The sequence below is a fragment of the Bacillus sp. FJAT-27445 genome, from assembly GCF_001510665.1.
Lineage (GTDB): Bacteria > Bacillota > Bacilli > Bacillales > Cytobacillaceae > Bacillus_D.
The window spans coordinates 1-55892 of the sequence record NZ_LMTI01000008.1; the positions used below are offsets into that span (position 1 = coordinate 1).

The 55892-nt window shown below is 40.1% G+C and carries 69 protein-coding genes, 1 pseudogene and 1 riboswitch; of the genes and pseudogenes, 17 read left to right on the top strand and 53 right to left on the bottom strand.

Features of this window, described 5'->3' with window-relative positions:
* Positions 1 to 317 precede the first annotated feature (317 nt).
* The 5 genes from AR337_RS20660 to AR337_RS20680 all read right to left on the bottom strand — a co-directional run bounded on the left by AR337_RS20660 (position 318) and on the right by AR337_RS20680 (position 4233).
* A complete protein-coding gene (locus AR337_RS20660) occupies positions 318 to 1232 on the bottom strand; it encodes a sensor histidine kinase KdpD (protein WP_253702026.1) in 915 nt (304 codons plus the stop codon).
* Between the two features lie 14 nt (positions 1233 to 1246).
* Positions 1247 to 1993 (bottom strand): ABC transporter permease, encoded by a 747-nt coding sequence (locus AR337_RS20665; protein ID WP_059173951.1) that lies wholly within the window; start codon positions 1991 to 1993, stop codon positions 1247 to 1249.
* Positions 1986 to 2903 (bottom strand): ATP-binding cassette domain-containing protein, encoded by a 918-nt coding sequence (locus AR337_RS20670; RefSeq protein ID WP_059173952.1) that lies wholly within the window; start codon positions 2901 to 2903, stop codon positions 1986 to 1988. The genes AR337_RS20665 and AR337_RS20670 overlap by 8 nt, the downstream gene beginning before the upstream one ends.
* Positions 2904 to 2998: 95 nt before the next feature.
* A complete protein-coding gene (locus AR337_RS20675; RefSeq protein ID WP_156424490.1) occupies positions 2999 to 3679 on the bottom strand; it encodes a response regulator transcription factor in 681 nt (226 codons plus the stop codon).
* A 47-nt stretch (positions 3680 to 3726) separates the two neighbouring features.
* Complete coding sequence (locus AR337_RS20680; protein ID WP_059173954.1) at positions 3727 to 4233, bottom strand: DUF1648 domain-containing protein; 507 nt, start codon at positions 4231 to 4233, stop codon at positions 3727 to 3729.
* Positions 4234 to 4536: 303 nt separating this feature from the next.
* On the opposite strand from AR337_RS20680, the gene AR337_RS20685 reads away from it, so the two are divergent.
* Complete coding sequence (locus tag AR337_RS20685; RefSeq protein WP_059173955.1) at positions 4537 to 5397, top strand: STAS domain-containing protein; 861 nt, start codon at positions 4537 to 4539, stop codon at positions 5395 to 5397.
* Between the two features lie 123 nt (positions 5398 to 5520).
* Here the strand turns inward: AR337_RS20685 and AR337_RS22925 are convergent, their stop codons facing one another.
* The 7 genes from AR337_RS22925 to AR337_RS20720 form a co-directional block, all read right to left on the bottom strand.
* The gene (locus AR337_RS22925) at positions 5521 to 5688 is read right to left on the bottom strand and encodes a helix-turn-helix transcriptional regulator (protein ID WP_253702054.1); all 168 of its coding nucleotides are present in this window, start codon (positions 5686 to 5688) and stop codon (positions 5521 to 5523) included.
* A 95-nt stretch (positions 5689 to 5783) separates the two neighbouring features.
* Positions 5784 to 7436, bottom strand: a complete 1653-nt coding sequence (locus AR337_RS20690) for a right-handed parallel beta-helix repeat-containing protein (RefSeq protein ID WP_059173956.1) — start codon at positions 7434 to 7436, stop codon at positions 5784 to 5786.
* Positions 7437 to 8312: 876 nt separating this feature from the next.
* Positions 8313 to 8981, bottom strand: coding sequence for a Type 1 glutamine amidotransferase-like domain-containing protein (locus AR337_RS20700; protein WP_059173958.1), 669 nt, complete (start codon positions 8979 to 8981; stop codon positions 8313 to 8315).
* A gap of 113 nt (positions 8982 to 9094) precedes the next feature.
* Positions 9095 to 9640 (bottom strand): signal peptidase I, encoded by a 546-nt coding sequence (lepB, locus tag AR337_RS20705; protein ID WP_059173959.1) that lies wholly within the window; start codon positions 9638 to 9640, stop codon positions 9095 to 9097.
* Between the two features lie 66 nt (positions 9641 to 9706).
* Positions 9707 to 10327 carry a histidine phosphatase family protein gene (locus tag AR337_RS20710; RefSeq protein ID WP_059173960.1) on the bottom strand — a complete coding sequence of 207 codons (621 nt, stop codon included), beginning with the start codon at positions 10325 to 10327 and terminating at the stop codon, positions 9707 to 9709.
* A gap of 279 nt (positions 10328 to 10606) precedes the next feature.
* Positions 10607 to 11653, bottom strand: a complete 1047-nt coding sequence (locus AR337_RS20715; protein ID WP_082687103.1) for an NAD(P)-binding domain-containing protein — start codon at positions 11651 to 11653, stop codon at positions 10607 to 10609.
* 79 nt (positions 11654 to 11732) lie between these two features.
* Positions 11733 to 12017, bottom strand: a complete 285-nt coding sequence (locus AR337_RS20720) for a helix-turn-helix transcriptional regulator (protein WP_059173962.1) — start codon at positions 12015 to 12017, stop codon at positions 11733 to 11735.
* A 383-nt stretch (positions 12018 to 12400) separates the two neighbouring features.
* On the opposite strand from AR337_RS20720, the gene AR337_RS20725 reads away from it, so the two are divergent.
* Positions 12401 to 13030 (top strand): homoserine/threonine efflux transporter, encoded by a 630-nt coding sequence (locus AR337_RS20725; protein ID WP_059173963.1) that lies wholly within the window; start codon positions 12401 to 12403, stop codon positions 13028 to 13030.
* A 513-nt stretch (positions 13031 to 13543) separates the two neighbouring features.
* Here AR337_RS20725 and AR337_RS20735 read toward each other — a convergent pair.
* Positions 13544 to 14062, bottom strand: coding sequence for an ECF transporter S component (locus AR337_RS20735; protein WP_059173965.1), 519 nt, complete (start codon positions 14060 to 14062; stop codon positions 13544 to 13546).
* A gap of 127 nt (positions 14063 to 14189) precedes the next feature.
* Here AR337_RS20735 and AR337_RS20740 point away from each other — a divergent pair, with 127 nt between their 5' ends.
* Together AR337_RS20740 and AR337_RS20745 are read left to right on the top strand one after the other, a co-directional pair.
* On the top strand, positions 14190 to 15599 hold the full coding sequence (locus AR337_RS20740) for a PLP-dependent aminotransferase family protein (protein WP_172797582.1): 1410 nt from the start codon (positions 14190 to 14192) through the stop codon (positions 15597 to 15599).
* A 221-nt stretch (positions 15600 to 15820) separates the two neighbouring features.
* Positions 15821 to 16540 (top strand): GNAT family N-acetyltransferase, encoded by a 720-nt coding sequence (locus tag AR337_RS20745; RefSeq protein WP_059173966.1) that lies wholly within the window; start codon positions 15821 to 15823, stop codon positions 16538 to 16540.
* 296 nt (positions 16541 to 16836) lie between these two features.
* Here the strand turns inward: AR337_RS20745 and AR337_RS20750 are convergent, their stop codons facing one another.
* From AR337_RS20750 to AR337_RS20760, 3 genes are all read right to left on the bottom strand, one after another.
* Positions 16837 to 18621 carry an acyl-CoA dehydrogenase family protein gene (locus tag AR337_RS20750; protein WP_059173967.1) on the bottom strand — a complete coding sequence of 595 codons (1785 nt, stop codon included), beginning with the start codon at positions 18619 to 18621 and terminating at the stop codon, positions 16837 to 16839.
* Positions 18622 to 18958: 337 nt separating this feature from the next.
* Positions 18959 to 20134: an acetyl-CoA C-acetyltransferase gene (locus tag AR337_RS20755; RefSeq protein WP_059173968.1), complete on the bottom strand. Its 1176-nt coding sequence runs from the start codon at positions 20132 to 20134 to the stop codon at positions 18959 to 18961.
* A gap of 333 nt (positions 20135 to 20467) precedes the next feature.
* On the bottom strand, positions 20468 to 22843 hold the full coding sequence (locus AR337_RS20760) for a 3-hydroxyacyl-CoA dehydrogenase/enoyl-CoA hydratase family protein (RefSeq protein WP_059173969.1): 2376 nt from the start codon (positions 22841 to 22843) through the stop codon (positions 20468 to 20470).
* A 510-nt stretch (positions 22844 to 23353) separates the two neighbouring features.
* On the opposite strand from AR337_RS20760, the gene AR337_RS20770 reads away from it, so the two are divergent.
* From AR337_RS20770 to AR337_RS20785, 4 genes are all read left to right on the top strand, one after another.
* A complete protein-coding gene (locus AR337_RS20770; RefSeq protein WP_059173971.1) occupies positions 23354 to 24250 on the top strand; it encodes an HD-GYP domain-containing protein in 897 nt (298 codons plus the stop codon).
* 13 nt (positions 24251 to 24263) lie between these two features.
* Positions 24264 to 24551, top strand: a complete 288-nt coding sequence (locus AR337_RS20775; RefSeq protein WP_059173972.1) for a hypothetical protein — start codon at positions 24264 to 24266, stop codon at positions 24549 to 24551.
* A 178-nt stretch (positions 24552 to 24729) separates the two neighbouring features.
* On the top strand, positions 24730 to 25524 hold the full coding sequence (locus AR337_RS20780) for a GNAT family N-acetyltransferase (RefSeq protein ID WP_059173973.1): 795 nt from the start codon (positions 24730 to 24732) through the stop codon (positions 25522 to 25524).
* Between the two features lie 79 nt (positions 25525 to 25603).
* Positions 25604 to 26362: a hypothetical protein gene (locus AR337_RS20785; protein ID WP_253702028.1), complete on the top strand. Its 759-nt coding sequence runs from the start codon at positions 25604 to 25606 to the stop codon at positions 26360 to 26362.
* Positions 26363 to 26411: 49 nt separating this feature from the next.
* Here the strand turns inward: AR337_RS20785 and AR337_RS20790 are convergent, their stop codons facing one another.
* The 3 genes from AR337_RS20790 to AR337_RS20800 form a co-directional block, all read right to left on the bottom strand.
* Positions 26412 to 27107, bottom strand: a complete 696-nt coding sequence (locus AR337_RS20790; RefSeq protein WP_059173974.1) for a hypothetical protein — start codon at positions 27105 to 27107, stop codon at positions 26412 to 26414.
* 106 nt (positions 27108 to 27213) lie between these two features.
* Entirely contained in the window at positions 27214 to 27708 is a 495-nt protein-coding gene (locus tag AR337_RS20795; RefSeq protein ID WP_059173975.1) for a YfbM family protein, read from the bottom strand.
* A gap of 114 nt (positions 27709 to 27822) precedes the next feature.
* Positions 27823 to 28401: a hypothetical protein gene (locus AR337_RS20800; protein ID WP_059173976.1), complete on the bottom strand. Its 579-nt coding sequence runs from the start codon at positions 28399 to 28401 to the stop codon at positions 27823 to 27825.
* 207 nt (positions 28402 to 28608) lie between these two features.
* Here AR337_RS20800 and AR337_RS20805 point away from each other — a divergent pair, with 207 nt between their 5' ends.
* The 3 genes from AR337_RS20805 (at position 28609) to AR337_RS20815 (ending at position 30160) form a co-directional block, all read left to right on the top strand.
* Positions 28609 to 29169, top strand: coding sequence for a hypothetical protein (locus AR337_RS20805; RefSeq protein ID WP_059173977.1), 561 nt, complete (start codon positions 28609 to 28611; stop codon positions 29167 to 29169).
* 138 nt (positions 29170 to 29307) lie between these two features.
* On the top strand, positions 29308 to 29724 hold the full coding sequence (locus AR337_RS20810) for an RDD family protein (protein ID WP_059173978.1): 417 nt from the start codon (positions 29308 to 29310) through the stop codon (positions 29722 to 29724).
* Positions 29708 to 30160, top strand: coding sequence for an RDD family protein (locus tag AR337_RS20815; protein WP_253702031.1), 453 nt, complete (start codon positions 29708 to 29710; stop codon positions 30158 to 30160). The genes AR337_RS20810 and AR337_RS20815 overlap by 17 nt, the downstream gene beginning before the upstream one ends.
* A 237-nt stretch (positions 30161 to 30397) precedes the next feature.
* Here the strand turns inward: AR337_RS20815 and AR337_RS24120 are convergent, their stop codons facing one another.
* On the bottom strand, positions 30398 to 30634 hold the full coding sequence (locus AR337_RS24120; RefSeq protein WP_082687105.1) for a DUF4181 domain-containing protein: 237 nt from the start codon (positions 30632 to 30634) through the stop codon (positions 30398 to 30400).
* A gap of 285 nt (positions 30635 to 30919) precedes the next feature.
* Positions 30920 to 31004, top strand: a riboswitch (cyclic di-GMP riboswitch).
* A gap of 263 nt (positions 31005 to 31267) precedes the next feature.
* Between AR337_RS24120 and AR337_RS20820 the strand changes: the two genes are divergently transcribed.
* Positions 31268 to 31546, top strand: a complete 279-nt coding sequence (locus AR337_RS20820; RefSeq protein WP_082687106.1) for a DUF4181 domain-containing protein — start codon at positions 31268 to 31270, stop codon at positions 31544 to 31546.
* A 697-nt stretch (positions 31547 to 32243) separates the two neighbouring features.
* Here AR337_RS20820 and AR337_RS20825 read toward each other — a convergent pair.
* The 12 genes and pseudogenes from AR337_RS20825 to AR337_RS20880 all read right to left on the bottom strand — a co-directional run bounded on the left by AR337_RS20825 (position 32244) and on the right by AR337_RS20880 (position 38746).
* Positions 32244 to 32450: a DUF2187 family protein gene (locus AR337_RS20825; RefSeq protein WP_059173980.1), complete on the bottom strand. Its 207-nt coding sequence runs from the start codon at positions 32448 to 32450 to the stop codon at positions 32244 to 32246.
* A 144-nt stretch (positions 32451 to 32594) separates the two neighbouring features.
* Complete coding sequence (locus AR337_RS20830) at positions 32595 to 33023, bottom strand: DUF1801 domain-containing protein (protein WP_253702034.1); 429 nt, start codon at positions 33021 to 33023, stop codon at positions 32595 to 32597.
* Positions 33024 to 33291: 268 nt separating this feature from the next.
* Positions 33292 to 33504, bottom strand: a complete 213-nt coding sequence (locus AR337_RS20835) for a helix-turn-helix transcriptional regulator (protein WP_059173981.1) — start codon at positions 33502 to 33504, stop codon at positions 33292 to 33294.
* 10 nt (positions 33505 to 33514) lie between these two features.
* Positions 33515 to 33991 carry a DUF2975 domain-containing protein gene (locus AR337_RS20840; RefSeq protein WP_059173982.1) on the bottom strand — a complete coding sequence of 159 codons (477 nt, stop codon included), beginning with the start codon at positions 33989 to 33991 and terminating at the stop codon, positions 33515 to 33517.
* Positions 33992 to 34223: 232 nt separating this feature from the next.
* Positions 34224 to 34406, bottom strand: coding sequence for a hypothetical protein (locus AR337_RS20845; RefSeq protein ID WP_059173983.1), 183 nt, complete (start codon positions 34404 to 34406; stop codon positions 34224 to 34226).
* A gap of 151 nt (positions 34407 to 34557) precedes the next feature.
* Positions 34558 to 35010 (bottom strand): DUF3995 domain-containing protein, encoded by a 453-nt coding sequence (locus AR337_RS20850; RefSeq protein ID WP_253702037.1) that lies wholly within the window; start codon positions 35008 to 35010, stop codon positions 34558 to 34560.
* Positions 35011 to 35226: 216 nt separating this feature from the next.
* Positions 35227 to 35502, bottom strand: coding sequence for a DUF3951 domain-containing protein (locus tag AR337_RS20855; protein ID WP_059173984.1), 276 nt, complete (start codon positions 35500 to 35502; stop codon positions 35227 to 35229).
* A 588-nt stretch (positions 35503 to 36090) separates the two neighbouring features.
* A complete protein-coding gene (locus tag AR337_RS20860) occupies positions 36091 to 36600 on the bottom strand; it encodes a GNAT family N-acetyltransferase (protein ID WP_059173985.1) in 510 nt (169 codons plus the stop codon).
* A 75-nt stretch (positions 36601 to 36675) separates the two neighbouring features.
* Positions 36676 to 37164 (bottom strand): DinB family protein, encoded by a 489-nt coding sequence (locus AR337_RS20865; protein WP_059173986.1) that lies wholly within the window; start codon positions 37162 to 37164, stop codon positions 36676 to 36678.
* Between the two features lie 330 nt (positions 37165 to 37494).
* Positions 37495 to 38037 (bottom strand): NADPH-dependent FMN reductase, encoded by a 543-nt coding sequence (locus AR337_RS20870; RefSeq protein WP_059173987.1) that lies wholly within the window; start codon positions 38035 to 38037, stop codon positions 37495 to 37497.
* Positions 38034 to 38468: a MarR family winged helix-turn-helix transcriptional regulator gene (locus tag AR337_RS20875; RefSeq protein WP_059173988.1), complete on the bottom strand. Its 435-nt coding sequence runs from the start codon at positions 38466 to 38468 to the stop codon at positions 38034 to 38036. The genes AR337_RS20870 and AR337_RS20875 overlap by 4 nt, the downstream gene beginning before the upstream one ends.
* An 88-nt stretch (positions 38469 to 38556) precedes the next feature.
* Positions 38557 to 38746, bottom strand: a pseudogene (locus tag AR337_RS20880) (pyridine nucleotide-disulfide oxidoreductase).
* Between the two features lie 228 nt (positions 38747 to 38974).
* Here AR337_RS20880 and AR337_RS20885 point away from each other — a divergent pair.
* The gene (locus AR337_RS20885) at positions 38975 to 40336 is read left to right on the top strand and encodes a DUF1570 domain-containing protein (RefSeq protein WP_059173989.1); all 1362 of its coding nucleotides are present in this window, start codon (positions 38975 to 38977) and stop codon (positions 40334 to 40336) included.
* A gap of 285 nt (positions 40337 to 40621) precedes the next feature.
* Here AR337_RS20885 and AR337_RS20890 read toward each other — a convergent pair whose 3' ends face one another.
* The 4 genes from AR337_RS20890 to AR337_RS20905 form a co-directional block, all read right to left on the bottom strand.
* Complete coding sequence (locus AR337_RS20890) at positions 40622 to 41107, bottom strand: hypothetical protein (RefSeq protein WP_059173990.1); 486 nt, start codon at positions 41105 to 41107, stop codon at positions 40622 to 40624.
* On the bottom strand, positions 41104 to 41301 hold the full coding sequence (locus AR337_RS20895; protein ID WP_059173991.1) for a hypothetical protein: 198 nt from the start codon (positions 41299 to 41301) through the stop codon (positions 41104 to 41106). The genes AR337_RS20890 and AR337_RS20895 overlap by 4 nt, the downstream gene beginning before the upstream one ends.
* A 114-nt stretch (positions 41302 to 41415) precedes the next feature.
* Positions 41416 to 42453: a DUF1835 domain-containing protein gene (locus AR337_RS20900; RefSeq protein WP_059173992.1), complete on the bottom strand. Its 1038-nt coding sequence runs from the start codon at positions 42451 to 42453 to the stop codon at positions 41416 to 41418.
* Between the two features lie 102 nt (positions 42454 to 42555).
* Positions 42556 to 43038 (bottom strand): NUDIX hydrolase, encoded by a 483-nt coding sequence (locus tag AR337_RS20905; RefSeq protein WP_059173993.1) that lies wholly within the window; start codon positions 43036 to 43038, stop codon positions 42556 to 42558.
* Between the two features lie 288 nt (positions 43039 to 43326).
* Here AR337_RS20905 and cspC point away from each other — a divergent pair, with 288 nt between their 5' ends.
* Positions 43327 to 43527 (top strand): cold shock protein CspC, encoded by a 201-nt coding sequence (cspC, locus tag AR337_RS20910; RefSeq protein WP_010331195.1) that lies wholly within the window; start codon positions 43327 to 43329, stop codon positions 43525 to 43527.
* Between the two features lie 188 nt (positions 43528 to 43715).
* On the opposite strand, the gene AR337_RS20915 is transcribed toward cspC, so the two are convergent.
* The 4 genes from AR337_RS20915 to AR337_RS23885 all read right to left on the bottom strand — a co-directional run bounded on the left by AR337_RS20915 (position 43716) and on the right by AR337_RS23885 (position 45823).
* Entirely contained in the window at positions 43716 to 44237 is a 522-nt protein-coding gene (locus AR337_RS20915; RefSeq protein WP_059173994.1) for a hypothetical protein, read from the bottom strand.
* 237 nt (positions 44238 to 44474) lie between these two features.
* The gene (locus tag AR337_RS20920; protein ID WP_059173995.1) at positions 44475 to 44987 is read right to left on the bottom strand and encodes a YcxB family protein; all 513 of its coding nucleotides are present in this window, start codon (positions 44985 to 44987) and stop codon (positions 44475 to 44477) included.
* A gap of 74 nt (positions 44988 to 45061) precedes the next feature.
* Positions 45062 to 45436, bottom strand: a complete 375-nt coding sequence (locus AR337_RS20925) for a YciI family protein (protein WP_059173996.1) — start codon at positions 45434 to 45436, stop codon at positions 45062 to 45064.
* Between the two features lie 198 nt (positions 45437 to 45634).
* The gene (locus AR337_RS23885) at positions 45635 to 45823 is read right to left on the bottom strand and encodes a hypothetical protein (protein ID WP_253702039.1); all 189 of its coding nucleotides are present in this window, start codon (positions 45821 to 45823) and stop codon (positions 45635 to 45637) included.
* Between the two features lie 295 nt (positions 45824 to 46118).
* On the opposite strand from AR337_RS23885, the gene AR337_RS20935 reads away from it, so the two are divergent.
* Together AR337_RS20935 and AR337_RS23565 are read left to right on the top strand one after the other, a co-directional pair.
* Positions 46119 to 46541, top strand: a complete 423-nt coding sequence (locus AR337_RS20935) for a VOC family protein (RefSeq protein ID WP_059173998.1) — start codon at positions 46119 to 46121, stop codon at positions 46539 to 46541.
* A gap of 253 nt (positions 46542 to 46794) precedes the next feature.
* Entirely contained in the window at positions 46795 to 46971 is a 177-nt protein-coding gene (locus AR337_RS23565) for a hypothetical protein (RefSeq protein WP_172797584.1), read from the top strand.
* Between the two features lie 66 nt (positions 46972 to 47037).
* On the opposite strand, the gene AR337_RS20940 is transcribed toward AR337_RS23565, so the two are convergent.
* From AR337_RS20940 to AR337_RS20980, 10 genes are all read right to left on the bottom strand, one after another.
* Complete coding sequence (locus AR337_RS20940) at positions 47038 to 47394, bottom strand: hypothetical protein (protein WP_253702043.1); 357 nt, start codon at positions 47392 to 47394, stop codon at positions 47038 to 47040.
* A 146-nt stretch (positions 47395 to 47540) separates the two neighbouring features.
* Complete coding sequence (locus AR337_RS20945; protein ID WP_059173999.1) at positions 47541 to 48479, bottom strand: alpha/beta fold hydrolase; 939 nt, start codon at positions 48477 to 48479, stop codon at positions 47541 to 47543.
* 51 nt (positions 48480 to 48530) lie between these two features.
* Positions 48531 to 49625, bottom strand: a complete 1095-nt coding sequence (locus tag AR337_RS20950; RefSeq protein ID WP_059174000.1) for a metallophosphoesterase — start codon at positions 49623 to 49625, stop codon at positions 48531 to 48533.
* 175 nt (positions 49626 to 49800) lie between these two features.
* Positions 49801 to 50328: a DUF3916 domain-containing protein gene (locus AR337_RS20955; RefSeq protein WP_059174001.1), complete on the bottom strand. Its 528-nt coding sequence runs from the start codon at positions 50326 to 50328 to the stop codon at positions 49801 to 49803.
* Positions 50329 to 50371: 43 nt separating this feature from the next.
* A complete protein-coding gene (locus tag AR337_RS24125; protein WP_082687107.1) occupies positions 50372 to 50743 on the bottom strand; it encodes a phosphotransferase in 372 nt (123 codons plus the stop codon).
* Positions 50686 to 51276, bottom strand: coding sequence for a hypothetical protein (locus AR337_RS20960; RefSeq protein ID WP_059174002.1), 591 nt, complete (start codon positions 51274 to 51276; stop codon positions 50686 to 50688). Before AR337_RS20960 ends, AR337_RS24125 begins: the two co-directional genes overlap by 58 nt.
* A gap of 60 nt (positions 51277 to 51336) precedes the next feature.
* Positions 51337 to 51951 carry a hypothetical protein gene (locus tag AR337_RS20965; protein WP_059174003.1) on the bottom strand — a complete coding sequence of 205 codons (615 nt, stop codon included), beginning with the start codon at positions 51949 to 51951 and terminating at the stop codon, positions 51337 to 51339.
* A 289-nt stretch (positions 51952 to 52240) separates the two neighbouring features.
* Entirely contained in the window at positions 52241 to 52498 is a 258-nt protein-coding gene (locus AR337_RS20970) for a hypothetical protein (protein ID WP_156424491.1), read from the bottom strand.
* Positions 52499 to 52550: 52 nt separating this feature from the next.
* Positions 52551 to 53228, bottom strand: a complete 678-nt coding sequence (locus tag AR337_RS20975) for a hypothetical protein (RefSeq protein WP_059174005.1) — start codon at positions 53226 to 53228, stop codon at positions 52551 to 52553.
* A 22-nt stretch (positions 53229 to 53250) separates the two neighbouring features.
* The gene (locus AR337_RS20980; RefSeq protein ID WP_059174006.1) at positions 53251 to 53691 is read right to left on the bottom strand and encodes an NUDIX hydrolase; all 441 of its coding nucleotides are present in this window, start codon (positions 53689 to 53691) and stop codon (positions 53251 to 53253) included.
* A gap of 189 nt (positions 53692 to 53880) precedes the next feature.
* On the opposite strand from AR337_RS20980, the gene AR337_RS20985 reads away from it, so the two are divergent.
* Entirely contained in the window at positions 53881 to 54690 is an 810-nt protein-coding gene (locus tag AR337_RS20985) for an extradiol ring-cleavage dioxygenase (protein WP_059174007.1), read from the top strand.
* A 109-nt stretch (positions 54691 to 54799) separates the two neighbouring features.
* On the opposite strand, the gene AR337_RS20990 is transcribed toward AR337_RS20985, so the two are convergent.
* The 3 genes from AR337_RS20990 to AR337_RS20995 all read right to left on the bottom strand — a co-directional run bounded on the left by AR337_RS20990 (position 54800) and on the right by AR337_RS20995 (position 55712).
* Positions 54800 to 55237 (bottom strand): nuclear transport factor 2 family protein, encoded by a 438-nt coding sequence (locus tag AR337_RS20990; protein ID WP_059174008.1) that lies wholly within the window; start codon positions 55235 to 55237, stop codon positions 54800 to 54802.
* Between the two features lie 46 nt (positions 55238 to 55283).
* Positions 55284 to 55427 (bottom strand): hypothetical protein, encoded by a 144-nt coding sequence (locus AR337_RS23390; RefSeq protein ID WP_156424492.1) that lies wholly within the window; start codon positions 55425 to 55427, stop codon positions 55284 to 55286.
* 69 nt (positions 55428 to 55496) lie between these two features.
* Entirely contained in the window at positions 55497 to 55712 is a 216-nt protein-coding gene (locus AR337_RS20995) for a hypothetical protein (protein WP_059174009.1), read from the bottom strand.
* Between the last annotated feature and the right edge of the window lie 180 nt (positions 55713 to 55892).

Below are 55892 nucleotides of genomic sequence, written 5' to 3' on the forward strand. Positions count from 1 at the left end.
AGGTTAAAATCTAGGTTGCTTGTCAGATAAAGCAAGGATATCTGACAAGCTAAGGCTAAAATCCCGGTTGGTTGTCAGAATAAACTCTGATATATGAGAAGCTGGCATCATTGGACTGAATTTCCGCTAAATTCCCGTTCTGTGTCTCAACACGGTAGCAGCTTTGATCTCATATGCCTTGCAACGGACTTGAATCCCATGATCACATTATGTCCAATATCCATTCCCGCAAAAAGCCAGCACCTATTTTAATTAAAAAAGTGCCTTATCCTTCTTGGACAAAGCACCCTCAATAATACCTGTTTATCAAAACCTATCTAATCCCACTTTCTAAACGACACTTCAAGAATAAATTCATTTTCATGGACATTCGCAACCACTTTTCCTCCTTGTTTGTCAACAAGCTGCTGAACAATATGAAGCCCTAATCCAAGATGAGTACCAGTTCGACTAGAATCCAACCTGAATGTCCTTTTAAAAATCTGTTGGAGTTTCGTTGCATTAATGGTCTCAACATCATTTACTGCCCTTAGCCAAATATAGTCTTCTTCCTCTGCAAAACTAATTTTCAAATAACTTTTGGCATACGTTAAAGCATTTTGAATAATGTTGGTTACGATCCGAACGGTTGCTTTGTTGTCAGCAAGAACAGCAGGTACAGTACCTTCATCCATTTGTACCTCTAACTGCGCTTTCTCAAAATCTTCATAGAACATTAGCATCGTTTCCACAACAATTTGATCTAGAAACTGCTTTTCAATGGTTAATTTCTTGTCCGAGGAATCGAGCTGTGAGAGTTCATAAAATAAATCTACAATCATCGTGAGATTATCGATTTTCTTCTGAATAATATCTAAAAACTCTATCTTTTCTGCTTCAGATATAGACGGATCGGTTAAAAGCTCTGAAAACCCTTTGATCGATGTTAAAGGCGTTCGTAAATCATGGGAGATATTTGTGATTTCTTGCTTTAGTTCCATTTCTCTTCTTTCGACGGACTGCTGGTTCTCTTTGAATAATTGAATCAGCTGGTTGATTTTCGCTGCAAATCGGGCCAAGTTTTTAGTATGAGTATTTGTACGAACTATTTCATTTGTCCCGAAATTTTCACTGATTTCCTCTAATTGTTTTGTCATTCTTTTGACATCCCAATGGAAAAGCAGAAGCATGAAAACGGCAACAATCAGCAGGAAACCCAAAATCATGATAATCAGCCAGCTGCTCACTTTCATTCATCCCTTCCCCATCAATCGATGTTTTTATTTGCGAACTTTTTTGCTCCAATTAGTAAAGAAATCACGGAAATGACGATGCCTACAACCCAATATCGGTAATCGAATTGGACTGCGTCATCCAAAAAGCTCATTAAGTTATCATTTAACAAAGTATTCGGTGCGTATTTATATAACTCATTCAAGCCAGAAATTGGCCGGAAAACCCGCAGCAGGTTACCAGAAAGTCCAAAAATAAAGAGCAGCACGATAAAGATGTAAACTTCTCCAACCCTCAGCATCTTCAACGTATGAGTTAGGAAAAATCCACTCAGGACCATTGGCGCCATATTGACACACGCTAGTAGAAAATTTCTTGCTGACGGATTTTCACCTGTAAATAAGTTCTCACCTAACGCAATCATTAAAATTATCCCAACGACACAGATTAGCAGAAAATAACTTAAAGTCAGGATTAACTTAGACCAGAAGATACTATTTCGAGAAACACCGAAAGAAATGGATTGCTTCATCAGGGTCAAATCTTTGCCAGTGAGAGATAAATTATAGATTAACCCTACGATGATAATCATTAATCCGCCACTAATCACATTTGAATAGAAAAATTCACTGGTCGCATAAGGAAATTTCGGATCAGACTGTCCAAAAAAATAAAGGACGGTGGCAGCAGCGACAATCAGAAATAAACATATTACACTGGTTAAATACGGCCCTTTTTTGCGCAGCAGACGATAACTTTCACTTTTCATATAATTAATCATTTTTATTCCCCTCCACTAATCCTATGAAGTACTCCTCTAGATTCAGAGCTTCGATGCGAAACTCCTTCACGATCACACCATTATCAACTAAAAGGCGATTGATATTTCCACTGCTCTCTACATGATTTTGGATAGTGATGACTTGATTAGGAAGGACTTTGAACTGGATATCTGCATATGCTCGTTCTAATAATTGGGCCGCTTTCGCTGAATCATCAACCGTTAGGAGAATTTGTTTCCTGCTCTTCTCTTCCAGAGCCTCCTTGCTTAAATCATCGACGATTACACCATCTTTGATAAATACAAAACGAGTCGCCAACAATTTCAATTCCGTTAAAATATGACTAGAAATCAATATGGTTATATGTTTTTCCTGATTGAGCTTCATCAATAATCTGCGAATTTCAATAATCCCCTCGACATCCAAACCATTGATTGGCTCATCAAGAACTAAACAATCCGGGTTGCTTAAGAGACAAAGGGCTATGCCTAATCGCTGCTTCATCCCCATGGAATAATCTTTAAATCGTTTTTTCTTTTCATTTGCCAGACCGACAATTTCCAGGACTTCATAAATACGTTTCTTCTCAACGACACCCCGTTGAATCCGGAAATATTCCAGATTTTGAACTGCGGTAAAGTCCGGGAAAAATGCAGGTGTTTCAATCATAAAACCCATTCTTTTTTTCTCATTCTCGCTCTCTTTACCAGATTTCCCAAAAAGTTGAATCTCCCCAGTTGTCGGGAATAATTGGCCCGCAAGAATTTTGAATAACGTTGATTTACCTGCGCCATTTTTTCCAATTAGCGCACAGATTTCTCCTTTTTCCACTGAGAAATCAAGAGGTTTAAGGACCTCATCTTCCTTAAACTTTTTCGTTAATTGATACGTCTGAATAATAGTAGCCATCTTTTCGACTCCTTCACTAAATTTCTCGTTAATTGCAGTTTAGCTTAGAAGTCGTTAAAATCCTTTAAGCAAAACATAAAGAATTCATAAAGAAGTCAGATTAGCATAAAACCTACTCCCCAAATGGTCTTAATATATTCTTCCGTAGTCATTTCGGAGATCTTCTTGCGGAGGTTAGATACGTGAACGCTGATCGTATTATCATCCCCATAATAGGTCCCTTTCCAGATGCTTTCATATATCTCCTTTTTGGAAAGCGCACGCTCGGGATTGTTCATGAAAAATGTTAAAATATCAAACTCAGCATTCGTCAACTGTAGCTCCGTCTCTTTTAACGTTACAGACCGTTTTTCCGTATTCATTTTAATCTCACGCCATCCTATTTCCGCTGACTGCTCCGGGTGAGAACTTGCTTTTCGTAATTGGACTTCAACTCGGACCATCACTTCTTCCTGATGAAACGGCTTGGTTATATAATCATCCGCACCCATTTTCAATACTTGCACTTTATTCTCAAGGTCCACTTTCGCTGAAATGACAATAATCGGAATAGAACTCTTTTCTCTGATTTCGTTTATCAGTTCCTCCCCGCTTTTTCCCGGCAGCATCAAATCCAATAAAATTAAATCAAACGTATTATTTTGCAGCTGCAACAAACCTTCTGTACCCGAATAAGCTGCGACCGGTTCCATATGCGATTTTGCCAAAATTACACTTAGTAGCCTACTAATCTCTTGATCGTCTTCAATAATTAAAATGCGTTTACCTTCATACATCATTATCACCCATTTTTTAAAAAGAGTTGTATTACACGATGTTTCATTCATTTAATCTTTTTTTGTTTCATTATGCATACTACAATCGGTATAAAAGTGGTTACTAATGCTATTGGCAAAAACCATACTCCAATTCCGTTTCCATTGCCTAATGCAATTGAAATTGATTCAATTAAGAGTAAAGCAAAGAGGATTAGACAAATATTTTTTAATTTGTTTATCAGTTTTCGGCTTATTAAGTAGAACTCTTTTGCATTCTCTTTGCTAAATCGTTTTGGATAGTTGTGTGATTCCGGGTATTTCTCTAAAAATTGCATGAGTATTACGATAAATGCACCTACTATCGGTAATATGAAAAGTTCCATCTTTGAACCCCAACGATCTACTTCACCTAACGCATTATAATGTGCGGGAACTTTGTCAGGAAGCCCATTCCAATTGATAATTAAATAGATTAAAGAGCCTAAGTAAAATGAATACCCGATGATATCCCAAATCCACTCGCTCTTCATTTTCAAAATTTTAATTTTAGGTCGTTCCCAAGAATTTGACATCTCCTTCGTCTCCTCTCTTTTCCCTACCGAACAATCTTTCCTATTGTTCCCACATCAATTTTTCAAAAACATCTTAGATCTTTATACGGCTAAGAAATAGAACCGTTTCGCGTCCCGTTTGTATAATAAGCAGTTCCACAAAACGGAGGTAACTCCTCCCTGGATCAACAAATCCGTTGGTTCGCAATAACTGTATACCAAGATATTTTTTTAATAGAATCCTACTTTCTTCATATTCGTCAAACTAAGCTTGATATGTAATAATAATAAACAGAATATTAACATTTTTTATAGGGGGAAGACATGGGCGAGCATTTGGCACTTTTGGGAGAGACCATTATTAATAATAAACATGACATTTCTAGAGAAGTACATAATAGTCGATTCGCAGGCATACAGCTGCCAGAGCTGACAGCAGAACAAAAAAGAGAATTTCAAAAGATTGAACAGCAAATTATGCAGGTTAGGGCAGACTTTATTGAGATTTTTGGACGAGCCCTTATTGATAACAATGATGAACAATTATCGATTGATCGCGTAAAGGAATGGGGAGAAACAGCTGGCAGTTTTATCTTTAATCTTGGGGTTCCTTTAGACGAGGCGTTGAAAGACTCCAGCTATTATAGGAAGGTTATTTGGAAATCGATACAAGATTTCGGCTCAGACATGGACCTGTCAGCTGACTCTATTTTTCAAATTATTTCAATAATAGACCCTTTACTTGATCACGCAGTCTATTACTTTAGCTTAACTTTCGTTCATCATTTCCAACAATCCTTAAACAATGCCAAAAGGGCCTTTATGGAGTTGTCAGTCCCAATTGTTCCACTCATACCAGGAGTAGGCGTCCTTCCGTTGATAGGCAATATCGATACGGAAAGAGCTGCTTTACTGATGGAAAAGACACTGGAACAGGCAGGCAAATTAAATTTAAACCATTTAATATTGGATGTGTCAGGGGTACTAATTATTGATACGATGGTGGCCGATCAATTGCTAAGGGTAATCAATGCATTAACACTCATTGGTGTAAAAACCATTCTTACTGGGATACGTCCTGAGGTAGCCCAAACGATTGTGAGTCTCGGGTTAAGTCTTGAGCAATTAACAGTTAAATCCAATCTGCATCAAGCATTTAAAGAATTACAGTTGGTCAGGCATTAGATGTAGACAGGAGAATGGGCCCAGTTGAGTGGGCCCTATTCAATTTCATTCCCCCTAAATACTTGCTTCGTTAGAGCTAAACAGTTCGGACAACAAAAGTGCCTGAAAACAAAATTACATCCACTATTGTTCTAAGTTATCTCCATAAAAAAATACTTCTTCCAAAGGTAAGTCAAAGGAGTGTGCAATGCGAAAAGCCAGTTCTAAAGATGGGGAATAGTTACCCTTCTCAAGAGCAGCAATAGTTTGCCTTGTTACGCCTACCTTGTATGACCTAACCTTTCCCGACAAGTGCGTGTTAAATAGAAAAGGAACTACCGTTTTGCGGTAGCTCCCTATATGAACTGGCTTAAATCTATAAGTTCGAATGGCACTTTGCAAAAGATTTATTTTGAAATATACTTTACATGTTTACCTGTTCCTCCTGCAATAGGAAGGACATAGTTATTCGTATTCTTGCCTATTACCAGTTCCATTTTTGTTTTTGTGGATATATTGATTCCACGAATAGATACATAGGTATTTAATTTTACGTTTTTTTTGATAAGTTTATTCCCAGCGATCGTTCCGGTGTTATTTCCAGAACGGAAGGCAATGGCAGAAGGCGTCTTATACATACGATCCTGGACATCCTCCACTCTGTTTTCAGTAACTGAAAACTGCTGATTATGAGTATAGAGATGGATCCCATTTGCGTAGGAATTTACCAATGTATTATTTTTTATAACTAAACCTTTAGTATAGGACGCCTGGATTGCACCAGAGATACTATTTCCCTGCTGCCCCGCCTCTATTAAATGGTTTCCTTCAATGGTACAGCCACTACTATTATCAGATGACAATCCAGCCACAACGATTCCATATCCCTTACCGATTCCTTCAATTCGATTGCCTTTTGCCGTACATTTTTGGGAACCAAATAGCTCCTTCCCGCCTTTTCCTGTTGCGTTTACAAATGCAATTCCAACCTTTGTATTTCGTATCGTATTATTGTTAAACGTAATATTTTCTCCGCCATGAGTGTCAAGGGCCTCCCATAACGGAATGTCCTCAATGATGCTGTTCGTCACCGAACTATTTGTGCTCCTGGGGTGTGCCTTTAGGTTACTCTCAGCACCCTTTCGTGAATAAAAAACTCCATATGCATTTCCTTTACTTCCTGGTGAGATTGATTTTATATGGCTCTTATTAATATGCATATTACGGACAGACAATCCGCCTACTCCAGCAAAACCAACATCACGGATAACTGTATTTGAAATACGTACATTATCTGCAAATTCAGCCATAATACCATAAAAACCAATATTATGAATAAAGGTATCTTCTATAACAATGTTCTGGGCAAACTTAGCTGCATTCGCCCCCTGAATCGATATTCCGACTCCCTTTGCATCTGCTTTTTTATTGCCTGCACCCTGAAGCTCAATCCCATATATCTTTACCCCATCGCTAATTTTCAAAAGAGTTTGATGCTTTTTATCGTTGTATAGTTTTGATCCATACCCAACTATAGTGGTATTGTCGGGCACAAGTAGGCTGCTGATGTTAAATGAGCTGCCATATGGCAAAACGATAGCTTTACCAGTTCCTAGCTTTAACGCTTTTTGTAGTTGTTCTGTATTACTAGATTCATTTTTGGGCATATTTTTATCAGCCACAATTATTATATTGGTTTTATCAAGATCCGGTATTTTAGGATTAAACCCCAACTTCACCTCTGCAAGATTGTATAGTTCATCATTGTCATAATCCTCAAATCCATCTGGAATTCCATTTTTATCAGTATCACTTGATTTTGGATTAAGATTTAGCTCGTATTCGACCAAATTAGTTAACCCGTCTTGATCCGGGTCTTCAGAAGCGGTCTGCTTGTTGGTTAGATCCAGCCCATATTTCTTTTCCCAAAGATCATCTATTCCATTCTTATTATTGTCCAAAACTAGATTGCTAGTCCCTGCTATTACAGAGGGAACAAACAAGAAAAAAAGCATGACAACGATAACCATACTTAGAAAACGAACTTTTTGTTGCGGCATCTTCTTACTCCCTTTTAACGAACCCCTTTTAAATCTTGTTAAAAACAGATTTAATTAGTTCTTTTATCACGGTAGAATCTACTCATTCAAAATATTATATACTATATTAGGTATTTATATATGGGTAAAAAGATACATTTAATTGCTTTTAAGACATATTTTTGGAAAAAGAATAAGAGGAAAGTTATTGTTGTGAAGAAATGAATAAACCTCTAAATAGGCGGAAGTTTAGTTTTGCGGATTTTCCTGTTTAAAACCTATCCGAAGAGGAACAGGAAGCAAAGGCGGAGTAAGAAACCGAAAAACATCCTATAACGGATTTACGGAATCGTGGAAAGATTAAATATTCTATAATAAAACTATCAATTTTGTTGATTAGCCGGCCTAGTGCCGGCCTTTTTTTGTTTCAATGGATAACAATAAAGTGAAGCTTTTATAAGTCGGGTCATTTGTCAATAGATGATGAATTGAACCCATCGGCTACCCGTTTAGAGTGGGATAAACCCCCAAAATTTTGTTTTCGCAATCGGTTGATGAATTTGTCGGAATTGTGACAGTTTTCGATATATGCCTTGAAACTTTCGATATCCACATAAATTTTTTCGATATATCCGAAATTTTTTCGATATATCCGAAATTTTTTCGATAACAGCATGAAAATTTTCGATATACTTCCAAATTCCCTATAAAAGCTCATTTGGACCTTTTACGATGGACTGAATATGGTCGAATCTGGAGCCTCCCCCTAAACCAAATAGAAAAAGCGACCCTTTTTTCAAAAAAAGGCCGCTTTTTATAATTTATTGAGCCTGGCACACAGGTGGGACGTTTTCTGTCCAGTTTGGTGCCAGGCAAAAATCTAACAACACAGTAAGATCATGGTGTAAACACTTTCCAATTACCTTCGGATAGAACTTCGACCGCTCCATCGATCACTTTGATGGCGGTTTGATCATCAATTGCATACGCCGGCCCCTGCATCCCGGCGGCCCATTTCTCTGCATTAGCCATCGTGTTATACGGCAGCATCTCGTGATCCAGATGCGGGAACATTGCAAAATCAACCAGACTCAAGCCGGCATCACCTCCGTTGGGTGGAGTCCAGCCGACGAAGAATTCCCCGATGTTAGGTGCCATCACCATGCTCCCAGCACTCATTCCCACATAGACCGTACGCAGCGATGGCAAGAGGTCTGCCAGTCCGGACTGCCGCATCCAGTGGCACAGGTAGAGGGCGTCTCCGCCAGCCACCAGCAGGACGTCCGTCTCCCGGACTAGCGGCACCCAGCGGTCTTCGTCGATGCTTGGCAGCGCTGTGAGCTCCAGCACGCCGACGGACTTCCAACCCAGATTTACCATGGGGCTCTGTTCTTTCCCGCTGATGAACTCCCAGGTTTTGACGCCGGGGCCGACCCAAGGATGTCCGTACATCGCGGTGGGGATGCACAGTGCGCTAGACTCGGCGATCGGTTTGTCCAGCATGTTAACCAGCGCGTCGTGTATGCTTTTGTTATTGATGCCTCCAGATGTAAGCAGAAATTTCATAAGCCAACTCCTCCGTCTTAGTATGCGTATGACGTTTAATTCTTCAGACTTAAAGGTTAATCTGAATTATTTGGCCCCTGGATTTTCTTCTTGAATAAAAGTGACATAGCTAATTATTCTTTAATAATTTTAATTTCTTTTATCGGATAGTACACAATATTCGTTGTCCCAATTATCTTCTCTAAAGGAATAGCTCCAATACCACGGCTATCCTTACTATACCTTCTGTTATCGCCCAAGACGAACAGATGACCTTTAGGAACGGTTTCAGTACCTACTGCTGTTTCCTTTAATGTAAAGGATCCAGTTAGGGTACCTTGACTGATTTTTTCCTTAAAACTTTTTAAATAAGGTTCATCATACGCTTTGCCATTTACATAAAGCACATCATTTATATACTCTATCCTGTCTCCTGGAAGCCCGATGACACGTTTTATATACTGCTTGCCGTCAGGGGCGTGAAACACAACAATGTCGAATCTTTCTGGTTCTGCCGTTTTTGTTACAATCATGCGGTCCTTTTCTTGTAACGTAGGGTTCATTGAATCTCCCTTAACAACGATAGGGGTAAGGATAAAAGAACGAACAATAAGTACTAAAACAAGCGCTACTATTATTGATTTAATCCATTCATAGGTTTCACTCTTCTTCTTTTCCATTTCTCATCCTCCCTAAATCCACATTAAGTTTTATCCTTATTTTACCACATAAAGATAATTATTGCTTTACATTGAAAAAGGCGTCTTATGAGAAATATCTCCCTCCAAAACAAACCTATATTCCTTTCCGTTCACTTCAACGATCGTAAGGCTTGTATCGTGTATGAAAGGTGGGTCCCATAAATTTTCAATTGGTGAGTTTTTAAAGATGGACAGCAAAGTTTTTATCATTACCGAGTGAGTTACGATAAGAATATTTCCAGTTGTATTAGCCGCTTTAATTTTTCCTAAAACATCAAATGCTCTTGCTCGAACCTCACTAAAGGTTTCTCCGCCAACTGGAACAAACCGCTGAGGAACATTCCAAAAATGTTCAATCTCTAAAGGATTCGTTTCCTGAATTGATTCAAGGGTTTGTCCTTCCCATTTTCCTAGGTTCATTTCCCTGAGATTTCCATCGTAGATTACAGGGGTTTTTCTATTTCTTTTTAGTAACTCAGAGGTAGTCCTTGTTCTCCCACTTTGGCTTGAATAGATCGCTTCAAATTCAATATCCTTTAATCTCTCGCTTAAAGCGACTGCATTTTTAATGCCATTTTCCGTTAGGCTGGAATCCAGCCAACCTTGCATTCTTTTTTCCGTATTCCACACAGTTTCTCCATGTCTGGTGATATAAAGTTTGAGCATCGCTATTTCTCCTATACTTTTTGTTTTACAAAGATTCTCCTTCAACTAACAGAAAGGGGGTCAATTTTACATATCCGAACGTTTCATTATCTTTCATCCATTGAGCAATCCGTTTTAACATATAACTTTATAGCAAGTTTTATATTGAACCCTTTAAGATTTTCAATGTAAACCAAATTCATTTCTTCCATGTATCTTTCATCAGGTTTGATTTATTCAATCCATATAAAAGTTCATAGCAAATACTTCAATACAAACTTAAGTTTAATTACAAGAATGCTACCCCGTTAACTTTGTTATTTTCTTAACTATATAGTTTGCATCTAACCCAACTCCACGTATGGTTGCAGAAGAAAATGACCGTTGTCCTGAAAGACCTATATAAAATAGACCATAGATTGTGGTACTTACCCCTTTACTGTGTAATGGGTTTCCAGATGGATCAAGTGCATTTAGTAGAGATGATAGATAGTTCACATTAGGGCGAAAACCAGTGGCATAAATGATTGAATCCACTTTTTCTTCCCTTCCATCACCCCATACTACCCCATCTTCTGTAAACATTTTAAACATAGCTTTCCACTCTGGATTGCCCGTTGAAATGGCTTGTTTATATATCCCCGTATCAATAATTGAAATATTCATAGAGAATTTTCGACCATAAGGAAGAATATCTACCCCTGTTACTTTCAACCAAAAGTGAATGTCTTTTCCAAGAATCCTTTGGGGTTTAAATGAAATTGGATTTCGAGTGGCGATTGATACGTTTGAGACTTTTGATAATTCATAGGCAATTTGAACAGCTGAGTTACCGCCACCAACTACAACTATATTTTGATTTTTATACTCCTCTACAGTTTTGTATTGGCTAGAATGAATTGTTTTCCCTTTAAATATTTCACTTCCATCAATTTTTGGTATATTTGGACAGGAGAAAGCACCAGTAGCTGAAATGACGGTTTTTGAATAATAGACATTTTCTTTTTCTGTTGATAGTACAAAAGAGGAGCCCTCTTTTCTCACTTCTATAACTTTTTCCTCAGTTCGAATATTTAAGTTGTAATGATTAGCATATTGATTAAGATAAGAAATAACCTCATCTCTAGTGGGGTATCGATTTGGATTCCCAGGAAATTTGAATCCTGGAAGTGATGAGTATCGAGCAGGTGAAAATAATCTCAGACTATTGTAATATTTAGTCCAGGAACCAGCAGTTTGATTACTACCTTCAAGAATAAGATACTTTAAACCCTTTTTGTGTAAGTAATACGCCGCTGCCAAACCCGCCTGACCTGCTCCTATTACAATCGAATCATATGATTTCATCAATTAATACACCCCTTTATATATCGTAATTTAACGATATGTTTATCAAAAAATGAACATATAGATATTCCTATATGTTCTATTTACAGCAGTTCATCATTAATTGATTAAAGTCTTGCAATAACTGAATAATTTTGTTTTTATGGGGTGAATAATATACAGCTTTTCCTTCCTTACGCGAAAAAAGTAAACCTGCTTTTTTTAATATCGCTAATTGTTCGGAGGCAGTGGATTGACCTATACCCACTAAATCTGAAACTTCATTTACTGTTACTTCATTTCTATCCAGAAACAAAAACATAATTTCCTGTCGCTTTTCACTTGCAAGTGCTCTAAGAAATTGATGGATTTCTTCATTTATCAATATTTATTCCTCCCTTCAACCGATTCCTTATATCGGTATTTAACGATATGTAATATATAAATATTATTTTAGTTATCATCTTCTGTCAAACCCATTTTTCCGACTTTCTTATGATCGTTTTTTAAATTGTTGCTCGAAATGTGTCCTAATTCGCCTGCCAGGGGAAGAACCGTCAGTGAACGGGACTACGATAATTGAAATGACAGCCAATCCAATGTAAAACCATTTATCTTTTATAAAAAAATTTCTCCCCCTTCGACACTTCATAATGGCCGCTGCCTTTTGTAACTATTATTTTACCAAAACTGTTGGGTACTTCTAACTTCTCTGATATACTCATTAAAATTAATTATTTGAGTAGTCATAAAAGAAAGGGGAATAAAATGGATAGCTTACTTACATACATTTCAATAGTTGCAATGATGATTGTTATTCCAGGAGCAGATACTATGCTATTGGTGAAAAACACCCTTAGCTATGGTACAAAAGCTGGATTTTATACGATTCTTGGAATGGCAACGGGACTTTCTTTTTGGACGCTTATTGCGGTTCTTGGATTATCTGTTGTCATTTCCAAGTCTGTTGTTCTTTTTAGTATAATTAAATATTTGGGAGCTGCTTATTTAATTTTTTTGGGAATAAAAAGTTTTTTTACTAAAAGTGTGTTCTCCTTAGAGGAATTTCAAGCACAAGCAAATGCACCTGCGGATTCATCAAGTCGGCATAATAAAGAATCCTTTATGCAAGCATTGCTTAGTAATGTTCTAAATCCAAAGACTGTGTTAGTTTATATTACTGTCATGCCTCAATTCATCAATTTGAACGGAAATATCAACCAGCAATTGATTGTGTTGGCATCGATCCTAACAATACTCGCTGTATTCTGGTTTCTAATCCTAGTGAGTGTAATTGATTATACAAAAAAATGGTTGAAAAACTCCAAATTCCAAAAGGTATTCCAGAAATCAACTGGCTTAATTTTAGTAGGTTTTGGCGTTAAAACAGGAATTTAACTTTTTTTATTACAACTCCAAATTCAATTTTCTCCGTTCAGACATCTGAACGGTTTTTTTTCCTCGCAATTGCTTCAAACATGCAACTTACATCATTGTTCAACTCCGTATGTTTAATAAGAAGTTCAATAAAAAATGCGGTAATCCTTCATGGAACACCGCTTAAAAAACACTATAAATGATTAATGCTTAATAAGCGTTTATACCTTTCTCTTCTTTCCTTTTCCAGCCTTAATCGTTCAGTTTTCATTGTTCTTTTGGCTCTCTCTAGAGAAGAAAAACCAGTCACCTCAAGTACATTTAATTCCACATTAAAAATCCAGTCATTCATCATACCATCATAGTAATAATTCGGATATACGGGAATCATTGGGAAAAATTCTAAAATAAAAAATATGAAATAACCCCCTTTTTCTTAATGAAAATGGGGTTGGCCGAAGATAAATCAATTATCGCGATAATACCCCGTTTAATTAAAATGAAGCAGTGGATACGTCCCCTGCTTCATTCTTTTTATAAAAGTTTTTTAAAGCGTCCTACAAGCGGGATTACGATGATACCGGCAATGACTACCTGCATGATATTGCCAGGGATTGAGCCGAATGGAATGATCCAGTTGCCGTAAATGATGACCTCAGCAAAGTAATAGCCTGCGACCTTAATGATTAATGCGACAATAACCGCCAATGTGTAGACAAGCACTCTTTTGCCAGGCATTTTTTCGGAAATAAGGCCGGCTACATAGCCCATTGCCCCAACGATGACGAATGTAAATGGTGACCATGCCGCCCAGCCGGAGAGAATATCGAACATTCCCATCCCGAATGCACCAGCAATGGCTCCCGTCTTTCTGCCATATACGAATGCCGCTATAAAAAGGGGTACGTTCCCCAGATGGATCAGGCCACCGTTCCCCATGATTGGAAGCTTAATGTTAATGAACATAGTCGCTACCAGGGTAAGAGCGATGAAAAGAGAATTGATGACCAAGGACCTTGTTTTCGTTGATGCAGGTGCCAACGTAGATTGCATATGAATTACCTCTTTCTTGTGTTTAAATAAAACCCACTGATTACTTGATATTTAGTATAATGAAAATTGACATTATAAAAAGAGTCAATTTTTCAAAAAACTAAGTGGTCAGTTAGGGGGTTTTCAGATGGATATGCTTATGTTCGAATTGGATAAAAATACGGAAAAGCCCTTATATGAACAGCTTTATCTCGGTATTAAATACGCCATTACCCATAAACGGATAAAAGTTGGAACAAAATTGCCTTCCAAAAAAAAATTGGCGGAATTTTTAAATATCAGCCAAACAACGATCGAAACTGCCTATGGTCAACTTGTAGCTGAAGGCTATATTATATCCCGGCCCCGCAAAGGTTTTTTTGTAGAAGAAATAGATGATTTACCTTATATAGAGAAAGAGTCCTTAGACATTCCGGTAGAAAAAGTTGTGGAAAAAGCCTATCAATTTGACTTTCATCCAGGAAAAATTGATACAGATTCATTCCCCTTTTCACATTGGCGAAAATATGCGAAAGACTTGTATGACAGTAGTTCAAAGGATTTCTTACAAATTGGGGAGCCTCAAGGGGAATACGCATTGCGGACTGAAATTGCGAAGTATCTTTATCAGTCTAGGGGGATTGTTTGTAAACCTGAACAAATCGTCATTGGTTCGGGAACAGAGCAGCTGCTTCCAATGATTTTGAGATTGCTTGAAAATGATTCGGAATTCGCCCTTGAAAATCCCGGCTACTCAGCAATCCCAAGAATCCAATTGCAAAATAGGGCCATCCCGATTTCGGTTGATGAAGAGGGATTAATTGTGGATGAACTCGAAAAAACAAATGCAAATGTCGTTTATATTACACCTTCGCACCAATTCCCTACTGGAGCTGTTTTATCAGCAACAAGGAGAACGCAGCTATTGAAATGGGCAGCAAAAGATGAAGACCGCTACATCATTGAAGATGATTACGATAGCGAATTTCGTTATATCGGAAAGCCCATTCCCGCATTGCATGGACTGGACCAAAACAATAAAGTGATTTATATCAGCACGTTTACTAAATCATTAATGCCATCTTTGCGCGTTGCTTATATAGTGTTGCCTACAACATTAGTCCGAAAATATAAAGAGACATTTAGCTATTACTCAGCAACTGTACCTAGATTCGACCAGCATATTTTGGCCAACTTTATGAAGGATGGCTATTTCTCAAAGCACTTAAATCGGATGCGGAAGATTTATCGTAAAAAACACGATAAAATAACCCACACCTTTGAAACGTTCTACCCAAATGTCAAAATCACTGGCGACCAGGCTGGTATGCATATTTTGATTTCTGTACCTTTGTCAGAAAATGAGGATGAATTAAAACAGATTGCCGCAGCAAACCATATTGCGATCTATCCAGTAACCGATTATTTGTTAAAACCAATTGACTATCATCATCCTACCTTTCTATTTGGCTTTGGAGGTATTCCATTGGAGGAAATTGAAACTGGCATTCATCAATTGATGCAATGCTGGGGAATAGCGAAACGGACCTCCCATTAGACAGATTGAGAAAAATCAATTTTGATGGAGGAGTGAGGCAAAGGAAACGTCCCCTGCCTCACAGTTTCCAAGCATAAAGAATTACTGGATGAAATAAGACAGCACTTGCATTTGAATTTTTAAGCTGATAAAGATAAAACTTTCAAAACTGTGAAGTTATATTTTTCTACCTTCAGCAATCGGGTAGTATCGTTGAACAAGATGAATGGGAGGATTTTTTTATGGGGGAAAAAACGGAGTTAAAAAAAGCCGTTGATTTATTTGTTCGGGGGGAGTTCCAATGTAGCCGCCAACCTACGACCCAATTACATAATTACGATTCTATTAAACATCTTGCCCTTGGTACAAATGTTGATGGCAGAACTGACGAGTTTTTCGTGAATGATTCAGACCCTGCCCACGTTATTGAATTTATAAATAAACAAGACGTCAAAGAAGACTATTGGCTTACCGTGTTTTCTGATGAAAAACCTAATAGTTATGATTCCGAGGGATATACTCTCTATAGTACAGAGTTTCTTATGATGTTAAATCTGGATAGCTGGTCTATTGAAACAGAAAACAAGATCATCACGCGTGTCAAAACCAGGGATGAAGCCCGGCGTATCAATCATTTTTTCGATAGGAATGTTATCGATCTTAAAAAATTGGACGATCCAAATCTGCATTTTTACATTGGTGAGGTGGACGGCCGTCCTGTATCATTTGGACGCTATTTCCTGCTAGATAAAACGGTATGCTTTTTGAGTGATGTATTTACTTCGAAAATTCATAGGGGTAAAGGAATAGCCAAGGCACTTTGCCGAAAAATGCTTATTGATGCCAAGCAGGAAGGCGCTGTCAAGAGTGTCCTTGCTTCCAGTCAAGCGGGGCATCCTTTATATTTAAAATTGGGTTATCACGATGTAACAAAAATGTGGGTGCATAAGAAGCAATCATAAAATGACTTAACGATAGAAAAAAATTATAAGCGTCCAACATATGCAAGATTGTTTTCAAAGCTTGCGTATGTTGGACTTTTTTGCTTTTTTTCGGGTGGAGGCTGTGTTTTTAATTTTTACACTCCATGGGAAATAGTTTCTGGGTCGGGCGTAGGTTGACGGAGTTTATGGGCTTTTTATTGTGCTAGCTTTGTTTGTCCAGGAGTTGGGTTTTGGCTGGGTCTAGGTTTCGCTGGCATTGAAAAAGGCATCCAGTGACGGATGCCTTTTTTCACAAAAGAAGAAAGATCTTGCTCTTAGACTACATATTTCTCGGCTTCGATGAGGCGGTCGGCGGCCTGGCGCTTTTTGGCGATGACGTTGATCGGCGTGTGGCGCGTGAATTTGCGGAGCGCGGACATGAGCATCCTTAGGGTGTCGCCTTCTTCGGTGGCGACGAGTGTTTCTTTTGCATGTTGCTCGATTTCGTTGAATGCTTCCTGGCAGAAGATTTGAGTGTACAGGAGCTTCTGCCGGGATTTTTCGAGGCCTGATTTTGTTATGGCTTTTTCTGTCCTCAGGACCGCCGATTCCATTGCATAGGCGTTGGAGATAATGTCGGCGATGTTGACGAGGATTTCCTGTTCCTGCTCAAGAGCCTTGCCGTATTTCTGGGCGGCGAGTCCGGCTGCGAGGAGACCGATTTTTTTTGCGTTCCGGACGAGGTGCTTTTCCTGCTCGAGCGGCTCGTCACCTGGATCCTCCGGCATCAGCATCATCATCTCTTCCTGAAGCTGCTGCGCTTTTTGGAATAGCGGAAGCTCGCCTTTCATTGCTTTCCGGATATAGGTGCCCGGTACGAGGAGACGGTTGATTTCGTTCGTTCCCTCAAAGATCCGGTTGATGCGGGAGTCGCGGTAGGCGCGTTCGATTTCATATTCGGCCATGTAGCCGTAGCCGCCATGGATTTGGACGCCTTCGTCGACGACGTAGTCAAGTGTTTCGGTGCCGAAGACTTTGTTGAGCGAGCACTCGATGGCATACTCGGCGATTGATTTTGCGACTTGTAGCCCGTCCCTAGCTTCGTCTGCGGTGAGGCGACCCATCCGGTCCTCGAACAGGCCGACTGTGCGGTAGACGGAGCTTTCGGCTGCATAGATTTTTGACGCCATTGTCGCGAATTTTTCCTTTGTCAGGTTGAACTGCGAGATTGGCGTTTTGAACTGCTGGCGCTGGTTTGCGTACTGGACGGTGATTTCAAACGCACGCTTTGCCCCGCCAACGACACCGACGCCGAGCTTGTAGCGGCCGATGTTCAGGATATTGAAGGCGATGATATGGCCGCGGCCCGCCTCGCCGAGGAGGTTTTCTTTTGGTACCTGCGCGTCTTGCAGGATGAGTGTCCGGGTCGATGAGCCCTTGATGCCCATTTTCTTTTCTTCAGCACCGACGGATACGCCCGGGAAGTTGCGCTCGACGATGAATGCCGAGAAGTGCTCGCCGTCAATTTTCGCATAGACGATGAAAACATCAGCAAAGGCGGAGTTCGTTATCCATTGCTTCTCGCCGTTCAGAATATAGTGCGTTCCTTCGGCGTTCAGTTTGGCGGTTGCTTTTGCGCCGAGTGCATCGGAACCTGAGCCTGGCTCGGTCAGTGCGTAGGCTGCGAGTTTTTCCCCTGTCGCAAGGTCAGGCAGGTACTTTTGCTTTTGATCCTCGTTTCCGAAAAGGACGATTGGCAGTGAACCGATACCGACATGGGCACCGTGCGAGATTGAGAAACCGCCGGCACGGGCCATTTTTTCAGCGATAAGGGCCGAGCTGACTTTGTCGAGTGCGAGTCCGCCATACTCTTCGGGGACGTCCGCTCCAAGAAGGCCAAGTTCACCAGCTTGCTTTAGTAGCTTTACGGAGCGGTCGAACTCGTGGTTTTCGATGTATTCGATTTGCGGCATGACTTCGTTGTTGATGTATTCCTCGGTCGTTTTGGCGATCATTTTATGCTCATCGGTAAAATCCTCGGGGGTAAAGACGCGGTCTGCTGGGATGTCTTCGATTAGAAAGCTACCGCCTTTAATAGACTGGCCGAGCTGGTTGGTCATTGCGATTCCTCCGTTTCATTTTTAGAAGAGTTGGGTTGGGTCTTGGGTGGCGTTAGTGAGTTGGATTTCGATTTGGTTTGGCGCCCCGCTGGGTGTAATTTTTGGACTTATTTTGTTTTAGTGCTAGCAGCTGCTAGCTTTTATGAACCGGTTTTATGGATTTATGAACTGATACTTAAATTTATGAACCGGGTTCGTCGTGTTATGAACCGATTTGAACATTTATGAACCTTGCATCTGGCCTAGTCGAAATCTAACGAGCAAGCCATCCCGGCGCACCAGGATGGCCGGATGCCAACGTAAGTTTTATTTTCTGAATGGAGCTGTTTTTTTCCGACTAAAGCAATTCGAACACTCCGGCTGCGCCCATGCCGCCGCCGATGCACATTGTAACGACGCCGAATTGTGCATTGCGGCGTTTTAGTTCGTGGATCAGGGAAAGTGTGAGTTTTGCGCCTGTGCAGCCAAGCGGGTGGCCGAGTGCGATTGCGCCGCCGTTTACGTTGACTTTGTCCTCATCAAGGTTCAGCTCGCGGATGACCTGGATGGCTTGGGATGCGAATGCTTCGTTCAGCTCGAATAGCGAGATGTCGCTGAGTTCGAGACCTGCGAGCTTGAGCGCCTTCGGAATGGCGACGACCGGGCCGACGCCCATGATTTCCGGCGGCACTCCCCCAACGGCAAACGACCTGAATTTTGCAAGCGGCTTCAGGCCAAGCGACTCCGCTTTTTCACGCTCCATGACCATGACCGCAGCGGCGCCGTCGCTTGTTTGCGAAGCGTTCCCCGCTGTGACTGTTCCGTTAAGGGAAAATGCCGGGCGAAGTTTCGCTAGAGTGTCGAGGTTCGTATCCGGGCGGACGCCTTCATCTTGCGCGAACTGGAACGTTTTCTCCTTTAGCTTGTTGTCGCTGCCGACCGAACGGACGGTGACATCGACCGAAACGATTTCATCTTGGAATTTCCCCTCCCGGATGGCACGGGCGGCGCGCTCATGGCTCCGGACGGCGAACTCGTCCTGGTCGCGGCGGGTGACGCCGAACCTTTCGGCGACTTTTTCTGCTGTGTGGCCCATGCTCATGTAATACTGCGGGGCCGTTTCGGCAAGCTTAACGTTCGGGCGGGTGACATGGCCCATCATCGGCACCATGCTCATCGACTCCGCTCCGCCGGCGAGGATGGTATCCGCTTGGCCGAGCATTATGCGCTCGGAGGCGTAGGCGATTGACTGCAGGCCGGACGAACAATAGCGGTTGATGGTGATGGCTGGGACTTCGTACGGGAGCCCGGCCAGGCCCGCGATGTTGCGCGCCATGTTCAGGCCCTGCTCCGCTTCCGGCATTGCGCAGCCGATTATGACATCATCTATGTTTCCTTCGTAATTGCCGGCTCGCCTCAGAGTTTCCTTGATGACGAGCGCGCCGAGGTCGTCCGGGCGAACCTGGGCAAGCGAGCCCTTCTTCGCCTTTCCGACTGGCGTACGGGCTCCGGCAACGATGACCGCTTCTCTCATTGGGTTCCCTCTCTTTCCTTCTAGTGTTCTAGTAAACTCATGGTTTTTAGCGGATTTTGGGGTCCGCAGGTATTGCGTGGTTCTGTCTGCAAATCTGGTATCAGCGGGTGCTGGTGGTTTATCAGTATTTGGTAGCAGTCTATCAGTATTCAGTGGCGGTTTATCAGCATTCGCCGAATGTTTATCAGTATTTGGCGGCGGTTTATCAGCATTCGCCGAATGTTTATCAGCATTTGAGCAACTTTTATCAGTATTAGAACCGATTTGTCAGTCGGTTAACAAAAAGCCGATGCGAAATGAAGCAATGGATACGTCCCCTGCCTCACTTCAATTCTAGTTCCTGAGCGGTTTTCCTTTGACGAGCATGTGTTGCATGCGTTGTTGTGATTTTGGTTCTGCTAGCAGGCTTAGGAATGCTTCGCGTTCTAAATCTAGCAGGTATTGCTCGTCGACTTCGGTGCCGAATGGGACTTTGCCACCTGCGAGTACGTAGGCGAGTTTCTTTGCGATTTTCATATCGTGCTCGGAGATGTAGCCGGATAGCTGCATCGCCTGGGCGCCGAGGATAAGTGCGGCGTAGCCGGTTTCGCCTGTGACCGGGATTTTCTTTCGGACAGGCGGTTTGTAGCCTTGTTCGTGCAGCGCGAGGACGGCTTGTTTGGCGTCATGCAGCTGGTGGTCGCTGTTGACGGAGATGCCGTCGGCCCGGTATAGGAAGTTGGTTTCACGCGCTTCGGCTCCCGAGGTGGAGACTTTTGCCATGGCGATGGTTTCAAATACTTTGGCGGTGACCTTCATAAGGTCGAAGTCAATCCCTTTCGGCAGTGCATTCAAGTGCCTTATATAGAGCTCCTTGTTGCCGCCTCCGCCCGGAATGAGGCCGACGCCTACTTCGACGAGTCCCATGTACGTTTCCATGTTCCCCTGAATATGCGCGCATGGGAGGCAGACCTCGGTACCTCCGCCAAGTGTCATCTGAAACGGCGCGACGACAACTGGCTTCCTGGAATATTTGATTTTCATCATGGCGCTCTGGAACTGGCGGACGACCATGTCGAGTTCATACAGATTGTCGTCCTGGGCTTCCATCAAAATCATCGCGAGGTTTGCGCCAACACAGAAGTTCTTGCCCTGGTTGCCGATGACGAGCCCTTTGTAATTCTTTTCAACCTCGTCAATCGAAAAGTTGATCATCTGTAGGATGTCTGGCCCGATTGCGTTGCTCTGGGAATGAAACTCGAGCAATGCAACGCCGTCTCCAATGTCGATGAGGCTTGCGCCTGTGTTCTTTTTGATGACGCCTTTTTCCTTTTTGATTTGTTTCAGGTCGATGACTTTCGGATTCACTTCGAGCGGCTTGTATTCGCCGTTATCATAATAGGTATTTTCCTTATAGAATGACGTATGTCCGGCAGCTAGCATGTCCTCCACCCATTGCGGGACTTGGTCTCCTTGCTCCTTCATTTTCGCGGCGGCACGTTCAACGCCGATTGCATCCCATGTTTCGAACGGACCGTGTTCCCAGCCGAAACCCCATTTCATTGCACGGTCAATTGACGGGATGTCATCGGCGATTTTTCCGAGAAGCTCTGCGGAATAGAGGAGCACCGGACTGAAAATGTTCCAAAGCAGGCTGCCTGCGCGGTCGTCCTTTGCGTATATGAGCGCTTTCAATTTATTCGCCGTGCCTTTTTCCTGCTTGGCAAGCTCGGTTGCCTGGGTCTTTAGCTTTTTGCGCGGTCCGTATTCTAGTGTGCTTGGATCAAGTTCAAGAATATCTTTTCCTTCTTTTTTAAAAAAGCCTTGGCCGGACTTGCTGCCGAGCCAGCCGTTTTCAAGCATTTGCAGCATAACGGGCGGAACATCGAATACTTCCTTTTCCTCGCCTTGAGCCTGATCGTAGACATTTTTCGCGACATGTACGAATGTGTCGAGGCCGACAACATCAAGGGTGCGGAAGGTTGCCGACTTCGGGCGGCCGATAAGCGGGCCCGTAACCGAATCGACTTCGCCGACTGAATAGCCGCCCTTCAGCATTTCCCTTAACGTGATGAGCAGGCCGTAGGTGCCAATGCGGTTCGCGATGAAGTTCGGCGTGTCTTTTGCGATGACGACTCCTTTGCCGAGTACGTCCTCGCTGAAGGTCTTCATATAGGTAAAAACGTCCGGGCCGGTGTGCTGTGTCGGGATGATTTCAAGCAGTTTTAAGTATCGTGGTGGATTGAAGAAATGGGTGCCGAGGAAATGTTTTTGGAAGTCCTCGGAACGGCCTTCCGCCATCGCTTCAACCGATATGCCGGATGTGTTCGAGCTGACGATGCTGCCCGGTTTCCGGTGCTGGTCTACTTTTTCAAAGACTTGCTTTTTTATGGTGAGGTTTTCGGTAACGACTTCAATGATCCAGTCGACTTCTGAGAGGCTGTACAGGTCGTCTTCAAGATTGCCCGCTTGTATGAGGTTAAGGTTTTCTTTTACTGTGAGCGGTGCCGGCTTTTGCTTGAGCAGTTTTTGGATTGCTTCGGTTGCGATGCGGTTGCGGACTTGTTTGTCGTTTAGCATCAGGCCTTTCGCCTTTTCGGCTTCGTTTGGCTCGCGCGGGACGATATCAAGCAAGAGTGTCGGGATTCCGATGTTGGCGAGATGGGCGGCAATCCCTGAACCCATCACTCCCGAGCCAAGCACGGCAGCCTTTTTAATCGGTTGAATCACATGTGTCTCCCCCTTCGACAAAATTTGAATGAATACTCATTCATTTTTTCAGCAAAAAAAATTCAACTGGAAAATTATGAGCTCTGCTACCTCTAATAATAAAATATTTTGAATATTAGCGCAACAAATAAGTGAAACAAGTGCAACAGTGAAGCAGTGAAGCAGGGGACGTTTCCTCTGCCTCATTCGAGTAGTTACCGTTTATGGTGCCAGGGGCGAATCCAGTGCCACATTTAGTTAAGTACACTCTTCATTCAAGATGGTTCAGTTTGTTCGTGGAGGAGCGGAACTTTACATATGCAGATTTGAGGCAATGGGTACGTCCCCTGCCTCACTATGGGTATGTCCGCTGTTTCATTTTTCTCTATGAATTTTTATTAATAAACCCCTATTTTTACAATGAAAAAGATGGTAATATAATCTTTATTTGCCATCTATTTTTGATGGTAATGGCCCCTTTTCTATTTGAGGTTTTTACTAAATATACGTTTTTTGGAAGTGGGGAGTTTTATGAATATTGTTAAGAAGAATCCGCTTGAAAAAGTGCTGATGAAGAATATGGAGTTGTCCTTACTGGCGTCGGGTGACGGGACTGAAGTTATCCACCATAAGCTGTATGCGGGTGCGCGCTGGGCGATGGCGCCGGCGGATGATTGGACCGCACTGGAGCATCTGACGATTTTGTCGGGGCGGATGAAGATGAATTCGTCTGCCGGGGAAGTTGTGCTTGAGCCGGGTGATTCGGTCAATGCTTGCCCAGTGAAGGAGCACATAATTTTCACAGCTGAGACAGAAGTGGAGTTTTTATATGTCACATCGCAGCCGCAGTTCCATTTTTACAGCAATTCAGTGAAGGACATGATGGACTTGGCGATTTTGGTTGAGGAAAAGGATGGCTATACTTCCGACCACTGTGACCGGATTAAGGAGTTGGCGATGAAAGTCGGGAAAGTGATGGGATTGAATTCGGACGAGCTTTATATACTGAATTTGGCTGGCTTTTTGCATGATGTTGGGAAAGTGAAGGTTCCGGATGGAATTTTGAACAAGCCAGGAAAACTGACTGGAGAAGAGTATGAAATTATTAAAATGCATACTGTCTGGGGAAGAGAACTTTTAACAGAAACGAACTTTCTCGATTTGGTCAAGGCTGGCGAAATAGTCGAGCAGCACCATGAGCGGTATGACGGGTTGGGTTACCCCCACCAACTGAAGGGTGACGAAATCCGGATTGAAGCGGCGATTATCTCGGTCGTGGATGCATTTGATGCGATGACGTCCGACCGCGTGTACCGAAAAGGAATGGACCCCGAAGACGCTTGTGCGGAACTTGTTCGCCATAAAGGCACGATGTTCCATCCGAAAGTTGTCGATGCATTTCTATCGATAAAACATCAATTGAGCTAAAGGAGGTGATACTATGAAAAAAATGCTGTTGGTTTTAACATTGGCCTTTGCCCTGCAAACCGTATTCGCGGGTGCAGCTGGTGCGGCATACTTTAAGGGTTGGGACAAGACAATTTCAATCAATACCGGACTTAATCTTCTTCCTGCATTGAAAACTGGCGATGCGACTTTCAAGCTCCAGGAAGCTGTACATAACGAGCTAAAAAATGCTACAGGCCTTGAAGTCGACCACTTCTACTACTGGGTAGAAATCGACGGCCAAAAAGTCCTTGCAGTCGACCCGGCACGTGCGATGTACTAATAGAGAAGCAGTGAAGCAGGGGACGTTTCCATTGCCTCATTGCGATTCCTATTCCATTTTAGAAGACTACTTGTAGTCTTCTTTTTTTATAGATTGGGTTGGCTATTCTTTTCACACAACCTGCGAAGTTGGTTGGTATAATTAGGATGGAGTTTTAATAGAGGAGAGGGTATTAAAAATGATTTCACATCGCCTGCTTTCGCACGAGACAGTTATCCAACTAATTGGCCAAATTGATAGGGATCGCCACTTACTATTCTATAGCTATTTAACCCAGCGTAAGGAAAAGGCTCTATTTTACGGCCAGTTTGTAGAGAACCGGTTGACGACTGTCCTGGCATACTTAAGCGAGCTTTCCTTTCCGGCTTTTTCTTTTTACCGTATTGACGAGCACGAGGTCTTCTTCCCGGAACTGGTTGCTTTTACACGGGATGCCCTTCAACTCGAAAAAGATGCTGTGTGCGGAACAATCCTCTGCCCCCATGACCTGCAACTTTTTCATTCCTATGGCCTTATCGCTGGCGCCCCGAAACAGTTCTTCACGATGAAGCATCTAGATGATTCGAAACTGCTAACATCCGATATTGCAGAACTTGTAAAAGATGAGGAGTTTACCGAGGTGATGGATTTTTTGCATAATGGGGGTATGAAGTTTTTCACTCGGAGCGAACTTGAGAAATGTCCTTTCCTTGGCATTAAGGATGGCAATGGGTTCCTAGCAGTAGGTGGCTACCATTTTTACGATCCTCAGCTTGTAGAGCTTGGAAACATTGTTACCAGACCGGACCATAGAGGAAAAGGGCTCGCCAAGGTCCTGACGAGCCAGCTTACCCACCTGGGAAAGCAGCTTTCACCCGATATCTATCTGGGAGTTTTGGCAGAAAACCTGCCAGCCGTCCATGTCTATCAAAGTCTTGGCTATCAAACTGTGGCCGAGCAATCGATTGTTGAGTTTACTTTGGCTTTAAAATGAGGCAATGGAAACGTCCCCTGCCTCACTGCCTCATTTTTATGGTAAAATTACGGAAACATTTTTAGAGGGAGGAAATCCATTGATTCCACCAGATTCTTTATTAAAGGTTTGGAGTTTGTTTGATGATTTTCCGATGGAAACACTCACAAAGGCTTGGGTATACAATCAGCCATCGGGTCCTAGGCAGCGAACTGTTCGTGAAATGATTGAACATAGAGAACAATTTGGAACGAGCGGAAATTGTTTTGATTTGGCTATTTGGCTGTTGCATGAATTGAATAGTGCCGGGATTGAAGCCCATGCGATTGGCTCTGACTTCGGTACCCCCGAAGCTCATGTCGGGGTTCTTGCCTATATAGATGGTTACCGCTATTTGTGCGACCTTGGGGACCAATGGATCCGCCCTATTTTAATCGACAGTTCGAGTCCGGATTTTGTAAGTGAACCTGTATCCGGGTTTTTCCCGGCCGCAAACGTGCAAGTTAGCTCTTCTCCAACTGACTGTAAAATTACTTACCATCGTCCCAATGGGAAAATTAGCCGCCAGCATTATTCCTTAAGCAAAATTACCGAAGAGGAGCTTTTTGAAGCGGGCAATTCCTCGCAAAATTCATTTAGCAAACCATTGTGTGAAATGCGAATTCGCAACGAAGATGAGGTCCAGCATTGGGAATTTTACAATTGGTCCAGTTTTATTAGTACAAATGCAGGTTTATTTCATGACTCCCCATTAATTTCAAATGAAGAATGGAGTGCACGCATTTTTTCCAGGACAGGCATAAGCCCCGCTGTTGTAAGGCAGGCGCTGGAATTCTATTCGAAACTTCCTTCTTTTTAAAAAGGTCCTTTTAATTTTTTAGTTGATAATAAGGATAAAAAGCCCTTAATTATTCGTAATAATATGCTTTTGTCCAATAGTAACCCTTGCCCCTGTTTTTACACCAATTAACAAAGTCATTTGTTTGTTCGTTTTTAAACATTATCCAGTCATTCAACAGTTTTCTATAATAGTTAAGTTCGTCATCATTATTCTTTTTGGTTTGTTGACATTCTACCTTGTCGTTTAACTGCTGAGACTTAGTAATCAGTATTGAATCTTCTTCAATATTGCCAAGATACAAATCTTCAGATATATGATGGAAAGAATACCAAAGGGAGTACAAATTACTATCAATTAGTTTTACTAAGGATAATTGTTCGCTAGTACCACCAAGTTCAAGAGCATTATTTAAGTAATCGATACGTTTTTCGGTTTGTAAAAACAAACCATACCACCTATATGGCCTAGGATCTTTGGGATTAATTTTCATCCATTCATCAAGTATCGGCTTTAATAAATTTTCTTCTAAAGGATGAACAAGTAGATGGTGAACATTATCTGATACTTCAAATAAAGCAAATAGCCAACAAACAAAATTCCGTTGTTTATCATTACTCCATTTCTTTGCTTCATCAATAAATGAGAATAATTCTTTAAAGGAATCCTTCCGTAATCCTTTTTCTTTTAGGGAACAAAATTTTTTGAATAACGGATATTCATCCAATCTATCACTTTTTAAGACATTGGTTAAAATATCTTCCATTTTGCACGTCCAATCCTATTAGGTAGATAAAAAAGTGGAAGCCTTAACCATAAAGGCTTCCACTTTTTTTTAGGGATTTAACCAAAATAAACTTCAAAAGAGCCCCTTATTGTATCAACAGCAGCATTCCCTCATTGTTCCTCGCCGCCATTTCATAATAACGCAGAAGGAAATCGTAGTTTTCCACCAGATACTCCTTATCCTCTTCGCTCCATTTCTTATACATTGGGGAAATATTGTGATTACTCAATTTCTCTGGGTCAAAGCGGCTGGCAAACTCATCGGGAGATATGGCCTTTAGGTCGTTGTAGATCTCTGTCACCTCATCGGCTTCGAAGTACCGGAGCGGGCCGTAGCCAAAATCATCTCCCAGCTCATGACCTCCAAGCACAGCTCGCCCGATGTGCCCGTCAGCAGGCTCATCCAGGTCAGCCACCCCGCTTAATAGGAAGTAGATGCCATGCCACGATTTATCGATGTCCAGCTCTAGCTCCTCGATTTCTTCGATTTCAAAAATCAGGTCCCCCGCCTCGTCCGGGTTCGTTTTTAACATCTCAAGCATCTTTGGCGAAACCCTGAAAAAGCTCGCAATCATACCCATCTCTCACCACTCCTCAAATTTCCTTTTCACATAGAATAGCACAATGCTGAGGAATGATGCAGTGATGCAGTGAGACAGGGGACGTTTCCTCTGCATCACTATTTTTCTATGAACTTACAACTCATCGTAATTATCGGTAATCGTCACCTTGTTTTCCAGCAGCATTTTCATAAGTCCAGCCCGAAATGGAAGGAAGTTTTTATCATGAGGCAAGTCGAAGACCCGGTTGTCCTTCGTTTTGAATTGGTAGCTTTCAATATGGGTATTGTTCATCTCTTTTTTGTACACTTCATTCACTTCTGTTATTTCATCCCATCGGTAAGTTTCTACCGAGTTGTAGCTTTTTAGCACATCAGAGTGGATTCCTTCCTTGTCTAAATAATAATAGTTTGAGATGCCGAACATGAAAAAAGGGATGCTTATCAGGATAAGGAACAGAGATAGCCACTTTTTAAATTTCCAGCTCGTTTTTCCGTACATAAACAAGGCAAGTGCAATCAGCATCATTCCTACTCCAAACGTAATAGAAGCTGATGTGGGAGTCTTAAAAAACCAATGAGTACTTGAATGGTACATTGCTTTTTGGATAAGATTCACAATGACAAAAGGCATAAAAAAACTGCCAATGAATAGCATGATGGAAATAGGCAGTATGTACCGCGAAGCTTTTTTCTCTAAAACTGCTACATTCATCACTTTTCCCCCTATTTATCTTGGTATGATTGCTTTTATCGGAGCTCCAATGCTCCTCCTCCCTCCTCGTGAAGTTCCACAAAATTCCGAATTATGGTAAAATTATAGCATAATTTCCAAAAAAGTGAACAGCTCTCTATATCCGGTTTTGAAGCAGTAGATACGTCCCCTGCTTCACTCTTCTTCAATGGGAACAGGAGGGATATGATGTTGAGGAGGTTTGTTGTTTTTGCGGTTTGCTTGGGGATTATTACTGCCGTTCCTTTGGTTGGCCATGCTTGTAAGTGTGATGATCTCCCTTCTGTTGAGCAGGAGCTTGCAGAGTCGAAGGCGGTTTTTACCGGGAAAGTCATTGAAATTAAGGAAGAAAAGAAATTTAGCTCTGGCTCTACGATCGAGAAGGTTTTATTTGAGGTGCAGGAAACGTGGAAAGGCCCCTCCGATTCCCATGTTATTTTGGAGTCGTCTCAAACCTCCTGCAGCATTATTTTCAAAAAAGGCGAAGAGTATTTAGTGTACGCAAAGCAGAATCCGGATTTCAAAAATAAAACTGTGTATACTTCGCAGCTCTGTGACCGGACGGTGGAAGCGGCAAAAGCCGGTGAAGATTTCAGAGTTTTGGGTAAAGGCGAACCCCCGGTTAAGGCTGTGAATCTTGAAAAAGGGATGGAGTGGTCGATTTTTGTTCTTCCTCTTCTTATATGGACTCCAGTCATTGGCGTTGCCGGGCTTATCGGTTTTTTCATTTGGAAGGGAGCGAAAGATTGACCATCGTTCGTTAAGACAGTGAGGCATTAGAAACGTCCCCTGCTTCACTGCTTCATATTCGGGTTGGATGAGAAATTTTAAGTGAGGCACTGGATAAGTCCCCTGCTTCACTCAAAAAAATGCAGAGGAGTGAGTTGAATGAATTTTAGCCCGGCAGGTTTCGGATTGAGATTTTTGGCTGATATCTTTGACTTTTTCATTGTTGGTTTGCCTCTAGCTTTGATAATTTTCTTCATAACAGGAGATTATTGGGGTAGTTCGGGGATAAGCTGGATCTTTAATTTGGTTTACTTGTTATATATGACGTTTTTACCCCTGATGTGGACTGGATATATTGTCGGGAAACGTATTATAAAAATACGAATTATGCGAATCGATGATAAGCCTTTAACGTTAAAAAATATGATATTACGTGAAATTGTCGGGAAGTTCCTGCTGGGGTCTGTAACGTTCGGTATTTCCAGTATTGTAAGTCTATTTATGGTGATATTCCGGGAAGACAGGAGAGCCGTACACGACTTCATTGGAGGAACGTATGTTGGATACGAATATTAATCCTGAAAAAACTTTAATCGATATAACCCCGGCTGGTTTTATTGAAAGATTGATGGCAGATGTTTTAGATTTTATCCTTATTAGTGTGCCACTTACTTTTTTTATCTTCCTTTTAACAGGAGAATATTCATATGAATGGGTGATGGGCTGGCTGTGGCATGTGGTTTATACTGGCTATTTAACGCTCCTTCCCCTGATTTGGAGTGGCTATGTAGTAGGGAAGCGAGTTCTTAAAATTAAAGTAAAGCGATTGGATGATAAACCATTAACCTTTAAAAATATGATTTTACGGGAAATAGTCGGTAAGTTCGCGGTAGCGTATATAACGTTTGGAATTTCCAGTATTGTGAGTATATTTATGGTGCTTTTTAGAAAAGACAAGAGAGCCGTTCACGACTTTATTGGCGGAACGTATGTGGGGTACGAAGGACTCTAGTGAATAATTCGCAAAATCCCTTCTTTTCAAAAAAGCAGGGATTTTTTATATTGGAATGAGTTTTTTAAAAATATGATTTAGTGTCTTAACTGTTGCCAATGAATCTTAATGTGAAATCCAGAAACGGAGAACTCCAATAGCACTCTTAAAGCCTCACTACTTTCTGTCTTCTTAAATTTCCCGTCAAACCCCTGCTGCCAATATTGGTAGTAATAGTTTAATGGACTAAAAAACTAATCATGACGAAAAAAGAAATTGAACCAATACAACCCCAATTAAGACTTCCACAATCGAAACAATGAATTGTTTTGATCCTTTTATATACTTCCACTCAATAAACCCGTGAAATCCCCTGGCCATGATCACAACCAATATCCAAAACCATTTTAACTGCTCGATAGGAGCATTTGATGTCCAACAATCAAGATTCTTAACAAATACCTTGTGAAAAAAAGCGTTACTATTAGTAGGGATATTTTACCGGCTATTAAACATCCTCTCCTCGCCAAAACGTTAATCTATATTATTATTATTTTAACATTAAATTACAAAAAACCTCTTTTGAAAAATATACATGCTGAACTTGTTTAAACAACAATCATATTATTTAGGCTGTTAAGTATGTATTATTTTTAAATAGCAATAGGGCATCAAATAACTTTGCGGTTTTAATACACCATATTCGAATAGGTTATATTACCTAGTTATTTCACATTTTTTGGTTCCTTTTAACAATTCAAAGGTGTATAATTATCTCCAAACCAGAAAAGGCAAACCTACTGAAAAATAGGGACGCAAAGTCACAGATCTAAAGTGAGTATACCATGATGGCTGGACTGCCGGGTTCAATTTAAAGGAGTTGAACTCATTTGTTTAAATCACTTATTTGTTTTTTTCGTCGAAACCATAAGTACAGCTATTATTCTGGTAAATGTATTAGATGTGGAAAAAAACGAACTCAATAAACAATTCCAGTTCAGTCGACTTCCTTCTCTACCTCGATGTAAGATTTGAAACAAATTAATTTTACTGAAATATTTGAAACTGTTATAAACGATGAAGACACCTTAGACGGTGAAACCTCTTTGAAAGTGTCTTCAACATAGAATCGCGGATTGGACCGTTCGAATTACTTTTACAATTCTATTCATCATTTTTGGGTTTTATACAATTGGTAATGATATAGTGGAGATTCCCTGGTATTTTGAAACGAGGTTCATCATACTGCTTTTAGTTTTTGTGTCCGAAACCGTCCGCGCAATCATGGAATGGAAGTATGATGAAAACAAAAACGCCTATGTGGCGACGATAATTGAAATGCTCTTTTTAGGATTTGTAGTGGCCGGTGTTATCGGCAGTATTATGTACGGCATTGTTTCTATTTAAAATTTATTCCCCAATCGAAACTAAAAGCGTATTCGGTCTAAAAATCGAATACGTTTTTTTTGTTAAAATCCACTCTCCTCCCTCCCCTCTTTCCAAAATTTACTCAATGAATCTTTATGTAAAAATCAGTAATATAGGAATTAACTTCAAGAAATGGAAAAGATGGATAATGAAAAAGATATTTCTCTTTGGCACCATTATGTTTTCTATAACAATCATTTGTTAGCGACAATCGGTGAAAAATAAATGGACGATCAGAATAAGGTTCTAAAAGGTGCAATTAGCCATTACAGAACCGATGACGATGGAAACCCGCTAATTCCATTGCTTCCAACGTCTAACTATTACGAATACTTTCAATAATCATAGATTTATAGGCTGTGTCTTCATTTAGATGGAGGTGCAGTTTTTTTATTTTTATGTTTTGGATGGATGAAATACACGCGGCTTGCCACCAATATTTAATGGCCAGGGGATGGGGTGGGGACTCGTTTCGTGGTTAAAATCAAAAACCTGTCCGATAGCTGGACTGCTTCGGCAAGTTTCAATGCTGTATTGACCAGTTGGAGGAAGTTCTCATGTTGTATCGTTATAGAACTTCCCCCTGTAACCACATACGTGTCCGCTACCGGGGCAAACTTTTTCTAAACCCCTGCCCCGATTTCAGCTTTGTACACAAAAACCATTTTATAAAAGCTCACGCTGTTTCTACCGAGGATAATATTAAATAATTCGAATGCTTTACGACCGTTTTTGTTGTATCGTACCCCAAGCTATCCGCTGATTCTTTTGAAACATCCACAATAACGCTGTTGTCCCTTACGATTTCAACAGTTCCTTCTAAAGAGTGATTCTTACGTGTAAATGAAATTTGATCGCCAATTTCAGCTCTTTTTTTCGTCATAGCAATGCCCCCTAATTCTTACTTCTTTATTATGGAGTCATGTCCCCATTATTATTGCATTTTGATTTTTATTCCCTATGAGACGCGAATTAAACGTAAAAAGCATTGGTATTTAATTACTTCCTTTAACTCTGTGCAACTACCTCAATTAACAGTTGCCTTAATCCATTCTCCGATTACGGTTCTAAGCCTATCTTCTTTATCTTTAACATCATTTTCATTAAAAAATTTTACCAGAGCCCTGTCATTAGTCTGCCATTCTAATAGGCCAGTATGGTCAACAAACAGAGATTCCTTTTTTGCTTCAGGACTCACCTTTGCTCCACAATGAAAAACAAGGCGGAAAAATCCTTTTCCATTCAGGTTGAACGTTATCCGATCGTCATTTTCAATGAGGAAACTCGGTGCATTCCATTTAATATGTTCCGTAATTCGGTCATCACAACTTAAAATTATATTGCGAACTTCCTCTATCTCCTCTTTAAGAGGATGGTCAAGTTTATCCATAAATTCTGCAACCTGTTGAGGACCGGTCAACTTCTGTTTCATCCGTTTTTCCGATTCGTTTTTCAATGAATCACATCCTTTTATGGTAGCCTCTGTTGATTCACTCACCAATATTATTATCAATTATCTCAAAATTGAATCTATATAAACCTGGCTGGAACGCGATATCCAATTAGCACTTAAGGTTTCTATTCCATCGATTTCTATATTTACCGCATTGCATTCCACTTATAGTTTATATTCTTTAATCCGACAAAATATTTCTCCGCTCAATAAGTAATTCCATATAAAAAGCGTTAATCCTCCTGGATCAACGCAATGATTTGTTTAAATATTAGTCATCGTCACGTTTGTATTCTAAAATATCCCCAGGCTGACAGTCCAATGCCTTGCAAATTGCCTCTAATGTGGATAATCGAATCGCTTTAGCCTTTCCATTTTTCAATATAGAAAGATTCGCCATCGTGATTCCAACTTTCTCCGAAAGCTCCGTTACGCTCATTTTCCTTTTTGCCAACATCACATCTATATTGATAATAATCGCCATTTTTTTCACCTCAGACCGTTAAGTCATTTTCAGATTTTATATCTATCGCTTCTTGTAAAAGTCTTTGGAGCACAGCAGCAAACACTGCAATCACCAGTGAAGCGAAGATTGGGACCATTCCAACTATGACGAGACCCGGCGCATCATCAAGTTCGGCTACCATAAAGACAAACGGCAGAACAATTACATACAAACCACTGATGGCGATCGCACAGAATTTGATGTTTTTGAGCGCCTTAACAGACAATTCAGAGAAAGCCTGGTTCCTGTCAATATAGCCTAACAATTTAAAAGCCTGATACAACGCACCGAAAAATGGTATCGCTGAAACATACATGCCGACTACAATCGGGTACAGAATATGGGCATACTCTGGATTTGCTGGATTTTTCATTAACCAGTACAAGCCGAATGAACCAAACGCAAGAACTGGGGATCCGATTAGGAAAACCGCCATCCTTAAAAATAATGTTGACCCTCGTTTCATAAAAAGCACCTCACATATTTGTTTTCAATTTATCCTAACAGGAAATTTATCGTTTTACAATAAATTATTATCATTTATTATTACTTTATTAACGATATGCAGCTATTATGCGCAAAATAAAAAACATTCTTCTTTGCAAAGAAATGTTTTTTAGCTTAAAGCTATGTAATTGATAATTTGTTCAATGGCTTTTAAGAGATGCCATGTGGATTCACTGCTAGTTTTGATAGATTTATTTTTTTATGAAAAGAAAATTCTTAAGGAGTTCACTTTCATTAATTGATACCCTGCCCGTTAAATCTATCGTTCTCAACACAAACTCCTTAACCCCGATGAATTCCGACTCAGCAATCAGGTAAAACTGTGTTCCTTTTTTATATCCTTTAAAATCCTTCTTTAGTGTATATAGCTTCATCTAATAACCTGCCTAATCTCATTAACCTTTTAAGGAAATAATATCAATAAGTAAAAGCTATAGTCCTCTATGATTTGCATCGAATATTGAAGATAAATCTTACAAACTCATGTTCATCCACATAACAATAGACATCCACCAATTATAGTTATTAACGGCTCTGTGTTCTGTTGACGGAAAAAAAGTAAAAAACCCCTCCGGCCATCCAAAATGGTTCCCAAAATACCAATCTCCAAAAGGTAGCATATTGGTCTAAATCAAAATTGAGTATATGAAACGCATGTAAGGAAATTGTGATGAAATTAAGAGCCCCATACAAGAACAGTAATGCTCCACCTGTTTTTACAATGTAAAAAAGCTTTCGGATCACTTCGGAATTGTTCCGGTGGACAAGCAGCATCAATAGTAATACTGCCCCGAGAAGCTTTATAAAACCAGTAATCCAAACAATAGCCAAGAACGATGGTGAGGGGTTTAAGGCAATCTCATAAATTGTTCCACCCAAAGATCTTACCCCCAACATGCCGCCCATTGCCCAATAAATACTCATCCCTGAAAAAATAATAGTCCATATAATCCCCAGATAGATAAACCAATAATTCAACTTAATTAAGAGCCTCTGCCCCATTCCTCAACAATTCCTTCCCTGCCTTTAGTTAAATTGCCATTTCAATGAAAAAAACGAGTTGTTTGCAATTTAATAAGGGTCTATGAATCTCCAAAAATCGAATTATGGAATTCCGATCACAGGAAAAGCTGTTAATAATGATACCTTCCCTCAATAATTAAGTAAAACTATAATTATGTGATTACATTACCATCAGACCTTCTTATACAATTCTGCTCTGTTGTCCTTTAACAAATTTCTACTCTTCTTATTACTATTCTTATCCTTGTCATCTCCCTGTTCCTCATCTACTACTAGTATTTCTTGTTCTACATGAAATTCCACTTGAGATTGTCCAGTTATTTCATCAAAGGGTGTGTAGAAAGGAGTCAAATTTTTCTTTTTTACAAACACTTTATAAAAACTCATTAGGACAAAAGTAAATATAATTGTCAGTAATCCTATTGCCATTATAAGTATTGGATTCATCAATATTCTCCTTTTTTTTCGGTTCCATTTCCAATTAACTACATTAAATAATATTAAACAAAGTTAATGCTAATCCTCTTAAGCAAGTAAATACTACCTTCTGTTCCATTAAAAAATAAAATATCCGCTAACAAACAGTAATGAATTACCTGAAATACTCGATATCACATCCAGCTATCCTATAGAGGATAATTGCGTCCAAATACCGAAAGGATCCACGCACATTACATTCAATGTGCATGCCAATAACACAGAAACAGTGTTGTTTTGGTTAATCCCGACAGGTACCGGTACCTGGAATAAGCGAAAACTAATCGGTTACGACATAAAAAACGATGCGAAGGATAACATCTTTACATTCACATGGGGCATAGATCGGCCAACCCTTCACGATCATTTATATGTACAAGCCTTAGGTACAAGGGTTGAGAGTGTTATCCTTAACCTTAAAATGGAGTAGTTCATATTGAGCCAAACTGCACTTAAGCTTTTCGCCTTTCTACCTCTAGCAAAAATTTTATATCAAATGGCTGCTTGCATATGAGACCGAAATTGGACAGAATTATGCTCTATTTTCATATAATATGACTACCAATAAGAGACTTGATATTGAATCAGCTGGCTTTCTGCACCGATGTATTCCTCATGACCAATCCTGCTTATTTCTTTAAAGCCAATCTTTTCAAGCATTTTTCTGGAGCGAACATTTTCCTCATGCGTTTCAGCGGCAAAATCCGTGATGCCGAGTTTTTTAAAACCGTACTCCATCATGCATTGGGCTGCCTTAACCCCAAGGCCTTTGCCCCATTGTGCAGTATCTCCAATTGCAACGCCTAGTTCAGCGGAATGGTCCTGAATACCGGCTAAATCCGCATACCCAATTAACTTCCCATCGCACTCAATTCCCATGCGAACAAAATCTTTCGCCTCATTTTTCACGCAGCGAAGCCACCACCGATATAGCTCCTCCTCATTCCTGTTCATCTCCCATCCATTTGCGAGGCAGAATCCTTCATCCCTGCTCCAGTTCAATGCAAATTTAAAGTCATCAATGCGTAGTGGCCTGATTTTTACCGATTCGACATTGCTCGTTTCCATCACTAATCCCCCTAAAAAATTATTTATATTTTCATGGTATCACAGAAAATGGAAATATTATGTCGAATAATAAACCTACAGTTTTAACTTGCTCATCCAGCTTTTTTGAAGCTTACGGATATAGACAATCTGGCCGATGTGATATGCGTTATGTGTTGTTAGATTCGCAATTATTCCCCACCACTTCGCATTTACAGAGAAGCCCGCTACATCGCTTTCCATTTTTTCCACTGTTAATAGATCCTGCCATCGGAGCAGCGAGTCTACTAATTGATTCCTTAAGGAAGCAAACGTGTGGTTGTCAGGAATTTTGAAGCTTTCCTCATTGCTTGAAAGAGGAGGCACAGCGTTTACATTTCCGCTTTGATACCTGATTTGCCATGTTTGATTCCAATAAAGTAAATGCAGCACAATCTCAGCAATACTGAAGCTTCCTTCATCCGGTTTCCAAAAGGCTTGTTCTTCGCTCAAATTTTCCACTGATTGTAAAAAAGGGATATACCAGCTGGGGTCATTCGCATTTGCCAGCAGCTGGTCGGATAATACTTCTTTTGCATGAACCACGGTCCCACATCCTTTTTAAATTTTTCTATTAAGGTTATCTATTCGAGATAAAAGGTAAGATTACCTTTCCCTTCTTCCCTAAAGTAAAAAGACCGCATTATAGCGGCCTCTAATTGTATTGTTTCGGACACCGAAGCCGTGAAAGCTTGAGGCTATGTCCGAATCCATACCTCATTCGGGCCTGGGGCTCTGTCCGAATAGCATTTTGAAAAAAGGTTTTTTCACGGATTAGAAACATCATTTTTTGATCCATACAAAAAATGCGTTCCCACTTTATTGTGGAAACGCATCTTAAGGTATTGTCCGTTTTATTTTCAAAAGTCTACATGATTATACCGTTTTAATTAGGTCAATAAACACTTCAACCTTACTATCCAGGAAGCCAAGTGTCATTTCATCGACCAATTGGCCTGTTTGGGCATCAAACTTTTGGTTGGCAAAGCCGATGAGTACTTCATTTCCTGCTGGCGGGAGTTGCTTCGCCTGAAGGCCGGTCAAAATTTCACGCAAATGCATTTGCGCGCGGATGGTTCCAAGTGCTCCCATGGTTACACCCATCGGGAATACAGGCTTACCGATGAAAACCTTGTCCACACGGGAAGCCCAGTCCAAAGCATTTTTCAAAACACCAGGAATTGACCAGTTGTATTCAGGAGTGATGATGATTACTCCGTCCGCGTCCGCGATGGATTGTTTAAAATCCTTAACAGACTGTGGCGGATTGTTTTCCTCATCCTGGTCATAATGAGGCAGGGAGCGGATGTCGGCAATTTGAATATCCAGCTTATCTTGGTAGCGTTCCTGCATTGTTTTTGCCAGATACATATTTAGCGATTCTTTTCTGATGCTTCCTACTATTGCTACGATTTTCATGTTGAAGTTCCTCCACTTATGTTTTGAATTATTTTTGTTAACATCTTTTGCAGCTGCAACGTTTGTTCCGCGCTGATCCCATTCATCACGGTCCGGCTAGCCTCTTCTAAAATGGGTGCCACCAGACATTCAAGCTGCCTTCCTTCGTCCGTTAAGTGAACTTTGAATGTGCGCTTGTCGCAAAGGTCATCCATTCGTTTGATGTATCCCTTCTTCTCGAGGCTCGCAATCATGCGGGCGATATTGCCTTTGTCCTTTTTCAATTGCAGGGAGAGTTCATACGGTGAAATCCCGTCCTTTTCCCAAAGCATCATCATGATGAGATTCTGCTCGGGAGCAAGGTTGAACGGCTCCAGCTGCTTCTTGACGTAATTCGCAATCGTCAAATCCGCGTTCCGGATTAAGAGTCCAATGAGCTTATTTTCGTCCAAAGGCCCGCCTCCTCAAAAACGTTGATATGTCAACAATAATAGCTGGGTTTTATTACAAGGTCAAGCTTGGGGGCTTGAGGTTTCTCTATTAAAGTAAAGTGGTCCTCAACTCTTCGTTTCTTTCCTTTAAAATGTATTCCTTCCCCACATAATCCCTGCCGCCGCTTGCTTCAAACCACCGATTGACCCGCTCGATCGCGGTGGCTCCGGACATTCGCTTCTATTTCCAGGTATTTTTCGTAGCTGTCGTACTCCCAGATTGCAAAATTTTCACCTATGAATCTGAGTGAAACAGAGGTAATGTCCCCTGCTTAACAACTCATCCACATCCACACTATTGCTATTTTAACATTTAATAACATATTTCCTGTATTAATTTGTATAATTGAATTTAATGAATGGTTTATTGTGAGGGGGTAGAAGGCGGAAATCATTGTTGGTGATTGGCCTGTTGTTAATTGTTACGAAGGAAACTAGAAACGATAATTTTCTTGGGAGAATACAAAATGATAAAAAAAATAGCATTTTGGATAGTTGCGCTCATCCTCTTCTTTGGGTTATCACTGGTGGTAAACGTTGGGATTGGCAAAATTGTAAAAGAGGTTAAACAGCACTCTTATTCAAAACCTCTTGTTGAAGAGGAGAATGCTCAATCAAAAAAAGTTGGACACATCACTTTTAAATATAAAATTAAAAATGACAAAAGCTCAATGGCTATTGATGCCGCTTTAAATTCATTAAGTGAAAATGAAAAACTCTTGATTGAACTTTTCGGAAAAAACATCAGCAATCCAGTATCGATAGTTTTAGTAAATGATCTTTCCAAATTACAAGAGTTATTTGGAAATCCCGGAGATGGCCAGGTAGTTGGATATTATGTTTCTGAAAAAAATTCTATATATATTGCACTTCCAAAGGGTGAAAACGAGCTATACCAATTTAACCAAACCATTGTACACGAATATACCCATCATCTGATTAGTAGTACATTAAAAAATAGCGGAGTCCGATTTTCAGACTTGCCTGTTTGGTTTCATGAAGGATTAGCAGAATATGTGGAACGAAAAAACCAGGGGATCACATACGAGGATATTAAAGAAACGGAAATTGTTAATTTCAAAAAACTAGAAAGCAATAAACAATGGGATCATCACCTCCGTTCGCCTTATAATCCATATCTTCAGAGTAGTGTTCTAGTCGGCCTTTTAATCAAAAATGAGGGAGCGACAGCGATCAATAAAATTATTGAAGGCTGCAAGGAAGACGATTTTCGGGTTGCTTTTGAAAAAGCGGCTGGCCAATCATTCTCTTCATATGAATCCGAAACAATAAAGACAATAAAAGAATTTCCATTAAGAATTACCAGTGTGCGAGGGGAACTATATCTAAAAAAAAATCCCCATAAAGCTTTAGAAACAGCGATAGAACTCAACGACATAATTCCAAATGTTAATGAGATAATGCTATTAATCGCACATATTTATTCCGAATTAGGGGATTACGAAGAATCTCTCAATTATTATGAACAGACTGTAACATTATTTCCTAACAGCTCTTATTATCAGCAATTATCTCGGGCTTATTTATTTTCAGACTTAGATAAAGCAATTGAAGCAGCTGAAAACTCTGTAAAAATGGCAAATAATGAAGATGTACGTTTTTATCAGGATTACCTAGAAGAGTTAAGCAACTTGCACGCATTGGTTAATAATGGCCATCCACTAATAGGTTTCCTGCATTTCTTACGCAATGATAGCTTATTAACCGAAAGGTACAAAGATGATCTAATAACAATTGTCTTAGAAAAATACCCTAATGTATTCCAGGGAAGGGAAGATCTTGTTTCCCTAAAACAAAACCTTCAATAACTTTAGTAGATAGGGGCTTAGAGTCGATACATATTCTTGTAAGGTGGTATGAAAGTTGCTCAGAGGTTATTAACCTCTGAGCACTTTTCCATATATAGCTTACCTTTTCACCATTCAGAAGAGGGTGGCCCTAATTGTAAAGTCAAATAAGGAGAAATCAAGTGGATGAACTTCCCCGCCATTCCCGCAAATTGTTCCATCTCGGTCTATAAGAACCATCTAATCGATACTAAAAGCTGAATACCTTTAGGATAAGAGAACGCCAAAAAATTTTAAGCAATAAGTTCACTTCTCAGGCTCAATCGGCTTGTTTCCTACAACCAGCATCTCATAGAGTTCATTAAATATGTCCGTATTGTTCTTTGTAAATTTATATGTGTTTGCGTCGACTTTGAGATATCCTTTATCATTTACCTCTACTATTACCATATTGTTGTTGAAATTTTCTCCGTAAACCACGGCCATCATTATATAATTCCCATCATTTGCAATGTTTCTACTTCCTGGAATTCTGGTATATCCACTTTTAGAGAAAACTTCAATAAATCGCTCAACTTTAGATGAATCCTTGAACTCTATATTGTAATAATTCATATGATTATTTCCCTTATAAGCAATGAGGTGAATTTCATACACATCATCCCTTCCAACAAGAACATCCTCTGCTTGAATCGGACATTTGTAATACCATATAATGCTGGAAAATAAAATCACTAATCCTGCAACACAAACAATTAAATAGTTCTTTTTAGTTTCTTCATTCGCTTTCATTTTACCCTCCGCTTTACTAATAGAACTAAAGTGATAAATAAAAAGAAAACTGTTCCAATGAATCCCATAATAGCAAATGAAGTACCTTCGTCCATCTCACTTGGAGACGCCATATAATTACCTAAAAGCCAGGTGATTAAGCTTGTAACTAATAACAGTGTCGAAATGAATACCAGTTTATTTCCTTTAATCACAATTCTCCCCCCAATTATATAAATGACAGCTAGTTAATATATATTCATTGGTTGTCGTTGTTCCTGTCCGAACCAAGTAGATTCTTCCCTGAAATGCGATTTTTACATAGATATTCAACTGAGTTTCACACTATAATACCTTAATGCCTTGGTTGTGCCCCGAACTTCAAATATGCCTGCAGCGATTAAATGCCTTAGCCTGTATTCCAAATAAGAATCACCAACATATTGCTCGATTTGGCCGATTGCCTCTCCAATAATCCTCGCAGCCATTAAGAAATCCTTATTTTTTTGTTTCTTATGTAGCCGCTTGGCTATATCAATTAAATTTTGGTCAAAATAGTCTTCCTCAATGTTGCGCACTTTGCCCGCATCCCAAATTCTTAGGACAGCGTTCCCGGCAGATATCTCCACCCATTCACTCTCGAGTTTAAGTCGGTCTTCCCGTGTAAGTGGAATCCTGTTTCTATTTTCCTCAAAAATAAACCACAATTTTTCAGGATGAAGTTCTCCGGTATGTAAAGGGTGGTATTGTATTTCCGCAGTGTTGAACTTTTCCTTAAAGCTTGCAGTAGTGTTAAATACTGAAACATCATTCTTTTTCCCGCTTAACAGATGCATGGCGAAGCTGGCGGCCGTTTGTTCGTGCGCGTTTTCTCCACACCAAATATGAATGGGAATATTTTCAGGTATGGCAATAACTGTTTCAATTGCGGTTTTCATCTTTACTTTATATTCATCGAGATAGTCCTCGTCGTAATGGATATGATTTTTTATCCACTCATGCCTATGGCCTAGACCGGCCTCCTCATCTAGCCTAGACAATGGCCCAATGGCAAAAAGGTCCGGAAACCCGATAACTTGTTCCTTCTCAGCCAACCCTTCAGTTTTCAGCACATGCTTTAGCATGTGGAGAGTTGTTTCGCCAAACACAATATGAATGATAGATGGATTTTGGATGCCCCCGATGTTAGGTTGGCCAGCATTATTTTTCATAAAATCACTATATATCTCTCTTATATCCTTACTTAATTGTACATCTGAGGTTCCTGTTTCCTCCGCCATTTCAATTCTCAATAAAATGAGGAATAAAAGTGATTTCGCCTCTTCTTCGCTGCAATTGTTTACTAATCTTTTCAATTCGTTGATCAAACCAGCCACTCCCTCTTCAGCAGAAGCTAATTACTCCATAACCAAATATTACCACAAAGAGAAAAGCGCTTGGAGTTTTTATCCAAGCGCTTTTTAAAAAAATTAAATCGTCCTATTTAATTTCACAACAAAATCCGGCCTGGTTACATATTCCATGTACTTTGTTTTCCCGTCGAAATCCAAATATGCCTGGTAGCGGGCACGGATTGGAGGCGTCTCAATATAATCAAGGACATTTTCTCTTGGAACCCATTTGCTGTCAGTCGTTTCCTCCGAAGTCGCCAATTCTCCGCCAATGGGTTTGCAAACAAAATCAAACATGACCTTAGTCGGCACATCCGTTACACCGTCGTACCATTTATAAATGGCTGTGTTCGAATACACTCCAATTAAATAGGAAACCTCCACGTCGATGCCGCTTTCTTCTTTGACCTCCCTGCACAAGGCATCGATCAGGTTTTCCCCTACTTCCACCTGCCCACCGGGAAAAACCCATCCTTGATTATGTGTTTTTACTAAAAGGATTTCACCGTGTTCGTTTTCCACAATTCCGCCAGTAGCCGCGATGTGTGTTGGCATTGCCATATTTTCTCCCCCCCTTCTCCTTTAGTTTCAATTTACCATGCAACTGAATAAAATCCAATAAAACCCAAATCGTTTTTATTTCCATGCAGGGACTTTAAGTGTAGAAGGTGGAATTAATTTTTGAGTATTTAGTCTCACTTGCAATTACTTCCGATTGCTGTTATGATAAAGAAGAATTATTTTTGTTCGGTGTAAAAGATTGTATAAAGTCTCGACTTTTCGTCTTGAAATCCACTTTGGGCAAGGATAGTAATACATTGTGCGCTAACGCACTAGGAGGCAACAAAAATGGAACAAGGTACAGTTAAATGGTTTAATGCAGAAAAAGGTTTTGGATTTATCGAACGCGAAAACGGTGACGATGTATTCGTACACTTCTCTGCTATCCAAAGTGAAGGCTTCAAGTCTTTAGACGAAGGCCAAAAAGTAACTTTCGACGTTGAGCAAGGCGCTCGTGGAGCTCAAGCTGCTAACGTTCAAAAAGCATAATTTAAAAAATGGAAAACAGGCTCTGTATAGGGCCTGTTTTTTTTATGTTTCTTACTAATTTACTCAATAAAAAACCCTACTCAACGTTCGAGTAGGGAGATGGAGCCGGTAATGTTAAAAAATTTAAAGCTTAAAAGGTTGTTTACATTATAACATACAGATTGGCACTGTGCGATTTTATACAATAATTATTTTTTCGAAACTATAAAAGGTTCCGTCCTTAAAACTTCTTTTCCATCCTCCAAGACAATAACCCTTATTTCCTCTGCATTTGAAATAACTCTTAACGGATTCTTCATCGAAACAAACAGTTCTCCTTGCTCATTTGGTTGAAATAAAGTTTCTCCTACCATAGAACCAAACCGGATTTCTACATTCTCTTTTGGCCCAAAAACAACTCCTTGGTTAGAATCTCCCTTAAGTAAAATTTCATAGTTCCCAGATGGTTTTAACTCTTTTGCTAATACAATTACGTCAATCATTCCATCTATAATCTTACCACCCTCGGAAAGTTCGTCTTCAGAAAAGTTGTGTATAATCGTACCATTATCGAAAAAGGGGGTCTCAAATACAATAGTTGCTCTACCTGAGCCTTTTTCAAAAGGTATATCTTCTGCCTTAAAAACCTCTACTTCTATAACATTGCCTTTATTTGAACAACCAGTTAATACCATCCCCATCCCTAATAAAATAATAATGATCCAACGCATCAAACTCCCCCTTAATAAGAATGCTTATTATTCTTTATTCTTCAGTATCATTAGACTTCCTTCTGGATTATCTACAGAAGGACCATTAAGTTTAAGGAGTTATAATTGAATCATTAATTTAAAGCAAACTGGCTTTCCTGGTGTTTGATCACTGTAAGTCATTTAAACTAGCTGAAATAAATTAAAGGGAAGAGAAACAGGACCATAATGGCCCTGATATAGGTTCATTTTCACACCCTATTTTCTCTTAGTTATAGGTATATTTTTATTATTAATTGATTCCAAAAATTCAGCCTGAGAACCTTTTGTGAAACCTGATTTATCCAGCCTGATTCCCATACCTTTTGAAAAAACTAAAATCAATTCGTTCTTTTGATCAATTAATTTTACTATTTGGTTCCATTCCAAAGTCATCGTGTTGTTTCCATCATATACCGTTATCGTATCCGCAAATTTGATAACTCGGTTCCACTCTTTTGCTTGCTGAATGATTGTAAGTGCTTTGTATTGTCTTTCCGTAAACATTCTCGTCCTTAAAAAACCTCTGTATACACAATACACCGATAATAGCAGATAGAAAGAAGAAAATGCGGTATCATGAATGAATAAATAATAGATGGAAAGAACAGCTGTTACTAGTGTGAAAAAAATCCAGAAGATGAAAAAACAATTTCTCTGGATTGGATTTTTAGCCCATTCCATGAATCGTTCTTTTGTTACGGTGTATTCGTTCTGAAATGCTGTTTCCATTCCATAAATCCTCCTGAAAATTAATTCATCGGTTCAGGTAAAATCCCTGTTTCGCAAACGTAGCTCTAGCCCTCCTATTCCTTCTCCTTAATATAGTTGACCGGCCTAATTTCAATGCCCCAGCCAAACTGCTCACCCGCGGCCAATTGTGCGGTTGGGTGCAATAAGGCAATCCGGATTGCTTCTTCCATATTCTCGGCTTCGATGAGGAATGCACTCCCCACCAATGCTTTTGCTTTTGTAAAAGGGCCGTCGCTAACAGTTACTGACCCATTTTCCCTTTGCAGGCTTTTAGCCTCCACATCCAGGCCGGCGTCCATCAACACTCGTCCGCTCCTGTATAATTTCTCGAGATACGGCCCGCACTCATCCATGACAGCATCAATCTCCGCTTTTGGGCGGGAATCCATTTTCTCAGGTTCAAAATAACCCAGGCACAGAAACATCATATTTAAACCTCCTTTTTTTAGGGGAAATCATTTAGCAACCTTATTTTTCTTCCGAATTTGCCGTGTCCTTTTACTCCCCCATCAAATATAGTTGAATTTATACACTAAATCAGGAAAATCAATCCATCTCGTTGATAAGTACTATTCAACAAAAAAGGGCGTATTCCTTTTTGGAACGCCCCTTTCAAACGTATTCTTTTAGGCGTCCGCTTGGCCCATGTTTTTCTTTTTCATTAGCTCTTGAACATGCTCCTTTGGACTCCAGCAATTGAATTTATACTTCGGTTTCGTTTCATACCCGAGCCGGGTGCAGAAATATTTCATTCCTTCTATCTTTTTCTCGGCCCGGAAATGCTGGCAGGTTGCACAGCAGTGGAAATCTTTCATAATGATGCACCTTTTTCTTTCATTTTTTTTAAAAAATGGCTATGTTAAATCCATATTGTTGATATTTGAAGCAGGATTCCTGGCGTGCATTCAGTTCCTATGCGAATCACGGCATATCAACTAAGTACTTGGACAGCAAGGAATATGAGAATACTACATCGAATAAGTAATATATGTTAATATCCTCTTGTTTGTTTCCAGTAAAGGAGACAAACGCTTGCCTACCCCAAGATTTTTTTGCTGAACTGAAAGGATGCACCTGTAAAAAAGTATAGCATGATTGGGAGGTTATATTTTGAAACCGCGAATCACCGTGATAACACTGGGAGTAGATGATTTAGAGAAGTCACTTTATTTCTACCGAGATGGATTGGGGCTTTCCACAGACGGAATTGTCGGAAAAGAGTTCGAACATGGTGCAGTTGCTTTTTTCAACTTACAGGCAGGTCTACGGCTTGCAATTTGGAATCGGAATGATATCGCCCATGATACAAAACTTACAATGACAACACCAAGCCCAACAGAATTTACTATTGGACACAATGTAAGAAGTAAAAAAGAAGTTGACGAGGTTATGGAACAGGCACAGAAAGCAGGGGCTACTATTACAGTACCACCCCACGATACTTTTTGGGGGGGCTATTCAGGATATTTTCAAGACCCTGATGGTCATCTATGGGAAGTAGTTTGGAATCCGCAGTGGGAAATCGAAGAATGAAATACTCGCTCCAATGCAATCGATAATTTCCCTGTACTAAACAGAGTAAATACAAAACATAAACCCACCTTCAATAGATGGGTTTATGTTTTGTTAGAAAATCAAAAGTGAGAATTTACAAATCCAAAAAAATTAATAACTCTTAATTCCGCATTTGTTGAGTACAGGCGCAGGAGGAATTCCATATAGTAGGAGTAAGGCTGCTTGACCTCTTCGGGAAAAGTAGTTCTAACTACCAAAGGAGTGAACTTATATGGGTTATGGTTATGGTCCAGGTTTTAGAAGAGGGTATCCTCCATACCGCTATGGTTATCCTGGCTTCCGCCCTGGATTTGGTCCGGGCTTTAGGGGAAGCTTTGCGGGAGGCTTTGCGGGAGGCTTCCTTGGCGGCTTTACAGGCGCGGCAATAGCTCCATTTTTCTTTTTTTAAAAGTTAGGTGGAGAGTTTCATAAAATTTGTCCGCCGAGAAAATTCCAGGCGGACGCTTTACATATATTATTTAGATTTTTTGATGCTGTCCAATAAGACATAACCAAAAACAATCCCTGCCGCCGTTGTAATAGTGGAATTCCCTAAAAATACAATCTCTTTCGCGAATGGTAAATGCTGCCCGACTTGCGTGTAAGAAATATACGGCAACATCGCTACATAAAGTGCAGGTATCCCCATTGCGACAATTTTAGACCAATCAAACGTCCACTTCTTTTTTTCCAAAATCTCCAGAATCAGCTTTGGAATCCGCAGCAACATACCGATCACAACTGGAGAAACGGCTGCAAAAATTAACAACGGAAACATCTTGTACGTCGCTTCAGCTTCTTTTTTTAGATTGATATGATACTTCATTCCCATATAAAAAATAAACCCAATAAAAATGGTGCAAAACAAGTAATAAAGGAACCTTTTTATAAAAATCCCTCCCTTTTCCAGCCACCTATTCAAACTATATACGGAAACCGCGCAATATTGTCCATTATTCAAAAATACATTATAAATTATTAATTCCGAACCAAATGAGGCTTTTCATTAATTTTTATTAAGTTTTTTATATTATCTATCACAACTTCTGGGTTTTCGAGATGGACGGAGTGCCCGGTGTCTACTTCAATGTGTTCGGTGTTTTCAGTTAAATTCAATAATAATTGCTGGTGCCGCTTCCAACTTTCCGGCTGTTTTTTTGCACTTATTACGACAACGGGTAAATCTCTTCGTAGAGGATTGGCATTTAAAAGTTGTTGGGCAGATTGTTCGGAATCAAGGTATTCACGGTATGCAGATTGATAAGCCCCCAAAGTGTAACCGATGTAGTTCAGCGATCGATTATACTTCTTTTCTAGAAACTTCCTGCCGATTTTCTGTTTAAACATTCTTGGAATACCAACCAGCGAAGTAACATACCCCAAGGAAACAAGTCTCCTAAATTTCTTGATTCGCTTCGTATTCTCTGGAGATAATACATACTGGCTTTCATTGGCAGCATCTTCTAAAACAAGGCCAACAACATCATTTGGATACATACTTGCAAACAATCGCATTGAAAGACCGCCATAAGAGTGGCCCACCAAAATATATGGCGGCCTGATTTTAAGCTGATCCAATACTTCTCTAATTTCTTCAACGCTATCCAAAGAAGTCATTGTTTTCCTTCTTGTTTTACTCCACCCATAATTCCCCCTATCAAACGAAATGACACGGGCAACCTTTGAAATCTCCGGCTGAATATAGCACCAGTCAAGAGATACTGAACTATATCCTGCTTCCAATATTACCGTTATTGGCCCTTCCCCAGTCACAATTGCATGTATATCTGAAAATCTCGTTTTTATAATCTGTCCCGGCGGTTCAACCCTATTTTTTCTATCCATCGCTAAGTTCCAGATTGTAAAGGGAAATCCTATCGTTCCTAATGCGTTTCGAATGATTGTCGGTATGATCACTTTTAGCCTCCCAAAAATGTATGTTGGGGAATCAACTAACTAAACTCCCCCTTAAACCAAGCACTCTGTCAGAATCCATCCCGCTTTGCCGTCCTTTTTGACCAGCGCATAACCCGTGCAGTCTTCATCTATAACAGAAACGATATCCCCTTTACTGATAGTGATTTGAGCGCAGGATACATCTGCTTTAATCGTAAAATCGCCATTTTCATTTTGCACGATATATTCGTTCTTCACATGAAGAAGCTTGTCCGTTTCTGGTTGCCGACACAGAGTAAAGAACTCCCCTTTTTCAACAGGAACAATCGTGTAGAAAGGATAGTTGATGGAGCCCTTCATTGTTTGCTCGGCAACAAAATCTTTAGTGACAGTCCTGGTCGGCAGCTGGTCTACATATATATGGGAAAACGAATCAATCCCCGCTGTTCGCTGGATGATAAAGGCGTTTAATTGCCCAGTTGGCTTGATGACGTTACCACCGTCGATTGCGATGATTTTTTTTGCTTCATCAATAATTGGATTGTCAGATGGTATATCGGTTGAATAATTCACAACGGGCCAATGCCCAACGATGACATACTTGCCTGCCCGATGTGATTTTTCCAGAAAAGAAGGCATGCCTAGCGCACTGCTGCGCTCTGTTTCCTTCCAATTCTCGATATCCTCCAAGCCGGCATGGACAAAAATATAGCGATCGGTTTCGATGGCTGTCGGCAATTCTGCCAGCCATTTCAGTTCATTTTCATAGTGATGGGTCAATACTTCCTTTACTTCCTGGATGGTCGAGTGTTTAGTAAGTTGATAACCAATCTGCTCAAGCCATTCCTTAAAAAGGGTATTGTCCCGGGTAGTCATATAGTTTAGCAGCTGAGGGTTTTCCTTTAAAAGGTGCTCTACCAGCGCATCGCAATTTCCTTCTATAACATGCACGTTCGGATTAGTGGCGGTAAGTTCCATCACATAACGCACAACTTCTTTGCTGTTGCCGCCTTTTTCGCATAGATCACCATTAATGATTAAGTAGTCATCATTGCAAAACTGGACCTTTTCTAAAAGCTCTTTGAAAAGATTGATTTCTCCATGAATATCGGAGATAACAATCACCCGGCCGTTTTCAGGAAGCTTCAATTCTTTAATTTTATCCAAAGCGATCTTCTCCCCTTATGTATCTTCTTCTGTAAAAATAGTGTCGAAACCTAGCAACTCCTATGTTTAAATTCCACAAAAATAGCGATAATCCTTTTTGAATCACCGCGTCACTTCGAGTTGTAAGAAAGCTTGTAATCATGAAAATGAATAAATGAATCAGAAAAAAAGAGATTTAGCTTAGTTCTCCTAGATACCAAATTTCACCGCCAAAACAAGTATCATCAACTAATTCCAAATCCTTTATTTCCTCTTTTAGTCCCATTATTTCAAGTCCCATCGGAATTTCTAATCCCCATTCCGCTGCGAAGTCCCGATTCTTGTTCAGAGGAACTATTCTAATGTATTCATCCTCCGTAAATGGATAAATTCCTTCACACGGGGTTTTTGGTATATAAAACTCTATTTTGGCTGAATGCCAATAGTGAAAGTTAATGATTAACAAAACCTTTACTGTTTGGTATTGGGAAGGTTTAATATCAATCAGAAATTTTGTTCTATTAATCAACGCCTGAATACACAGTCTGCGGACGCTAGTAGGAGTTTTCGGCGAATTAATCCAAAAAGATCCTCGATCAGGCAGATGAATTTCCCAATAACCATAAGAAAAATCTTCAGGAAAATCTTTAGTCGCTTCATTTAAAAGCCTTATGAATCTTCGAATTTTTCTTCTTTTGCCTCTGACTTTTTTCTTGCTATTCATTTTCCGCCTCCCTTATTGGGTAAATTCCAAACAAATTATTTTTTTAAATTCTATCCTTGTTGTCGTAAATCCATCTAAACATTGCTTTGTTTAACTCATATAGACTTGAATTATTTACGAAATATGCCATGAAAATCGTTTGAATGCTGAGCATTATTACATACCAAATAGACTTAAGCTCACTAGTAGATAAAGAATTTAATTGATTATATCCAGCGACTATTTCCCCAACAAACAGCAGCCATTTTTCTCTTCGTGATTCGTTTAAGAAAACCTCGCTTAAAATGCTCGTACAACAATAACAAAGATCAAAAAGCCTGACATTGAACTCCGCAAAATCAAAATCAATTACACCACTTAGCCTATTGTTCTGAAATAAAATATTATGTATGTGTGCATCACGATGAATGAGCATGTTGGCAAGTTGCCAACATGCTCTTTTAGGCTTTCTTCTAAATCCTCAAGAATCCTGCTAATATTTCCGCATTCGTCTGCATTTACGATTTCTTTAACCGCATAACCGTAAACCATTTTATATAAGTTTTTTTTATCAGGGAAATCTTCAACCCTATCAAAGTTACTCATTAATTTGTTCATCAAAGCAATCGTTTCACCGAGAAGGCGGGGAACTTCCGGGTTATCCAAAGCTTCTTTTATATCAAACGGTTTACCTTTCAAGAAATAATATAAACAATAGTTATCCTCTTTGTAGGTGGCAAAAAATTCACCGGAGCTTGTAGCAATTGGATACTGAGTGATAATCTTATTATCTAGTTGCTTAAGTAGCTTTATTTCCCTCTTAACTTCCTGGGTGATTCCCTTCTTCTTCAAAATGAACTTCTGTTCGTCGTTAGTTTTTATATGGGTTGCTCTTTCTAATAAAACTTTACTTTCTTTAACCTGAATTCCCCAGAAAGAAGAAATTTGGCTAGCATTAGTCAGTTTCAAACAGTTTTCCCCCATTCCTAAACATGAGCAAATGAACCCCTGGCTATATTTCAGAAAGCATTAACCCCTAATTACTTTCATATCAAAAACAGACAAATACTCCCCTCTAATTTTACCAATGTGTTTTCGAATGAGACGAAGTCGATTTTTCGGAAGGACTTCACCGTGAATGACGTACTTTTTATGAGCATCAGGCAATTCCTTGCTCATATTTGTAAAGGTAAACTCCCTGCCATCCTCAGATTTGATATATGCTTTATAAAAATATTGCTCACTCCGAGTCACTTTGAAATCATAATCAATGATATATCCTTTAATTTTGATTTCATTATTGGTGAAGAGATTTTTTGTTTCCTCTTTAATCCATAAGTCATGTGTATTAACAAAGTTTTTACGATAATTTTTCCTCATAAACTCCCAATCATTAGAGCTAGGGAAGTAGTGGATGCTTTGGCTGCGGTAAAAATCCATTTTTTCCGCGTTCGTATCCATTTCGTAATCCTCATCGTGTTCCGATATCACCCTGATATATTGCGGGCCGCACTTATCGGTATGCAGGGCTAAAAACTTAAATGAATCGATAATATCGAAGTTTCCCCAGCCCCCGGCCTGACGCGAATAAAAACCACCAATACGCTTACACTTTACACATTTAAAGTAATAGTATGTAGACATATTTTCCTCCCGATAAAAGTCTACTCCACCAGGGGTTTTGACAAATATATGAGCACAAGGTAAGTACACGTCATAAACCCTGTTTTAGTGACAACCAAAGGTCAAAATCCGGTTGGGTTGTCAGAATAAGCTCGGATATCTGACAACCAAAGGCCAAAATCTGGTTTAGTTCTCACTTAAGCACCGTTATGTCACATCAACTCTAGTATTTTATTCTTCTCTGTAACGCAGCCGTGGACTATATTAACTTTAATCTCAACAAGGTTTTCTTTTCAAACCAAAAAATACCTCATTGAGAAAAATGCTTAACCAGTTCCCAGTTGGATTCTGCATTGTCTGACTTTTTCCAGATTTCCCCGTTCCTTTTGTCATAAAGATAAAGCCAGCCGCCGTTAACGACTAATTCAAAGCTTCCATCAGTATTTTGATTTACACTGATGTGGTGCGGGAAATTACTTGACGAAGAGGTAATTGCATCGGATAAATGCCAAATTGATATAAGCACACAAACCCCTAGAGCAATTATAGAAGCTGGTAACCACTTCATTTTTACACCTCACTGTACAATTTTTTTGCCTTGAGAATTCCATCTGCCGTATCTAAAACGACTCGAAATTGTTCTCTAATTTAACTAGGATTCCGTCCTTTGCCAACCTTCTATAATGAAGGAGCTTCGAGCTTATTTTTTTATACTTCTCATTCCATATTAACTCTAAAAAATATGTCCGCCCTAGCAAAAAGCTATCAGGAATTAGGTTCTCAAAACGGTAACATTCATTTGGATAAACTTCATGGCATTTAAATAAACCAATGACATTTTCCTCCACCGCGATTCCACCAACTTTAAATTCATACGCTGAATACAAATCAACAAGGAAGTTTGTAAAATCAGGCATCTCTTCTTTCCTTATCCCAATTTGTCCCCATTCTGGTAAATCGTTGTTGCAACCATAAAAATAAAAGTTCACCATGATGGCATTAGAAGAGATTTTTTCTATTTCCAATAACGATTTTCGCTGTCTCTGCAAATATACGATTGTTCTTAATGTTAAAGTGTGTAGATAAACCGAATTTGGATCATTTTCATCCCAGGGGTAACCAGTTACAAAAGAATCGATTATTTCCCTAATATCTTGGTCTGCAATTTCAACCTTTATCTTTAATTCAGACAGCTTGCTGACTATGTCTTGCACCACCAATTTATCTTCCTTGTTTAGCTCCATTAAAAAACTAACTTCCAGAAACGGGCCACCCTGCAGCCATGGTTGCTTTTCCATATTGAATCACCCTATATACAATTTACAAAACCGGAGCTGGATTCCCTCCAACCAATTTATCAGCAAGCTTAATATAGTCCCTCAAATAGATGGGGATATCGGGATGGTCATGGATTTTCTGTGTCGTCATCCAAACAACCTCATCTACTTCATCGGGGCACTTTGCAAAGGCCTCTCCAGATTTAAAGTCGCAAAGGAAAACGATATTTACCACAGCCAACCCGTTATCCGTTACAAACGATGTACTCGTAACATATCGCAGATTCTCAACTTCAACGCCCACTTCTTCGGCAATCTCCCTGTGAACTGTTCTCTCTAAAATATTTATAGAAGCTCCTTCCTTCTCAACTTTGCCGCCGACAAGGGAAAGTGAGCCCCCGGCATGTTCCTCTTTTTCGCTACGTTTAATTAACAGCCATTTTCCATCCTTGTTAATAGCGCCTTCCACATTTACAATGAACATACGTTTCCTCCAGGAATTAAAATTTGTAACCAATATCAGTTACATATCTATTTCGCCACTTTCCAAATTACCCCTTTTTTTAAAAAACACCAGGTTAAATTGAAGCAAATAGTCATATTTTTAAAAAAGAAGGAATCGCCCCCTTTTTAGCTAATTATTAAAACAAACTCATTAAGGTGGTTGTCGTCGATGAACCCATTTGTATTTGCGTGTATCACTCCACACGGAGGAGAGATTATTCCCGAATTGCAAGGCGCAAAACCTGAACGTATGGCCAAAACGCGGGAAATGATGGTGAAGCTTGGAGAATGGATGAGCAGTGCCAGCCCGGATAGTTTAATCGTGTTGACGCCGCACGGGACGAGGATTAACGGCCGGTTTTCCATAGTGGATTCGGAAAGGATGGTAGGATTTTTAGAAGAAAATGAAGCCGGCTTTTCGATGGAGAAAAAGGTTGACCGGGAGCTAGCCAAAATGATCAACGAGCAGGCGGCTGCTGACGGCGTGCCGGCTTCAACGATTAATTATGGAACGTCGGCCGGCCCAATTTCCTGCCTATCGCTCGACTGGGGCGCGATGGTGCCGCTCCGCTTTATGCCGGATGTCCCGGTTGTTGTGATTACGCCCTCAAGAGAGATGTCCTTCGAGCAGCACCTTGATTTTGGAAAAGCCCTCCGTAAAGCCGTGGGACAATCTGGGAAACGGGTCGGGCTGATTGCTAGCTGTGATTGGGCACATGCCCATGATGCCGATGGTCCGTACGGCTTCGATCCGGCCGCGCGCTTATTCGACGGAGAAACGGTTGAACTAATTAAATCGAATAACCTGGAGAAAATGGCTGAATTTGAAGAAGACTTCATCGAAGCAGCCAAGCCGGACGGTATCTGGCAAACATTGATTCTTGCCGGGGCCATTCCATTTGAAGAAAGGAAGGTCGAATTCCTATCCTACGAAGTGCCAACTTATTTCGGGTTGATTTGCGCTGCTTTCCACGCCTAGGAAATGAATTGAGTGGCATTCGGGAGTATCCGATTGCCACTCACCTTTAAAGAGAGAAAGCCGCTCCAATCCCTCCTCCAACATTTTGAATTTTCCAAGCAAAATTATTCTACTTCAAGTTAAAAATACCTTCCCCGGTTTCTCCGTTTATTGGTAATGAAGAATGTTCATGTGTAATGGCCCAGACATCATTTTCTTTTTTACAACAATAGGTGAACCGATTGGTAATTTGACGAAGTTTTTCTCCAGATTCTTCGTTTTGAGCCTCGAAAGTAACAGCACAATGAATATATGCTAGATTTGAGTTCTCTTCGACTACTAAATCGGTAAAATTTACTTTGAGTAAAATACCCTCATTACTTAAATCAGTAAACCATCTTGTCACCATTTCCCTTAATCCGGGTATACCCTTACTCTCCCAACTTTCCCAGCAATCATACATATGGATGTCAGCAGCGTATGCAGATAAAAATTTCTCAACATCTTTTTCATAAACCGAAGATTGATAATTTTCCAAGAGATCTTTAACTCTAGTAAAACCCGCCATTATTCATTCAGCTCCTTCTATCTTTTTCGACTCATTCATTATTTTCTCATACCACGCCTAATACCTTGTCGCTGTTTTTATCTAAGTAAACATTAATAGGTCCTAAATCCTCTTCTCCTTTTGTTTGAAAAGTCACGATAAGAACCTCTTTGCCTTTAATGTTGATCAAATCCCCAGTCCGTTCGTCCATTATTTGTGTGTCTGCCGTTACTTGTTCCTTCCTTACCTGTTCGACTTGGCGTTCTTAATGGACTTGCCGTTAAGTACTCTTAATAATTTCAAAAACTTTTCTGGTTGTGGCTACCGAAACAGGGATAAGAATAACGATGGTGATAAAAATCTGAAGCATGACTAAAACGTTGATATAAGACGGATCAAACATCAATCCAATGCGTTTGTAAAAGAAGCTGAATAGTTTAAAATAGATGACAAAAAAGATAAGAATAAAGAAATAGTAGATTAGTTGTTTTGCCATGTTAAAAGCCCACTCCTCCACTTTGTCTTTCCTAAAAGTAATATAAAAGAGGGAACAATTCTTTCCGATTAATGCCCCTTTTGCAACCAATAAATTTACATATAATTGCTTTGTTTATATTTATTCTGTTCTGACAACCAGAATTCCTTTTAAAAAGGCCAAAAAAGCTGCCTTTGTTGG

Excerpts from the sequence above, each read along its gene's own strand:
- AR337_RS20660 (WP_253702026.1), bottom strand. The coding sequence starts at position 1,232 with ATGAAAGTGAGCAGCTGGCTGATTATCATGATTTTGGGTTTCCTGCTG.
- AR337_RS20665 (WP_059173951.1), bottom strand. The coding sequence starts at position 1,993 with ATGATTAATTATATGAAAAGTGAAAGTTATCGTCTGCTGCGCAAAAAA.
- AR337_RS20670 (WP_059173952.1), bottom strand. The coding sequence starts at position 2,903 with ATGGCTACTATTATTCAGACGTATCAATTAACGAAAAAGTTTAAGGAA.
- AR337_RS20675 (WP_156424490.1), bottom strand. The coding sequence starts at position 3,679 with ATGTATGAAGGTAAACGCATTTTAATTATTGAAGACGATCAAGAGATT.
- AR337_RS20680 (WP_059173954.1), bottom strand. The coding sequence starts at position 4,233 with ATGTCAAATTCTTGGGAACGACCTAAAATTAAAATTTTGAAAATGAAG.
- AR337_RS20685 (WP_059173955.1), top strand. The coding sequence starts at position 4,537 with ATGGGCGAGCATTTGGCACTTTTGGGAGAGACCATTATTAATAATAAA.
- AR337_RS20690 (WP_059173956.1), bottom strand. The coding sequence starts at position 7,436 with ATGCCGCAACAAAAAGTTCGTTTTCTAAGTATGGTTATCGTTGTCATG.
- AR337_RS20700 (WP_059173958.1), bottom strand. The coding sequence starts at position 8,981 with ATGAAATTTCTGCTTACATCTGGAGGCATCAATAACAAAAGCATACAC.
- lepB (WP_059173959.1), bottom strand. The coding sequence starts at position 9,640 with ATGGAAAAGAAGAAGAGTGAAACCTATGAATGGATTAAATCAATAATA.
- AR337_RS20710 (WP_059173960.1), bottom strand. The coding sequence starts at position 10,327 with ATGCTCAAACTTTATATCACCAGACATGGAGAAACTGTGTGGAATACG.
- AR337_RS20715 (WP_082687103.1), bottom strand. The coding sequence starts at position 11,653 with ATGAAATCATATGATTCGATTGTAATAGGAGCAGGTCAGGCGGGTTTG.
- AR337_RS20725 (WP_059173963.1), top strand. The coding sequence starts at position 12,401 with ATGGATAGCTTACTTACATACATTTCAATAGTTGCAATGATGATTGTT.
- AR337_RS20735 (WP_059173965.1), bottom strand. The coding sequence starts at position 14,062 with ATGCAATCTACGTTGGCACCTGCATCAACGAAAACAAGGTCCTTGGTC.
- AR337_RS20740 (WP_172797582.1), top strand. The coding sequence starts at position 14,190 with ATGGATATGCTTATGTTCGAATTGGATAAAAATACGGAAAAGCCCTTA.
- AR337_RS20745 (WP_059173966.1), top strand. The coding sequence starts at position 15,821 with ATGGGGGAAAAAACGGAGTTAAAAAAAGCCGTTGATTTATTTGTTCGG.
- AR337_RS20750 (WP_059173967.1), bottom strand. The coding sequence starts at position 18,621 with ATGACCAACCAGCTCGGCCAGTCTATTAAAGGCGGTAGCTTTCTAATC.
- AR337_RS20755 (WP_059173968.1), bottom strand. The coding sequence starts at position 20,134 with ATGAGAGAAGCGGTCATCGTTGCCGGAGCCCGTACGCCAGTCGGAAAG.
- AR337_RS20770 (WP_059173971.1), top strand. The coding sequence starts at position 23,354 with ATGAATATTGTTAAGAAGAATCCGCTTGAAAAAGTGCTGATGAAGAAT.
- AR337_RS20775 (WP_059173972.1), top strand. The coding sequence starts at position 24,264 with ATGAAAAAAATGCTGTTGGTTTTAACATTGGCCTTTGCCCTGCAAACC.
- AR337_RS20780 (WP_059173973.1), top strand. The coding sequence starts at position 24,730 with ATGATTTCACATCGCCTGCTTTCGCACGAGACAGTTATCCAACTAATT.
- AR337_RS20790 (WP_059173974.1), bottom strand. The coding sequence starts at position 27,107 with ATGGAAGATATTTTAACCAATGTCTTAAAAAGTGATAGATTGGATGAA.
- AR337_RS20795 (WP_059173975.1), bottom strand. The coding sequence starts at position 27,708 with ATGGGTATGATTGCGAGCTTTTTCAGGGTTTCGCCAAAGATGCTTGAG.
- AR337_RS20800 (WP_059173976.1), bottom strand. The coding sequence starts at position 28,401 with ATGAATGTAGCAGTTTTAGAGAAAAAAGCTTCGCGGTACATACTGCCT.
- AR337_RS20805 (WP_059173977.1), top strand. The coding sequence starts at position 28,609 with ATGTTGAGGAGGTTTGTTGTTTTTGCGGTTTGCTTGGGGATTATTACT.
- AR337_RS20810 (WP_059173978.1), top strand. The coding sequence starts at position 29,308 with ATGAATTTTAGCCCGGCAGGTTTCGGATTGAGATTTTTGGCTGATATC.
- AR337_RS20825 (WP_059173980.1), bottom strand. The coding sequence starts at position 32,450 with ATGACGAAAAAAAGAGCTGAAATTGGCGATCAAATTTCATTTACACGT.
- AR337_RS20835 (WP_059173981.1), bottom strand. The coding sequence starts at position 33,504 with ATGGCGATTATTATCAATATAGATGTGATGTTGGCAAAAAGGAAAATG.
- AR337_RS20840 (WP_059173982.1), bottom strand. The coding sequence starts at position 33,991 with ATGAAACGAGGGTCAACATTATTTTTAAGGATGGCGGTTTTCCTAATC.
- AR337_RS20845 (WP_059173983.1), bottom strand. The coding sequence starts at position 34,406 with ATGAAGCTATATACACTAAAGAAGGATTTTAAAGGATATAAAAAAGGA.
- AR337_RS20855 (WP_059173984.1), bottom strand. The coding sequence starts at position 35,502 with ATGAATCCAATACTTATAATGGCAATAGGATTACTGACAATTATATTT.
- AR337_RS20860 (WP_059173985.1), bottom strand. The coding sequence starts at position 36,600 with ATGGAAACGAGCAATGTCGAATCGGTAAAAATCAGGCCACTACGCATT.
- AR337_RS20870 (WP_059173987.1), bottom strand. The coding sequence starts at position 38,037 with ATGAAAATCGTAGCAATAGTAGGAAGCATCAGAAAAGAATCGCTAAAT.
- AR337_RS20885 (WP_059173989.1), top strand. The coding sequence starts at position 38,975 with ATGATAAAAAAAATAGCATTTTGGATAGTTGCGCTCATCCTCTTCTTT.
- AR337_RS20890 (WP_059173990.1), bottom strand. The coding sequence starts at position 41,107 with ATGAAAGCGAATGAAGAAACTAAAAAGAACTATTTAATTGTTTGTGTT.
- AR337_RS20905 (WP_059173993.1), bottom strand. The coding sequence starts at position 43,038 with ATGGCAATGCCAACACACATCGCGGCTACTGGCGGAATTGTGGAAAAC.
- cspC (WP_010331195.1), top strand. The coding sequence starts at position 43,327 with ATGGAACAAGGTACAGTTAAATGGTTTAATGCAGAAAAAGGTTTTGGA.
- AR337_RS20915 (WP_059173994.1), bottom strand. The coding sequence starts at position 44,237 with ATGCGTTGGATCATTATTATTTTATTAGGGATGGGGATGGTATTAACT.
- AR337_RS20920 (WP_059173995.1), bottom strand. The coding sequence starts at position 44,987 with ATGGAAACAGCATTTCAGAACGAATACACCGTAACAAAAGAACGATTC.
- AR337_RS20925 (WP_059173996.1), bottom strand. The coding sequence starts at position 45,436 with ATGATGTTTCTGTGCCTGGGTTATTTTGAACCTGAGAAAATGGATTCC.
- AR337_RS23885 (WP_253702039.1), bottom strand. The coding sequence starts at position 45,823 with ATGAAAGATTTCCACTGCTGTGCAACCTGCCAGCATTTCCGGGCCGAG.
- AR337_RS23565 (WP_172797584.1), top strand. The coding sequence starts at position 46,795 with ATGGGTTATGGTTATGGTCCAGGTTTTAGAAGAGGGTATCCTCCATAC.
- AR337_RS20940 (WP_253702043.1), bottom strand. The coding sequence starts at position 47,394 with ATGGGAATGAAGTATCATATCAATCTAAAAAAAGAAGCTGAAGCGACG.
- AR337_RS20955 (WP_059174001.1), bottom strand. The coding sequence starts at position 50,328 with ATGAATAGCAAGAAAAAAGTCAGAGGCAAAAGAAGAAAAATTCGAAGA.
- AR337_RS24125 (WP_082687107.1), bottom strand. The coding sequence starts at position 50,743 with ATGCTCATTCATCGTGATGCACACATACATAATATTTTATTTCAGAAC.
- AR337_RS20965 (WP_059174003.1), bottom strand. The coding sequence starts at position 51,951 with ATGTCTACATACTATTACTTTAAATGTGTAAAGTGTAAGCGTATTGGT.
- AR337_RS20970 (WP_156424491.1), bottom strand. The coding sequence starts at position 52,498 with ATGAAGTGGTTACCAGCTTCTATAATTGCTCTAGGGGTTTGTGTGCTT.
- AR337_RS20975 (WP_059174005.1), bottom strand. The coding sequence starts at position 53,228 with ATGGAAAAGCAACCATGGCTGCAGGGTGGCCCGTTTCTGGAAGTTAGT.
- AR337_RS20980 (WP_059174006.1), bottom strand. The coding sequence starts at position 53,691 with ATGTTCATTGTAAATGTGGAAGGCGCTATTAACAAGGATGGAAAATGG.
- AR337_RS20985 (WP_059174007.1), top strand. The coding sequence starts at position 53,881 with ATGAACCCATTTGTATTTGCGTGTATCACTCCACACGGAGGAGAGATT.
- AR337_RS20990 (WP_059174008.1), bottom strand. The coding sequence starts at position 55,237 with ATGGCGGGTTTTACTAGAGTTAAAGATCTCTTGGAAAATTATCAATCT.
- AR337_RS23390 (WP_156424492.1), bottom strand. The coding sequence starts at position 55,427 with ATGGACGAACGGACTGGGGATTTGATCAACATTAAAGGCAAAGAGGTT.
- AR337_RS20995 (WP_059174009.1), bottom strand. The coding sequence starts at position 55,712 with ATGGCAAAACAACTAATCTACTATTTCTTTATTCTTATCTTTTTTGTC.